General features: G+C 61.4%; 57 protein-coding genes and 2 pseudogenes (2 of these 59 running past the window's edge). 23 read left to right on the forward strand and 36 right to left on the reverse strand.

Features of this window, described 5'->3' with window-relative positions:
- A protein-coding gene (locus tag FJ428_RS15590) for a PAS domain-containing sensor histidine kinase (protein WP_140879677.1) crosses the window boundary here: on the reverse strand, positions 1–1,420 show its 5' portion. It extends 137 nt beyond the left edge of the window; 1,420 of the gene's 1,557 nt are visible here — the first part of the coding sequence; the start codon lies at positions 1,418–1,420; its stop codon lies off the left edge, out of view.
- Positions 1,421–1,623: 203 nt separating this feature from the next.
- On the opposite strand from FJ428_RS15590, the gene FJ428_RS15595 reads away from it, so the two are divergent.
- From FJ428_RS15595 to FJ428_RS15610, 4 genes are all read left to right on the forward strand, one after another.
- Positions 1,624–2,436: a universal stress protein gene (locus FJ428_RS15595; protein ID WP_140561927.1), complete on the forward strand. Its 813-nt coding sequence runs from the start codon at positions 1,624–1,626 to the stop codon at positions 2,434–2,436.
- Positions 2,436–5,045 carry a magnesium-translocating P-type ATPase gene (gene mgtA / locus FJ428_RS15600; protein WP_224518959.1) on the forward strand — a complete coding sequence of 870 codons (2,610 nt, stop codon included), beginning with the start codon at positions 2,436–2,438 and terminating at the stop codon, positions 5,043–5,045. The genes FJ428_RS15595 and mgtA overlap by 1 nt, the downstream gene beginning before the upstream one ends.
- Before the next feature lie 23 nt (positions 5,046–5,068).
- Positions 5,069–5,542, forward strand: coding sequence for an NUDIX domain-containing protein (locus FJ428_RS15605; RefSeq protein WP_140879679.1), 474 nt, complete (start codon positions 5,069–5,071; stop codon positions 5,540–5,542).
- Between the two features lie 62 nt (positions 5,543–5,604).
- Positions 5,605–5,874: a DUF6455 family protein gene (locus FJ428_RS15610; protein ID WP_140879680.1), complete on the forward strand. Its 270-nt coding sequence runs from the start codon at positions 5,605–5,607 to the stop codon at positions 5,872–5,874.
- A 696-nt stretch (positions 5,875–6,570) separates the two neighbouring features.
- Here FJ428_RS15610 and FJ428_RS30935 read toward each other — a convergent pair.
- From FJ428_RS30935 to FJ428_RS15625, 4 genes are all read right to left on the reverse strand, one after another.
- Complete coding sequence (locus tag FJ428_RS30935; RefSeq protein ID WP_318012471.1) at positions 6,571–6,990, reverse strand: CBS domain-containing protein; 420 nt, start codon at positions 6,988–6,990, stop codon at positions 6,571–6,573.
- Positions 6,991–7,077: 87 nt separating this feature from the next.
- Positions 7,078–7,269 carry a CBS domain-containing protein gene (locus FJ428_RS30940; RefSeq protein ID WP_318012472.1) on the reverse strand — a complete coding sequence of 64 codons (192 nt, stop codon included), beginning with the start codon at positions 7,267–7,269 and terminating at the stop codon, positions 7,078–7,080.
- A 132-nt stretch (positions 7,270–7,401) separates the two neighbouring features.
- The gene (locus FJ428_RS15620; protein ID WP_224518960.1) at positions 7,402–7,869 is read right to left on the reverse strand and encodes a DUF2231 domain-containing protein; all 468 of its coding nucleotides are present in this window, start codon (positions 7,867–7,869) and stop codon (positions 7,402–7,404) included.
- Between the two features lie 120 nt (positions 7,870–7,989).
- Complete coding sequence (locus FJ428_RS15625; RefSeq protein ID WP_140879682.1) at positions 7,990–8,223, reverse strand: hypothetical protein; 234 nt, start codon at positions 8,221–8,223, stop codon at positions 7,990–7,992.
- Between the two features lie 110 nt (positions 8,224–8,333).
- On the opposite strand from FJ428_RS15625, the gene FJ428_RS15630 reads away from it, so the two are divergent.
- The 3 genes from FJ428_RS15630 (at position 8,334) to FJ428_RS15640 (ending at position 10,686) form a co-directional block, all read left to right on the forward strand.
- On the forward strand, positions 8,334–8,678 hold the full coding sequence (locus FJ428_RS15630; RefSeq protein ID WP_224518978.1) for a PepSY domain-containing protein: 345 nt from the start codon (positions 8,334–8,336) through the stop codon (positions 8,676–8,678).
- The gene (locus FJ428_RS15635; protein WP_140879683.1) at positions 8,678–9,343 is read left to right on the forward strand and encodes a response regulator transcription factor; all 666 of its coding nucleotides are present in this window, start codon (positions 8,678–8,680) and stop codon (positions 9,341–9,343) included. Before FJ428_RS15630 ends, FJ428_RS15635 begins: the two co-directional genes overlap by 1 nt.
- 80 nt (positions 9,344–9,423) lie before the next feature.
- The gene (locus FJ428_RS15640) at positions 9,424–10,686 is read left to right on the forward strand and encodes a HAMP domain-containing sensor histidine kinase (protein WP_224518961.1); all 1,263 of its coding nucleotides are present in this window, start codon (positions 9,424–9,426) and stop codon (positions 10,684–10,686) included.
- 7 nt (positions 10,687–10,693) lie between these two features.
- Here FJ428_RS15640 and FJ428_RS15645 read toward each other — a convergent pair whose 3' ends face one another.
- From FJ428_RS15645 to FJ428_RS30665, 3 genes are read right to left on the reverse strand one after another with little or no spacing between them, the layout of a single operon-like run.
- The gene (locus tag FJ428_RS15645; RefSeq protein WP_140879685.1) at positions 10,694–12,205 is read right to left on the reverse strand and encodes an RnfABCDGE type electron transport complex subunit D; all 1,512 of its coding nucleotides are present in this window, start codon (positions 12,203–12,205) and stop codon (positions 10,694–10,696) included.
- A complete protein-coding gene (locus FJ428_RS15650) occupies positions 12,202–12,945 on the reverse strand; it encodes an FAD:protein FMN transferase (protein ID WP_140879686.1) in 744 nt (247 codons plus the stop codon). Before FJ428_RS15650 ends, FJ428_RS15645 begins: the two co-directional genes overlap by 4 nt.
- Positions 12,946–12,949: 4 nt before the next feature.
- On the reverse strand, positions 12,950–13,252 hold the full coding sequence (locus FJ428_RS30665; protein ID WP_224518962.1) for an FMN-binding protein: 303 nt from the start codon (positions 13,250–13,252) through the stop codon (positions 12,950–12,952).
- Between the two features lie 703 nt (positions 13,253–13,955).
- Between FJ428_RS30665 and FJ428_RS15660 the strand changes: the two genes are divergently transcribed.
- From FJ428_RS15660 to FJ428_RS15670, 3 genes are all read left to right on the forward strand, one after another.
- Positions 13,956–14,474, forward strand: coding sequence for a cytochrome b/b6 domain-containing protein (locus FJ428_RS15660; RefSeq protein ID WP_140879688.1), 519 nt, complete (start codon positions 13,956–13,958; stop codon positions 14,472–14,474).
- Positions 14,475–14,478: 4 nt separating this feature from the next.
- Complete coding sequence (locus FJ428_RS15665) at positions 14,479–15,174, forward strand: VIT family protein (RefSeq protein WP_140879689.1); 696 nt, start codon at positions 14,479–14,481, stop codon at positions 15,172–15,174.
- Positions 15,175–15,334: 160 nt separating this feature from the next.
- Positions 15,335–15,550, forward strand: coding sequence for a DUF1858 domain-containing protein (locus FJ428_RS15670; RefSeq protein ID WP_140879690.1), 216 nt, complete (start codon positions 15,335–15,337; stop codon positions 15,548–15,550).
- Positions 15,551–15,552: 2 nt separating this feature from the next.
- Here the strand turns inward: FJ428_RS15670 and FJ428_RS15675 are convergent, their stop codons facing one another.
- Complete coding sequence (locus FJ428_RS15675; protein ID WP_140879691.1) at positions 15,553–16,254, reverse strand: Crp/Fnr family transcriptional regulator; 702 nt, start codon at positions 16,252–16,254, stop codon at positions 15,553–15,555.
- Between the two features lie 151 nt (positions 16,255–16,405).
- Between FJ428_RS15675 and FJ428_RS15680 the strand changes: the two genes are divergently transcribed.
- Both FJ428_RS15680 and FJ428_RS15685 read left to right on the forward strand, forming a co-directional pair.
- On the forward strand, positions 16,406–16,843 hold the full coding sequence (locus tag FJ428_RS15680; RefSeq protein ID WP_140879692.1) for a pseudoazurin: 438 nt from the start codon (positions 16,406–16,408) through the stop codon (positions 16,841–16,843).
- A 94-nt stretch (positions 16,844–16,937) separates the two neighbouring features.
- Positions 16,938–18,113 carry an NnrS family protein gene (locus FJ428_RS15685; protein WP_140879693.1) on the forward strand — a complete coding sequence of 392 codons (1,176 nt, stop codon included), beginning with the start codon at positions 16,938–16,940 and terminating at the stop codon, positions 18,111–18,113.
- A gap of 58 nt (positions 18,114–18,171) precedes the next feature.
- Here the strand turns inward: FJ428_RS15685 and FJ428_RS15690 are convergent, their stop codons facing one another.
- From FJ428_RS15690 to ccoN, 11 genes are all read right to left on the reverse strand, one after another.
- On the reverse strand, positions 18,172–19,041 hold the full coding sequence (locus tag FJ428_RS15690; RefSeq protein ID WP_140879694.1) for an SUMF1/EgtB/PvdO family nonheme iron enzyme: 870 nt from the start codon (positions 19,039–19,041) through the stop codon (positions 18,172–18,174).
- 52 nt (positions 19,042–19,093) lie between these two features.
- Positions 19,094–20,200: a copper-containing nitrite reductase gene (nirK, locus tag FJ428_RS15695; protein WP_140879695.1), complete on the reverse strand. Its 1,107-nt coding sequence runs from the start codon at positions 20,198–20,200 to the stop codon at positions 19,094–19,096.
- Between the two features lie 384 nt (positions 20,201–20,584).
- Positions 20,585–20,938, reverse strand: a complete 354-nt coding sequence (locus tag FJ428_RS15700) for a BON domain-containing protein (protein WP_181167306.1) — start codon at positions 20,936–20,938, stop codon at positions 20,585–20,587.
- Positions 20,939–21,003: 65 nt separating this feature from the next.
- A complete protein-coding gene (gene ccoS, locus FJ428_RS15705; RefSeq protein ID WP_140879697.1) occupies positions 21,004–21,174 on the reverse strand; it encodes a cbb3-type cytochrome oxidase assembly protein CcoS in 171 nt (56 codons plus the stop codon).
- Positions 21,171–23,459: a cation-translocating P-type ATPase gene (locus tag FJ428_RS15710; protein ID WP_140879698.1), complete on the reverse strand. Its 2,289-nt coding sequence runs from the start codon at positions 23,457–23,459 to the stop codon at positions 21,171–21,173. The genes ccoS and FJ428_RS15710 overlap by 4 nt, the downstream gene beginning before the upstream one ends.
- The gene (locus FJ428_RS15715; RefSeq protein ID WP_140879699.1) at positions 23,456–23,953 is read right to left on the reverse strand and encodes a FixH family protein; all 498 of its coding nucleotides are present in this window, start codon (positions 23,951–23,953) and stop codon (positions 23,456–23,458) included. The genes FJ428_RS15710 and FJ428_RS15715 overlap by 4 nt, the downstream gene beginning before the upstream one ends.
- Complete coding sequence (gene ccoG, locus FJ428_RS15720; protein ID WP_140879700.1) at positions 23,950–25,509, reverse strand: cytochrome c oxidase accessory protein CcoG; 1,560 nt, start codon at positions 25,507–25,509, stop codon at positions 23,950–23,952. The genes FJ428_RS15715 and ccoG overlap by 4 nt, the downstream gene beginning before the upstream one ends.
- Before the next feature lie 175 nt (positions 25,510–25,684).
- Complete coding sequence (gene ccoP, locus FJ428_RS15725; protein WP_140879701.1) at positions 25,685–26,548, reverse strand: cytochrome-c oxidase, cbb3-type subunit III; 864 nt, start codon at positions 26,546–26,548, stop codon at positions 25,685–25,687.
- Between the two features lie 2 nt (positions 26,549–26,550).
- Positions 26,551–26,700, reverse strand: coding sequence for a cbb3-type cytochrome c oxidase subunit 3 (locus FJ428_RS15730; protein WP_140522798.1), 150 nt, complete (start codon positions 26,698–26,700; stop codon positions 26,551–26,553).
- An 11-nt stretch (positions 26,701–26,711) separates the two neighbouring features.
- On the reverse strand, positions 26,712–27,443 hold the full coding sequence (ccoO, locus tag FJ428_RS15735) for a cytochrome-c oxidase, cbb3-type subunit II (protein ID WP_140879702.1): 732 nt from the start codon (positions 27,441–27,443) through the stop codon (positions 26,712–26,714).
- Between the two features lie 11 nt (positions 27,444–27,454).
- On the reverse strand, positions 27,455–29,065 hold the full coding sequence (gene ccoN, locus FJ428_RS15740; protein WP_140879703.1) for a cytochrome-c oxidase, cbb3-type subunit I: 1,611 nt from the start codon (positions 29,063–29,065) through the stop codon (positions 27,455–27,457).
- Positions 29,066–29,317: 252 nt separating this feature from the next.
- Here ccoN and FJ428_RS15745 point away from each other — a divergent pair, with 252 nt between their 5' ends.
- Entirely contained in the window at positions 29,318–29,728 is a 411-nt protein-coding gene (locus FJ428_RS15745) for a hemerythrin domain-containing protein (RefSeq protein WP_140562004.1), read from the forward strand.
- 2 nt (positions 29,729–29,730) lie between these two features.
- Here the strand turns inward: FJ428_RS15745 and FJ428_RS15750 are convergent, their stop codons facing one another.
- Positions 29,731–30,459 carry a Crp/Fnr family transcriptional regulator gene (locus FJ428_RS15750; protein WP_140879704.1) on the reverse strand — a complete coding sequence of 243 codons (729 nt, stop codon included), beginning with the start codon at positions 30,457–30,459 and terminating at the stop codon, positions 29,731–29,733.
- Positions 30,460–30,622: 163 nt separating this feature from the next.
- Between FJ428_RS15750 and hemN the strand changes: the two genes are divergently transcribed.
- On the forward strand, positions 30,623–31,972 hold the full coding sequence (hemN, locus tag FJ428_RS15755) for an oxygen-independent coproporphyrinogen III oxidase (protein ID WP_140879705.1): 1,350 nt from the start codon (positions 30,623–30,625) through the stop codon (positions 31,970–31,972).
- Between the two features lie 55 nt (positions 31,973–32,027).
- Here the strand turns inward: hemN and FJ428_RS15760 are convergent.
- From FJ428_RS15760 to FJ428_RS15790, 6 genes and pseudogenes are all read right to left on the reverse strand, one after another.
- Positions 32,028–32,371: pseudogene (locus tag FJ428_RS15760) on the reverse strand (DUF779 domain-containing protein).
- A 62-nt stretch (positions 32,372–32,433) separates the two neighbouring features.
- Entirely contained in the window at positions 32,434–33,951 is a 1,518-nt protein-coding gene (adh, locus tag FJ428_RS15765) for an aldehyde dehydrogenase (protein ID WP_140879706.1), read from the reverse strand.
- Between the two features lie 143 nt (positions 33,952–34,094).
- Positions 34,095–35,063: a GAF domain-containing protein gene (locus FJ428_RS15770; protein WP_140561979.1), complete on the reverse strand. Its 969-nt coding sequence runs from the start codon at positions 35,061–35,063 to the stop codon at positions 34,095–34,097.
- Positions 35,064–35,255: 192 nt separating this feature from the next.
- On the reverse strand, positions 35,256–35,762 hold the full coding sequence (locus FJ428_RS15775; protein WP_246675777.1) for a potassium channel family protein: 507 nt from the start codon (positions 35,760–35,762) through the stop codon (positions 35,256–35,258).
- Between the two features lie 170 nt (positions 35,763–35,932).
- The gene (locus FJ428_RS15785) at positions 35,933–37,570 is read right to left on the reverse strand and encodes an ATP-binding cassette domain-containing protein (protein ID WP_210242248.1); all 1,638 of its coding nucleotides are present in this window, start codon (positions 37,568–37,570) and stop codon (positions 35,933–35,935) included.
- A complete protein-coding gene (locus tag FJ428_RS15790; protein WP_181167308.1) occupies positions 37,567–39,060 on the reverse strand; it encodes an ATP-binding cassette domain-containing protein in 1,494 nt (497 codons plus the stop codon). Before FJ428_RS15790 ends, FJ428_RS15785 begins: the two co-directional genes overlap by 4 nt.
- Before the next feature lie 265 nt (positions 39,061–39,325).
- On the opposite strand from FJ428_RS15790, the gene FJ428_RS15795 reads away from it, so the two are divergent.
- From FJ428_RS15795 to cydX, 3 genes are read left to right on the forward strand one after another with little or no spacing between them, the layout of a single operon-like run.
- The gene (locus FJ428_RS15795; RefSeq protein WP_140879707.1) at positions 39,326–40,900 is read left to right on the forward strand and encodes a cytochrome ubiquinol oxidase subunit I; all 1,575 of its coding nucleotides are present in this window, start codon (positions 39,326–39,328) and stop codon (positions 40,898–40,900) included.
- 28 nt (positions 40,901–40,928) lie between these two features.
- Complete coding sequence (gene cydB / locus FJ428_RS15800) at positions 40,929–42,083, forward strand: cytochrome d ubiquinol oxidase subunit II (protein ID WP_140561986.1); 1,155 nt, start codon at positions 40,929–40,931, stop codon at positions 42,081–42,083.
- 24 nt (positions 42,084–42,107) lie between these two features.
- Positions 42,108–42,239 carry a cytochrome bd-I oxidase subunit CydX gene (gene cydX, locus FJ428_RS15805; RefSeq protein ID WP_112618274.1) on the forward strand — a complete coding sequence of 44 codons (132 nt, stop codon included), beginning with the start codon at positions 42,108–42,110 and terminating at the stop codon, positions 42,237–42,239.
- Between the two features lie 36 nt (positions 42,240–42,275).
- Here the strand turns inward: cydX and FJ428_RS15810 are convergent, their stop codons facing one another.
- On the reverse strand, positions 42,276–42,605 hold the full coding sequence (locus FJ428_RS15810) for a rhodanese-like domain-containing protein (protein ID WP_181167309.1): 330 nt from the start codon (positions 42,603–42,605) through the stop codon (positions 42,276–42,278).
- A gap of 81 nt (positions 42,606–42,686) precedes the next feature.
- Positions 42,687–43,022, reverse strand: coding sequence for a metalloregulator ArsR/SmtB family transcription factor (locus tag FJ428_RS15815; protein WP_224518964.1), 336 nt, complete (start codon positions 43,020–43,022; stop codon positions 42,687–42,689).
- Between the two features lie 125 nt (positions 43,023–43,147).
- Here FJ428_RS15815 and FJ428_RS15820 point away from each other — a divergent pair, with 125 nt between their 5' ends.
- The 5 genes from FJ428_RS15820 (at position 43,148) to FJ428_RS15840 (ending at position 49,476) form a co-directional block, all read left to right on the forward strand.
- Positions 43,148–44,440, forward strand: a complete 1,293-nt coding sequence (locus FJ428_RS15820; protein WP_140561989.1) for an FAD/NAD(P)-binding oxidoreductase — start codon at positions 43,148–43,150, stop codon at positions 44,438–44,440.
- A 31-nt stretch (positions 44,441–44,471) separates the two neighbouring features.
- On the forward strand, positions 44,472–44,675 hold the full coding sequence (locus FJ428_RS15825; RefSeq protein WP_140561991.1) for a DUF2892 domain-containing protein: 204 nt from the start codon (positions 44,472–44,474) through the stop codon (positions 44,673–44,675).
- Positions 44,676–44,764: 89 nt separating this feature from the next.
- Complete coding sequence (locus FJ428_RS15830; protein WP_140879709.1) at positions 44,765–45,775, forward strand: efflux RND transporter periplasmic adaptor subunit; 1,011 nt, start codon at positions 44,765–44,767, stop codon at positions 45,773–45,775.
- The gene (locus FJ428_RS15835) at positions 45,772–49,035 is read left to right on the forward strand and encodes an efflux RND transporter permease subunit (protein ID WP_140879710.1); all 3,264 of its coding nucleotides are present in this window, start codon (positions 45,772–45,774) and stop codon (positions 49,033–49,035) included. Before FJ428_RS15830 ends, FJ428_RS15835 begins: the two co-directional genes overlap by 4 nt.
- A gap of 252 nt (positions 49,036–49,287) precedes the next feature.
- A complete protein-coding gene (locus FJ428_RS15840; RefSeq protein WP_140879711.1) occupies positions 49,288–49,476 on the forward strand; it encodes a hypothetical protein in 189 nt (62 codons plus the stop codon).
- A 102-nt stretch (positions 49,477–49,578) separates the two neighbouring features.
- Here FJ428_RS15840 and FJ428_RS15845 read toward each other — a convergent pair whose 3' ends face one another.
- Positions 49,579–50,151, reverse strand: coding sequence for a hypothetical protein (locus tag FJ428_RS15845; protein WP_140879712.1), 573 nt, complete (start codon positions 50,149–50,151; stop codon positions 49,579–49,581).
- A 51-nt stretch (positions 50,152–50,202) separates the two neighbouring features.
- Between FJ428_RS15845 and FJ428_RS15850 the strand changes: the two genes are divergently transcribed.
- Positions 50,203–50,757 carry a Crp/Fnr family transcriptional regulator gene (locus FJ428_RS15850; protein ID WP_140879713.1) on the forward strand — a complete coding sequence of 185 codons (555 nt, stop codon included), beginning with the start codon at positions 50,203–50,205 and terminating at the stop codon, positions 50,755–50,757.
- Positions 50,758–51,135: 378 nt separating this feature from the next.
- Here FJ428_RS15850 and FJ428_RS15855 read toward each other — a convergent pair whose 3' ends face one another.
- The 6 genes and pseudogenes from FJ428_RS15855 to FJ428_RS15880 all read right to left on the reverse strand — a co-directional run.
- Positions 51,136–52,428 carry a hypothetical protein gene (locus tag FJ428_RS15855; protein WP_140879714.1) on the reverse strand — a complete coding sequence of 431 codons (1,293 nt, stop codon included), beginning with the start codon at positions 52,426–52,428 and terminating at the stop codon, positions 51,136–51,138.
- Positions 52,429–52,598: 170 nt separating this feature from the next.
- Entirely contained in the window at positions 52,599–52,715 is a 117-nt protein-coding gene (locus FJ428_RS15860) for a hypothetical protein (protein WP_224518979.1), read from the reverse strand.
- 109 nt (positions 52,716–52,824) lie between these two features.
- Positions 52,825–54,639, reverse strand: a pseudogene (locus FJ428_RS15865) (heavy metal translocating P-type ATPase); the annotation flags it as partial.
- A gap of 203 nt (positions 54,640–54,842) precedes the next feature.
- Positions 54,843–55,253 (reverse strand): OsmC family protein, encoded by a 411-nt coding sequence (locus FJ428_RS15870; protein ID WP_181167326.1) that lies wholly within the window; start codon positions 55,251–55,253, stop codon positions 54,843–54,845.
- Positions 55,254–55,350: 97 nt separating this feature from the next.
- Entirely contained in the window at positions 55,351–55,791 is a 441-nt protein-coding gene (locus FJ428_RS15875) for a rhodanese-like domain-containing protein (protein ID WP_140879716.1), read from the reverse strand.
- A 47-nt stretch (positions 55,792–55,838) separates the two neighbouring features.
- Positions 55,839–56,061: the 3' portion of a thioredoxin family protein gene (locus FJ428_RS15880; protein ID WP_140879717.1), read on the reverse strand. 11 nt of this gene lie beyond the right edge of the window; only the last 223 of its 234 coding nucleotides appear in the window; the start codon falls outside the window, past its right edge; it ends in the stop codon at positions 55,839–55,841.

The following is a 56,061-nucleotide window of genomic DNA, read 5'->3' on the forward strand; positions in this document are numbered from 1 at the left end:
CGACACCCATGCCTTGCTTCTTGGTGGTCACAAATGGCTGGAAAAGTTGCGCCGAGACCTCCGGCGCGAGACCTGGGCCTGTATCGATCACGCTTACCTCGGCCATCCCATCATCCCGGGCAATAGTCGTGACTTTCAATTCGCGTCGTGCTGCATCCTGCATGGCCTCAACCGCGTTGCGCATCAGGTTGAGCAGAACCTGCTGAATCTGGATGCGATCGGTCAAGACCAGTTCGGCGGCAGGATCAAGCTTGTAGCTGACGAGAAGATTCATCTCCCGCGCACCGACCAAGGCCAGGGATGCAGCTTCCTCGATCAGCAAGGGCAGTCGTTCGACCTGGCGCTCGCTTTCGCCCCTGGCAACAAAATCCCTCAGATGACGAATGACGTCTCCCGCCCGCAGGGCCTGCTCAGCTGCCTTTTCCACGGCATCCCGCAGCATGGGCGCGTTCTCTTCCGTGCTCTTTTCAAGCAGCCGACGACTGCCCTTGAGGTAATTCGTGATGGCGGTGAGCGGCTGGTTGATCTCGTGGGCAAGTGTCGAGGCCATTTCGCCGAGCGCGGTAAACCGCGCCATGTGGAGGAGCTCCTGCTGCTGCTCCTGGATTCTAGCTTCTGCCCGGTGGCGTTCGGTCAGGTCGCGGCAGAAGCCAGTAAAGAAGCGTCCGGTTCCTGGATGCATCTCGCCGACGGAAAGCTCCATAGGGAAGGTCGTGCCATCCTTGCGTGCCCCGGTAACGGTGCGGCCGAGCCCGATTATCCGGCGCTCGCCCGTCGTCAGGTAACGAAGCAGATAGGCGTCGTGCTCATCGCGGTAGGGCGCGGGCATCAACATTTTCACGTTTTGACCGATGACTTCACCTGACTGGTAGCCGAACAGCGTTTCTGCCGCAGTGCTGAAGGATTGAATCCCGCCCTGTTCGTCGATGACGACCATTGCGTCTGGCACCGTTGCTAGGATCGATCGCAGGTGATCTTCACGCAACAGAAGAGCTGCGTTTGCAAAGGAGAGTTCGCTGACATCCGTGCCTTCAATGAAGATCGCAGTGATACGGCCATCGTCGGCCTTGACCGGCTGATAGACGAAATCAAGGATGCGCTCTTCGACCGGCCCGTCGGCCTTGTTGCGAAGGCCAACCTTCACCCCGTGGCCGATATAGGGCTCGCCCGTCGTGTGAACATGGTCCAGATGTTCGAGAAATTCATGCCCTTCGAGCTCGGGAAAGGCCTCCCGCACTGACTTTCCAATCACTTGCCTGTTGCCGATCAATCGCTGGTAGGCGGCATTGGTCAGCACGAAGACATGGTCTGGCTCGCGTATCAGGGCCATGAATCCCGGAGCCTTATCGAACATTTGCGACAACAGGGATTTCAGCGTCGTCCCGCCGGGCGACAAACTGAGCGCTTCGTCTTTGATCACCTGAAGTTCCTGGGTTCGAGACGGTGGTACAACGGGTACCTATCATTTCTCGCGGCACACGCAAAACGGATCGAGACGACGGTTTCGGACACAGATCCAGTTGGCGGGCGCAATTGGCGGGCCCTTTGACCCGCATCAAGGCACCGGGCGCCGGCGAATGCAATTGATCACGCATTCAATGGTTTCAGCGAAAGGCACCCGCAATGTCCTACAAGTCAATCATCGTGAACCTCGCCATCGATGCGGCTCCTGCACCCATTGTGCAGGTGGGGATCGAACTTGCCGAAAGATTTGGAGCCCATCTAGTTGGCCTGGCGGCAGCGGATGTCCCGCCACTGGTCGCGACCGGCGACGGCATGGTCTACGAAGGCGAGATCATGCAGATCCAGCGAACGGAAATCGAAAAGCGGCTTGCGGAATTGCGTGCCGAGTTCGAGAGGCTGGTGCCAACTTCGATTACAAGCGAATGGGGACAAGCGGTCTGCAGTCCGACCCGGTTCCTCAGCGTTTCGGCCAGGGCGGCCGACCTCATCGTCACCGGCGGCGGGGATGGAGACAACGTCTTTCGCGCTGTTGATATTGGCAGCCTTGCACTCGGCACCGGGCGGCCGGTTCTGGTCACCGCAGGCAATATGGAGCATATCCGCGCAAAAACCGTGCTTGTTGCCTGGAAGGACACCAGGGAGGCACGGCGGGCGATAGCCGATGCACTGCCTTTTCTGGCCAAGGCGAACGAGGTCATCGTAGCCACGATTGACACCAACCGTGACGAGAGCATTCGTGACAGCCTCGACGATGTCGCCGTGTTCCTTGGACACCATGGCATCAAGGCGCGAACCGAGCTGATCGCCGGCGAGGCTGATGGCGACCGCCTGCTGACGTTCGCACGCTCGATCCATGCGGACTTGATCGTTTCGGGCGCCTATGGCCATAGCCGCTTGCGGGAATGGGCGTTTGGCGGCGTCACCCGCACGCTCATCGAAGAGAGCGGCATCAACCGCTTCATGTCGTATTGATGACCAGCGAAGCTGACCAGCAATCCGTGGCACCGGACGGCGCCGCTTATTGGTCGATCGAGACCGATGACCTTCTGCGGAGCCTCGAGACGTCGCCATCGGGGCTTGCAGCTTCGGAGGCCGCATCAAGGCTCGCAAAATTCGGTCGAAACACACCGGCGTTGAAGTCAAGCGCATCGGCCCTGATCGTGTTTGCCCGCCAGTTCCGCAGCCCGCTGGTCCTGATCCTCATTTTCGCAGCCAGCGTGTCGGCTTTCGTCGGAGAGGGCCAGGAGGCTGCAATCATCGGCGCGATCGTGCTGGCAAGCTGCGTCCTGAGTTTCACCCAGGAGTATGGCGCGTCGCGGGCGACCGAGGCGCTGAAACAGCGCATTTCGCGCAAGGCGATAGTGTTGCGCGATGGCGTAGAGTGCTCGATTGCTGCCGAAGATATCGTGCCGGGCGACTTGATCCGGCTTTCGGCAGGAAACCTCATTCCTGCGGACGGCATCATTCTGGACGCGCGCGATTTCAATGTCAGTGAGGCTGTGCTGACCGGTGAAACCTTTCCCGTCGTGAAGGCACCGGGGCGGTCGCCGCCAGAGGCTTCGCTTGCGCAGCGCACCAATGCGGTCTTCACGGGCACTTCGGTTCGTAGCGGTACGGCAACCGTGCTTGCCGCGGCGACAGGCTCCCGCACCGAATTCGCATCGATCGCCGCAGCCCTCGAGCGGAAAATTCCGGAAACGGGCTTTGCCCGGGGGATAAGACAGTTCGGCTACCTGATGACCGAGATCATGCTGGCGATTGTCATCCTGGTATTCTTTGCCAATTTGATGCTGCACCGACCGCTGATTGAATCGCTGCTGTTTTCGCTGGCACTGGCGGTTGGCCTCACGCCGGAACTGCTTCCGGCGATCATTAGTGTGACGCTGGCGCGAGGGGCTCGCGCCATGGCGGCCAACGGCGTGATCGTGCGCCGCCCCGATGCCATCGAAAACCTGGGCAGCATGGACCTGCTGTGCACCGACAAGACCGGCACGCTGACGGAAGGCGTGATCCACCTCGACGGTTGGCTCGATGTCGATGGCAATGCGTCGGCCGACATACTGCTTTGGGCCCGTCTCAACGCGACCCTGCAGACCGGATTGAAGAACCCGCTGGACGAAGCGATCGCCGCTGCGCCGGGCGAGGGAGGGTCATTGGCTGCCTTCACGAAGGTCGATGAGATCCCCTACGATTTCATCCGCAAGCGTCTATCCGTAATTGTGCGGAGCACCGAAGACCTTCTGATTACCAAAGGCGCGGTTCAAAATGTCCTCGAAATCTGCTCCTTCGTCCACACAGCCAAGGGGTTGGAACCCCTCGATGCAACGCACCGTGCGGCGATCGACGACAAATTCCGGCGCTGGAGCGCGGAAGGCTACCGCGTGCTGGGCGTGGCGATCCGTCGATTTGAGAGCCGGAAAACGTTGAGCAGGACTGATGAAATCCATCTCGCCTTCGCGGGCTTCCTGCTTTTCCTCGACCCGCCCAAGAAAGGCGTCAAGGAGACGCTTGCCGATCTCGCCCACCGCGGCATCGCGGTAAAGGTCATTTCGGGCGACAATCGCTACGTTGCCGCGCACCTTGCCCAGGCGGTCGGCCTACGCGCCGACAGGATCATGACCGGCGAGGCGCTTTCGAAATTGACCAAGAGCGCGCTCTTTGCAGGCGTTCAGCACACTGACCTCTTCGTTGAAATCGATCCCAACCAGAAGGAGCGCATCGTTCAGGCCTTGCGGAGCAGGGGGCATGTGGTTGGTTATCTCGGCGATGGCATCAATGATGCGCCGGCTCTCCATGAGGCAGATATTGGCATCTCGGTCGACACCGCTGTCGATGTCGCGCGCGAGGCCGCCGACATTATCCTTCTCAAGCAGGATCTGGGTGTGCTCGTGCGCGGCGTCGACGACGGCCGCAAGACATTCGCCAACACCATGAAGTATATCTCCATCACCACCAGCGCCAATTTCGGCAACATGATCAGCATGGCAATTGCCTCGCTTTTCCTGCCTTTCCTGCCGCTTCTGGCAGCGCAGATCCTGCTCAACAATTTCCTTTCCGACGTGCCTTCTCTGGCGATCGCGAGCGACAATGTGGATCCAGACCAGCTGCGCCGGCCGCGCCACTGGGACATCCGTTTTGTACGGCGGTTCATGATCAGCTTTGGCCTGGTCAGCTCGCTGTTCGATTTCGCGACGTTCGCGTTCCTGCTGTTCGTCGCTCACGCCACGGCGGCTGCCTTCCAGACCGGCTGGTTTGTCGAATCGTTGCTGACAGAGCTTGCGATCGTGCTCATTGTGCGCACACACAAAGCTTTCTGGGCAAGCCGTCCGAGCCCGTTGCTTGCCTGGCTTACGTTGGCTGTCGGGGTTGTTGCGATCATGATCCCCTATCTGCCGTTTGCTGCCTGGTTCGGCTTCGTGCCCTTGCCACTGCCCGTGCTTGCCGGGCTTGTCGCTATCACCGCGCTTTATCTCCTGGCCTCGGAGGCGACCAAGCGTTGGTTCTTTGGACGGGAGAGCCGCCAGTCGCAGCGGATGATCGATAGAGTCTCCAAACCTCATGCGGCCTACTCGAGGTTATAGACCGGTGCGGGAGGCTTGAGGCGATGATGAAAAGAAGCGCGGGGATTCTGCCCTATCGCAGATCAAGCAATGGGCTGCAGGTGCTGCTCGTCCATCCCGGCGGCCCTTTCTGGCAAAGCCGCGATCTTGGCAGTTGGTCCATCGCCAAGGGCGAGTATGACGACAGCGAGCTGCCAGAAGCCGCGGCGCGGCGCGAATTCCAGGAAGAGACAGGTTGGGAGCCAAAGGGAGCCCTGCTCAATCTGGGAGAGTTGCGCCAGCGAAAGAGCAAAATCATCACTGCTTTCGCGCTGGAACGCGATTTCGATACCGCCACGTTGCGCAGCAACATGTTTGAGATGGAATGGCCACGACGCAGCGGCCGCATGCAGTCATTTCCCGAGGTGGATCGCAGTGCATGGCTGGATCTGGACCTGGCCCGGGCAAAACTGCTTGCCGGTCAACGGCCCTTTCTAGACCGCTTTGTCGCTTCGGTTTTGCGCCACACAGCCTGTTGATCGAGATCAACGCCACCTGCCGCCAACATGGCAATGATGGCGAGTAGGCAGGAGTGATCAATATGAGCTTTCTCGATTACCTGATTTCGGTTGACGCCAGAACGGCTCTGATGGGTCGCATGATGCGGACGGTCGGCGTCGACAGACATTTGAAGGTCGTGGCAGACCATGCGGCAGTCACCAATCGGGCAGTGAACCGCTGCCGTGCCTGCGGCCATCAGGACGAATGCATGACCTGGCTCGACGAACATCAGCAAGCCGAGAACCCGCCAGACTATTGCCGTAACAGCGACCTGATCGCAAGACTGCAGCACGTAGCCGACCAACGGTAGTGCATCGAGCAGATCAGCCTTGAGGACGTTATGACTTCGGTGGACGATCTGTTCTTTCCAGAAGCATCTTTGCTCTTTGTTGCACCAGGGCCCACGAACGCTCTTTGATGGCGGGGTCGGTCAAACGAGCGAATGCGATCAAACTTTTAGCCGCTCAGGCATGCGGATACGGGATCGCATCCGCATGCTGGTTTTCGCTGCGTCCCGTTGTGTCGCCCGATGCCATTCAGATACTGAGGCTGGCTGCAGCCGGATGGCTGGTCATTCTTGGCCTGCGTCTGATGGCAAGCGCCGGTCCAACGTTTCTAAAGCGGCGACGCCATTTCTGTTGCGGCGACCAGTGCCCTGAACCCGAAGGCCTTTATATTGCCTGGCTATCGTGCCGATGAACATCGAACCGCGCGCCCTGGGGATCCTCTGGGTTGCGCTCCTGGTGATGACGGCTGCCACCGGATCGGTTTGGCTTTTGCTAGGTCGGCGCTTCAGTGGAAGCAAAAGAATGGCAGAGAGAGTTACCGGCGCGGCGCTTGTTGCATTCGCCCTGCTGCTCCTTCGGCCACTGATCCTTCTGGTCGCGATATGAACGCGGCGAAGCGTAAGCGCGAACCTGTTTCGCTGCCGAGCTATCCTCCGACGCAAGTTCAAGCTCTCTGGGCACAGCGGCTCGCGACACCACCCGGCGTTGGTCGGCCAGCACTAAGAAACCAGGAGGACGGACACGGGATCCGCGCAGAAGAGACCATCCTCGACCGCTTTGACGCCGCCGACGTTTTCGGCCGCAACAATTGCCGCCTGGCGCTCACGTTCGTCGAAGATGGCACCGCTCAGTTTCACCACCCCGTTTTTCACCGTCACGTTGATCAGGTCCTTGCCGGCCCATTTCTTTGTCGCCAGCTCGGTCGTGATGTTCTGCCGAATCTCTTCGTCATCGATGGCTGAAGGCGTTGCATCTGGAAGGACGTTCAGCAATGCCCGCAGAAGATCAGAGCGGGTGATGATGCCGACGACTTTCCCGGCGTCGACAACTGGAACGCGTTTGACATGGTGACACGTCATGAGCTCGACGACCTCGGCGAGCGATGCGGTAGGCGGTGCCGTGACGACATCTTGCGACATCACCTCCTCGATCCGTCGCCCGTTGGCGTGGACATATTCATCGGCGGTCTTTCCGGGACTGACGAGAAACTCCAGCCAGCGCGAGCGCTAGCGCTGCGTGCCCAGTTCCGCGCGACGCAGGAAATCGCCCTCGCTGACGATACCGACCAGGGTGCCGTCGCCGCGAACGACGGGAAAGCCGCTGATCTTGTTGGAGAGCATCAACCCTGCCGCCTCGGCGATCGATGCGGACGGGTCGATGCCGACGACTGGTTTGCTCATTACGGCTGCGGCTTGCATGTTCGCTCTCCGGAGTTTCTCCAAACCTCCGGCTTCTTAGGCTTCACATGCCCGAAGCGCCTTGATCTGAATCATTTTGCCATCGAGGCAAATGGTTCAAAGGTTGGCTCGCAAGTGACGGGCGCGTTTCCGTTAGCCAGCGATCGCGGTCTTGGCGACGTTCACGCCAAGTTCATAGACAAGCAGTCCACCATAATAGGCCGTCGCGGTGACCAGAATTGCTCCGCAAATTTCGATCAAAGGGATGGCAATCGTTACAGCCCGAAACTCGCGATTCCGGGCCCAAAGTGCGAGCCTCACAAGGCCCCAGATCAGGAAGGCAAAGGCAGTGATACCTCCCAGGCTCTCGTGGATTTCTGCGATATCGCTGCTGAAGCCGGCCGCTTCGGCGTGATCGAGGGCAAGACCGCCGAAGAACCAGGTCCCAATGGCAAACACTCCGGCAGCCAGGGCCACGAAGGTTGAGATCGTGCCGGCGCCCGATTTCCTGGTGACGGCGCTACCGCCGGCCAGCGCCACAAGGTCGATAGCCGCAAGCGTGTAGATCAGAACGATAGGAAAATGAACAAGAATGGGGTGGATGTGCTGAATGGGAACCACGAAAACTCTCCAGAAATTGGTAGGGGACTTTGGACAATTGCCGGCCTTGCGGCGAGCCTTGGCCGACGACAGTTGCGCGCGTTATGCACTGTCGCGGGCCACGCGCTGCGAACGAGAGATCTAGTCGTTTTCGTCGGCCTCATCGCCCCGCCGGTCGTCACACGCATCGTCATCACCCTTGATGGCTTTCGGGGTGGTGGCGTCCTGCATCGGGATGGCCTGCAGGTCGATCGGGCCGGATGGGTCAACGGACGATTGCGCCCCACATGATCCTTCGTCCGATTCGGCGGCCGCCGGCAGGGCAAAGGTTGTGAGGCCTGCAAGTGCTGCAAGGACAAGCATGGAATTGCGCATGGTCTGGTATCCTTCTCGGCGCGGCCATGATTGGACGCGATGATGCCTGGATATGGACCCTTGGCTTGCTGCAGGCTGAGGATGATTGACAGCAAATTGAAAGCTTGAACGTGCCACATGCCTTGCCGATGAAAAGCCTGTTGATGCGTTTGGCGGTGCTGGGTCTCGCTGGACTTGTCCTGGCCATGCCTCTCGCTGCCCGCGCCGATGAGGACGATGACGGCGACCATGACCGGGCACGGGATTTGTACGAGCACGGCGAAATCAAGGGCCTTGCCGATATACTGGACGTTGTCCGCGCCAAAGCTCCCGGCGATGTCGTGGCGGTCGATCTCGTCCGCAAGGCCAACAAATGGGTTTACCGGTTCCAGGTCGTCGGTGCCGATGGCCGGCGAAAGACCATCGACGTCGACGCCGGTGCCGGTGTCATCCTGCGCGATGGGGAGGGCGACTGATGAAGATCCTCCTCGCCGAGGACGAGCCCCGTATCGCTGCCGATATCGCGACTGCCCTCAAGGCATCTGGAATGGCGGTCGATGTCGTAAAGGATGGTGAAGCTGCCTGGTTCGCTGGCGATGTCGAGACTTATGACGCCGCGATTCTGGATCTCGGATTGCCCAAGCTCGATGGCCTCACGATCTTGAAACGTTGGCGGGCCAACGACCGCCGTTTTCCGGTTCTGATCCTGACCGCAAGGGGGATGTGGACGGAACGCGTGGAGGGGATCAACTCCGGGGCTGACGACTATCTTCCCAAGCCTTTTGAAATGGAAGAACTACTCGCCCGGTTGCGCGCCATCCTGCGTCGCTCGGTAGGGCAGGCGGCACCGGTTCTGAGGTCCGGCCCGCTGCTTCTGGACACGCGCCAGATGCGGATATCGCTGCGCGGCATCCCCGTTTCCCTGTCGCCGCTGGAGTACCGGCTCCTGGCGTTTCTGATGCATCATGCAGGACGGGTGGTGGCGCCGACCGAACTGGCTGAGCATCTTTACGATTCAGGCAACGACCGCGATCCGAACGCGATCGAGGTCATTGTAGCGCGATTGCGACGCAAGCTCGGCAGCGATGTCATCGAGACAAGGCGAGGGTTCGGCTATCTGATGCCCGACGATGCCGCCTGATGGGTAACTCGATCCGCTTCCGGCTGTGGTTAGCGGCAACCATCTCGATTCTTGTCGCACTGGGCATCGCCGGCGCCGGCTTGCGCTATCTGTTCGAATTGCACGTCGAGCGGCGCGTGGTGGGCGAACTGACAGTCGACCTCAACGAATTGATCGGCGCGACGACCTTCACAAGCGATGGCCGCCTTGTCGTGACCCCGGTGCTGACCGATCCTCGGTTTGCCAATCCACTGTCCGGCTACTACTGGCAGGTGGAGGACGTCGCCACGGGCAGCCTCGAGCGTTCGCGATCCTTGTGGGACGCCAAGCTGCTCCTGCCTGCGCGGAGCGCAAGTGGTGGGCTGCGAACGGTCGAGGAGTTCTCGGGCCCGGGCGGAGAACTCACTATTGCGGTCGAGCGCACGATCATCGATGCCGGAGGCCGATCCTTTCGCGCCATCGTGGCGGAAGATCATCGGACCGTTGAGGTGTCTGTAAGCGAATATGTTCGTGATCTCGCTCCGGCTCTCCTGATGCTCGCTGCAGTCCTCATGGCCGCGTTTTTCATCCAGATCACCATCGGCCTTGCACCGCTCAAGACCTTACGGGTCGCAGTCGGAAGCGTGATTGCGCAGCGAACGGCGCGGCTCGATGTGGTGGCACCAAGCGAGGTGCAGCCGCTCGCTGACGAAATCAATCGCCTTCTCGATGCCCAGGAGAAGGCTCTCGCTCGGGCGCGCTCGCGCGCTACCGATCTGGCGCATGGCCTCAAGACGCCGCTGCAAGTTCTTTCGGCCGACATCCGCGCGTTGAGAAAAAAAGGCGAGACGGATCTGGCCGACGAGATCGAGAAGAGCACCGGCGCGATCCGCCGCCATGTCGAGCGGCAGCTCGCGCGCGCCCGCCTCGCGCCCGGAGTCTCGGGCAAGGCATCCTGTGGGGTGTCGGACGTCGCGGCTGGCGTCGTTGCCGTCGTCAAACGAACGCCAAGCGGCAAACAGCTTTCTTTCACGATGGGGGTTGCGGAAGATCTGATGGCGCCAATCGACGAAGGCGACCTGTCGGAAATCCTCGGCAATCTGGTCGAGAACGCCGCCCGCTACGCAAAGTCGTCAGTCCGTGTCGATGCATCCGCCGCCGCCAGCGAGGTGATCGTCACCGTCGCCGATGATGGTCCAGGCATACCGGATGCCGATCGGGAGTCCGCCTTGTCGCGTGGCGTCCAGCTCGACAGCAAGGGCGGTAGCAGCGGCTTAGGCCTGGCCATCGTTTCCGACATCGTCGAAGCCTATGGCGGACGCCTTGCCATGGCCAACGCCGATCCGGGTCTGGTCGTGACCATTTCCTTGCCGCGACACAGCTGAGCGTGCTTCAGGCAAAACCCGGGAAGTAGTCGACCTTTATCTTCGAACGGCGAACGCCCATGGCCAGCAGCTTCTGACGCAGCGCCTTGACCATCGCTTGCGGGCCGGAAATGTAGAAAGTGCGCTCAAGATAGTCGGGTATGGCCAGACGTATCAGGCGCTCGTCGATGTAGCCGGGATACTGCCCGCGCTCACCCCCTTGCGCCACAGCGTGAACCGTCTTGATGCCAAGTTCCTGCCTGGAAGCGCCAAGCACGTCGCGATACGCGATGTCCTGCTGTCCCTCGGTTCCGTAGAGGATGACGATCGGTCGCCGCTCCTTGCGGTCGAGCAGATATTGCAGCATCGAGCGGAATGGCGTGATGCCGATGCCTCCAGCCAGGAAAGCGATCTTGGTGTCACGTTGGGCCGGCAGCGTGAAGTTGCCGGCCAGTTGCGCGGCGTGGATCGTGCTGCCTGGCTTCATGGTCATCAACTCGCGCTTGAAGGCGCTAGATTGCGGATAGAACTTGACGCCGAGGCGGACCGTTTCCTCCGTCGGCGCCGAGGCCACCGTGAAAAAGCGGCGGTTGCCGCGATTGTCGGCACGATCGAGGCCAAGCGTCCATTCGAGATACTGGCCGGCTTCAAAGGCGAGCTTGCGCGGCGAACGGAAGATGAAGTCAAAGCTGTCGACGGCTGATTGCTCGATGCGTTCCAAAGTCAGCACGAAGCGTCCCTTGGGACCCGCCGCATAGGCAAACAGGTTGCCGGTGAGCAGCGCCAGTTCCGGCGTGAAATAGAACGAGCCGATATGGATGTTGGGAGCAAACAGAAAGCCGACGATGGCGGCAAAGGCGATGCGCGGCCATCGCATCGTCGGTGCCGTCAGCGGCTCTGTCAGCATGACAAAGGCAAAAAACAGCAGGGGCGACGAGCCCAGTGTCTCCGCAAGTGCAGTCCCGTACTGCGACGGGTCGCTGGTTGCCAGAATGGTCGCCAGCGCCACGACAACGAAGGTCGAGACAAGATCAAGCCGGCGCAGTTTCCGCACAATGAGCACGCCACCAACCAGCACGAGTGGAAGCAACGGCAGATTGCCGCCAATCCACCAGGTCGCGGGCTGGTCGAGCAACAGCCCGGATAACGCCACGCCGAGCGCAGCCGGATTGAAAAGGTGCTTCCGGCCGATCGCGAGAATGAATTTGGAGGAAATCGCCCAGACGGACGCGAATGCCACCGCCGCGATCCCCTTGATGTCGGTGGTGGCTACCGGATCGAGGATGAGCGCAAGGATGAGCGCGGTTATGTAGACGGACTCGTTGTTGGCCGGGACCGCAAAGACGTGCGCAAAGACCTTGTTGGTGAGCCAGCAGGCGGCCAGCGCCAAAGCCATTGTGAAGGCGAGCGCAATCGGATCATGCGGCACGAGCTTGGCAAAGCCGAGGACAAGCGCCGAGCCGACCAGCGCCATCAGATAGTAGAGGACCAGCCGGTACATGGTCAGGTGATCGAGAAATCGGTCGATGGTTTTGATCATGGCAGGCAAAGGGCTCGGAACCCGGTTGTCGGCGTGGCGCGGCCATTGGTGCCTATGACATAGCCCTCCAGGCCAGGCCTCTGCTCGATGAAGAGAATGCCGTCCCGGCCCATGGCGAAGGCAGCGGTGGCGAAACGATCGGCTTCGAGCACATCGGCGCCAATGACGGTCAGGCTGACGATGTCCTGGATCGGACTGTCAATTGCATGCGGGTTGTAGATGTGTTGACCGCGGACATAGGTTCCAGAGGTCGCGACACCGCGGCCGCGGGGATAGACGATTTTTGCGATCTCTTCGGCGTTGAAGGGATTGCGGATGCCGACGCTCCAGTCCTGGCCCGAGGCATTCTTGCCGCGGGACTGCACGTCGCCTCCTGCCTCGACGAAGAAATCGCGGATACCGGCTCGCTGAACGATGGCCGCCGCGTTGCGGATGGCCCAGCCCTTGACGATGCCAGATGGATCGAGCGATCCGTCGGGCTTGCGAATATCGAAGTAACCGTCGGTCTCGTCTTTCGTCTGCCGCGCGAGAGCAAACACTTCGGTCATCTCGCCGCTCCATTCGACGACGGGGACGTCGCCGCGGTTGATGGTCATGATCTCGCTGTCGGCCCGGTATGTGCTGAAGCGCCGGTCGATATGCTCGAAATAGCCGAAGACTTTCTCGATCAGCTCACGGTTCGACGCGCCGCCGACGTCGACCGTAATGGGCATGCCCATCAAAATACGCGTGTCACGCATGGGCCTAAGACGATGCCTTCTTCAGCGCGCCGCGCAGCGACTGGATAAAGGCCCGGCTAGTCAGCGTCGCGCCCGAAATGATGTCGACATTGGCGCTTTGGGCGCTGATCGCTTCGTCGCGCAGCATGGGCAGCGCCTGCCTGTTGATGCTGATGGAGGTGCGGCGATCGGATGGATATTTGAGCACTTTCAGTGCCGAAAGCTGTCCGCCCTGCACGAGAGCCTGAATCTGGATGATGCCATAATAGGCATCAGCGGGCGGGCCGGTGTAAACGCCGTCGGCATAGCCCTGTGTGGCGACCTTCATGCCCGCCGGAACAAGACGCGCGGGCGCATCCGGATATGCCGGCCTCGGCTGGGGGACTGGTATGTAGACGGCGGGAGTTATGGCGAATGAAGGCCTTGACGACGCGGGATCAGTGACAGCCGGCGCCACAGGCTGTTCCGTTCGCATTGGCGATGGTTGGGGCGCGACCGGAACCGCTGTCTGCTTGAACGGATCATCTGGCCGTTCGGCCGGAACTGCTATGCCCGCCGTCGTTTCCCTGCCAATCGGAAACCTTGTTCTGAACCGAGGGTCGAGCGCCGGCAAAATCCGAGACATCGGGGCCGCCACGGTGGGCGCCGGTTCCGCCGACTGCGCGTCGGGCTCCTTTGGCGCGTTGGCCGGCAGCGCTGAGCCAAGCATGTCAGATGAGCCAAGCATATCGTTTGCCGGTTCTTGGCCGGCTTGATCCCAGACGTAAGCGCCAGAGGTGGCGATGACGAAAAGTGACAGGGCAATCTGTTTCATCGCAATTGTGTTTCCACGTTGAATCTCGCACGGCGATCCATCTGGTCATCCGCTTCGGATGCAATATCCCACGACCAAGCTGACAACTGGCTGTCAGCCGAGGTCGAGCTGCAAGAAGTCGCGAAAGCTCAAGGGGAAGGCAAATTGACTTGTCCTAGATCAAGATCGTCGCATAAGCAGCGAGGTAGGAAGGTTCTCTCAAGCGAGGTAGCTGCCTATGACTGTTGCCAACGAGCCCGCCGGATACACCGGAACCCAGATAGTGCTGCATTGGACAATCGCGGTGCTGATCGTCCTGCAGCTTGTAATCGGCGAGGACATCAAGCCGGCTTACCGGGCGTTCTCGCGCGGCACCGAGCCGGCAGCTGGCGACATCTTCAGCGCCAACATTCATGTCTATGTCGGTCTGGCAGTATTGGTGCTGGCGATCTGCAGGTTTGCGCTACGTCTCAGGCATGGCGTGCCGGAAACGCCGCCCGAAGAAAGCGTCCTCCTGAAGCGGATTGCCGCGGCCGCCCATTTCCTGCTGTATCTTTTCATCTTCGGGATGCCGATTACCGGGGCGCTGGCTTGGTACTTCAGCTTTCGGGCGATGGGCGAGATTCACGAACTCGCCAAGCCGGTGATCATCATTGTCGTCGGCCTCCATGCCGCAGCGGCGCTGTGGCAACATTTCTATGTGAAATCGGATGTGCTGGTCAGGATGCTGCGACCTGCCGGACGGCGCGCGCGGTGATGACATGGGCAGGCTGCACAATGAAAACCATCTCGTATCGCGCGTCGGCTGGCTGCGCGCCGCCGTGCTCGGCGCCAACGACGGCATTGTCTCGACGGCCAGCCTGATCGTTGGCGTGGCGGCCGCCAATGCCGCGGCCTCCAATGTTCTGGTGGCTGGGGTTGCCGGACTGGTCGCCGGTGCGATGTCCATGGCGGCCGGCGAGTATGTCTCGGTCAGTTCGCAGTCCGATACCGAACAGGCCGACCTTGCCCGCGAGAAGGGGGAACTGGCGACGCAGCCGGACTTCGAGCGACAGGAGCTTGCGGAGATCTATGTCAAACGTGGCCTGGAGCCAACGCTGGCCTTGCAGGTCGCCGACCAGTTGATGGCCAAGGACTCGCTCGGCGCCCACGCTCGTGACGAGCTCGGTATTTCGGAAGTGACTACAGCCAGGCCGATCCAGGCCGCGCTGACCTCCGCGGCTGCATTTTCGGTTGGCGCGGCCATGCCATTGGCGATGGTGTTTGTTTCGCCGGCCGCCTGGCTTGCCGCAACGGTGTCTGTTGCCTCACTCCTGTTCCTGGCGGTTCTGGGCGCTATTGGGGCCAAAGCCGGCGGCGCCAATGTGTTGAGGGCAACTGTTCGCGTCACCTTCTGGGGGGCGCTGGCAATGGCGCTGACCGCCGGTATTGGTGCCGTCGTTGGCACTGCCATCTGACGGTCCTGCGACCTTAATCCCGGCCCTTCCCATGGGCGCTTGTCGTACCCCAAATAATCTCGCCAGGATTCAACGCCAGTTCTGTGAAGTTGCGAAAGCGCAACGAAGGCGGCACGAGCGGGATGTATCACGAGGCTTCGCAAATCGCGGAGACGCCATCGTGAAGGAACTCAGTTCGATCGGTCGGAACATGGTTGTCGACGAGATCATGAGAAAATGGCCGGCAACGGTGGCAGTCATGCTGAGCTACAGGATGCTTTGCGTTGGCTGCCCGATCGGCACATTCCATACTGTGGCTGAAGCGTGCCTTGAGCATCACGTCGATGAAAGCCGTTTCATCGCCGACTTGGAAGCGACTGTCCGCCGCAGAGAATGAGATCAGCGCTTGTCCCGGTTCTCGGCCAGAACCACAAGGCGATGCGCATCCTTCACGGTGACCTTCTGGCGTCCGCTGACGATTATCCCATTGTCTTCCCATTTGCTGAGCAAACGGCTGACGGTGTGCAGCGTCGTTCCCGTCATCTCGGCAATGTCCTGCCTGGAAATCGGGAAATCGATTTCGATGCCGCTGTCGGTCTTTCGGCCGGTCTGGTTTGCCAGTCGCAGCAGCGCATGCGCAACCCGCTGCTCTACCTGCTCGGTGGACATCTCCACAACCCGCGTCTGCGTCTCCTGCAGCCTGGTTCCAACCGTCCTGTATGTGGCCGCCCCAAACACGGGGAAGCGCCCCGCCAGATCCGGCCACAGAGCATTTGGCCAGGCGAGCACCACGCAGTCCACCGCCGCGATGGCGCTGGCGGGATAAGTTGTCCGGCCCAGCGCCGCGGCGACGCCAAAGATTTCGCCTTCACTGATGTACCTAGCGATGACCTGTTGTCCGTCCGGCGTGGTGCGGACGACGCGTATATGACCGGAGATTAGCACAAAGAACGAATGGGCCTCGGTCTCCTGCTCGAAGATTGCGGATTCCTTGGCATAGCGTGACGATCGAGTGCTTCGCAGGATCTCGCTTTGCTCTTCGGGAGTCATCCCCTGGAAGAGCGGCAGCTGCGATATCAGCGATCGGTCCAGCGCAACCAAACGGTATTCCTCACGACCTCAAGACACCGCGCCAATCGCGCGGCAACCTTTCTTATCGTGAGTTTGCGCCAGCGCAAATTGTGAACAGGGGCCTCGGGCTAAATGGAATGGAACGGCGCAACGCCGCGAACATGAGACAAAGGACAAATCGATGAAACTCACCATCCTCGCCGCCGCAATTTCCCTCCTCGCGCTCGCCGGCGGCGCAAGCGCCGAAGAGCACGTCGTGCAGATGCTCAACAAGGGCGAAAAAGGCGCCATGGTCTTCCAGCCGGCCTTCGTCACGGCGGCACCCGGCGACACCGTCAAGTTCGTGCCGACCGACAAGTCCCACGATGCCGAGTCGATCAAGGCCATGATTCCGGACGGCGCCGAGCCCTTTAAGGGCAAGCCAAGCGAGGAGATCACCGTTACGCTGACCAAGGAGGGCGTCTACGGCGTCAAATGCGCGCCTCATTACGGCATGGGCATGGTGGCGCTGATTGTCGTCGGCAAGCCGGTCAATCTCGAAGCCGCCAAGGCGGTCAAGCATCCCGGTAAGGCAAAGACAGTGTTCGCTGATCTGCTTACCCAGGTTCCCGCCAACTGATCACCACACGAAGCCGCCAGCCAGAGGGGCAGACACGGGCCGGAAGAACCGAGGCGGCGGTTCATCCGGCCCGTTTCATTTGAGGATGCATGTCATGGCAATACCACGTTTGCGGCGCTATTCCGGCCCCGCCTTTCTTTCCTATGGGTTAAGGCCCTTCTTCTTCCTTGGGTCCCTGTACGCCGCGCTCTCGATTCTGCTCTGGCTGCCGATCTATGCGGGCGAACTCCAAGCCCACAGTCTTTTTGTTCCGGTCGACTGGCACATTCACGAGATGCTGTTCGGCTATCTGCCGGCGATCGTGACCGGGTTCCTGCTGACCGCCATCCCCAATTGGACCGGCCGGCTCCCCTTGCAAGGCCTGCCGCTGCTGGCGCTGGTTGTCTTGTGGCTTGCCGGACGCGCCGCTGTCTTCTTCTCGGCGGATATCGGTTGGCAAACAGCCGCTGTAGTCGATGGCTCTTTTCTGCTGGCGGTCGCTGCGGCGGCGGCACGCGAAATCGTCGCGGGACGCAACTGGCGCAACCTCAAGGTGCTGCTGCCGCTTGCTGTTTTGGCGTGCGCCAATGGCGCGTTCCATATCGAGGCGCACAGCCAAGGCATATCGGACATCAGCCGCAGGCTCGGCATGGCTGCGGCGATCATGCTCATCTCGCTGATCGGTGGGCGCATCATTCCAAGCTTCACCCGCAACTGGCTCGTCCGCGAAAATCCGGGCAGGCTGCCGGCCCCATTCGAGCGTTTCGACATCGCATCGCTTGTCATCTCAGCCATGGCGCTGGCAGCGTGGACGTTCGCTCCCGACCACGGCGCTTCAGGAACGCTTATGGCGGTCGCGGCAGTCTGCCAGGCGTGGCGTCTGTCGCGCTGGGCCGGCGAGCGCACATTGCGGGATCCGTTGGTGCTGGTTCTCCATCTTGCCTATGCCTTCGTGCCGATCGGTCTTGCCCTGGTTTCGTCGTCGATCTTCTTTCCCGATGCCGTGCCAGCGGCGGCAGGACTTCACGCGCTCGGCACTGGTGCGGTAGGTTCAATGACGCTTGCCGTGATGATCCGCGCGACGCTTGGGCACACCGGGCAAAAGCTCAAGGCCGGGAAAGGCGCCTTGTTCATCTTCGCGGCCGTGCTTCTGGCGGGACCATTGAGAATCCTGGCCGCTTTCGTGCCCTATGACGTGGTGATCGACATGGCCGGCACCGCATGGGTGGCGGCATTTGCCAGCTTCACCCTGATCTACGGAACCGCATTGATGATGCCAAAGGGACGGTGAGGCGACGGGGGGAGCAGGCGACAGTCGAAACGCGATGGAGCAGCCGCTGCTCTTTTTTTCACGCAATGCCGAGGTGGCCGAGGAAACGGTTCGCCCACCCTCGATGGTCCCGGACTAGCCTGAATCCAAGATTGTCGGGAGGCGTGCCAACAGCACAGCCTCCGCTTTTCCCGTCGCTGACGAAGTTCGACATGTAGGCTCTGTGAAGCCCTTCAAGGACGTGGACGCCACAATTGTCGACCGAGCTCGCACCACCGCCTCCATCTGCAGCCAACGTGGTGCGGACATAGCAGGTCGAGGTCCACTCCCAGACGTTGCCGGAAAAGTCGGCGAGGCCCAGGGAATTGAAACCAAACGAGCCACGGCTCTTGGGCATCGGGTCCGGTTTGCGATTGAGGTCCACCTCGGCCTTGTAGCTGGTGAGCCATCGTCTGGCGGGGTTGCTGGCGTCGTTTTCGACACCCTCGAATTCGCCTGCGAACCGCTCAGCAGCGGCAAAGGCCCACTCTTCGTCGGATGGCAGTCGCCATTGGTCGCCGGTCACTTCCGAATACCACCGGGCGTAGGCATTCGCATCGAGATAGCTTACTCCGGTGACGGGAGCTTTGCTCGGGATCGCGCGCGTCTCCTGAGCTGGCTGACAGCCGCCAGCCGACACGCAGTCCGCATAGTCGGCCGCGCCGACCTGGTAGGCCATGATTTCGAGAGGTCTGTCGAGTTGCCGCTCAAGGCGGGGATTGCCTTGCGGGCGTCCCTCTTTCAGGAACTCGCCCGGAGTCGGATAGATGATCGAACCGGAAAGCAAGACAACCGTCATAGCGATGGGGTGGGGGTGTAGTTCGCCGAAGACCGCCTGTAGCGACAGCCCTACCGGAACAGCAGCGGCGGCCAAGGCGACCGGCAGGACCTTCAGGATGAAAAGAGACATGGCTTTTGTCCATGCCCGGACAGCGACGCTGTCCGGGCAAATTGGAGTGCCGTCAGTTGGTGGCTATGGGTTTGGGCGCCTCGACCTGCGTCATCAGGTCGTCATCCCACTCGCCTTCGACCATGAAGTGAGCGGTTGCTCCGAGTTCCACAGCCTCAATCAGATTGTGATTGACGTAGGCGTAAACACCCGGCTGAAGGAACGTATAGAGCGCCGAGCCCGCAGAGCCGCCGCGGATGAACCAGGTTTCCAGGTCCTTGGCCGGCGGGTTGGCGAATTTGCCCTGTTCCCAGACATAGTCGCCGTGACCGCCGATCAGATGCGGCCGGGTATCGCGGTTGGCCTGTGAATGGACGATCAACACGGTCTCGCCGACTTTCGCCTTCATGGCGTTGTCGCCGGTCAGGGATCCGACCTTGCCGTTGAACACGACATGCGTCGGGATCAGCCCGCGCATGACCTTGACGATGTCATCGTAACCGTCGCCGGCCGATTCGTAGCTCTTGAAATTGCCCTTCTCGTCGCGCGGAATATAGAAATCGTTCTCGCCGATGTAGAAGATTTTGTCGTATTTGACCGGCTCGCCCTTGTCGTTCCTGAGCCCATCGCGCGGCAGCACCATGATTGCGCCGCTCATGCCGGAGACGACATGCCAAGGGATCATCGCACCACCAGGCGCGCAGTGATAGACGAACGTTCCCGTCCGCGTTGCCTTGAAGCGCAAGGTCACCTGTTCGCCGGGATTGATCAGCGTGAGACCGCCGCCGCCCAGAGCGCCCGTCGCGGCGTGGAAGTCGATGTTGTGGGCGAGTGAGTTGGTGTCGGGATTGATGAGCGTCAGCTCAAGATAGTCGTCTTGATGCACGACCATCAGCGGGCCGGGGATCGAGCCGTTGTAGGTCATCGCATTGAGCGTCGTGCCGTCGGCGTCGATGACAAGAGGCTTTTCCTCGATCGTGATGGTGAACTCGACGATCTTGGGTCCACCCTTGGCGACCTGATCGTGCGGATGCACGAACGGCGGTGCGACGAGCTTCATCTTTTCGCGGGCGAGCCCTCGAATGTCCGCCTTTGTCACAGGTGCCGAAAATGCAGGCAGTGCTGCCACGGCGGCAGCGCCAATCGCTGCCCCGAACAGAGCTTCACGTCGCGTGATCATGTCAGTCTCCTGTCTCTCAACCGTTGCGGATGAGCAGAACCTAGCTGATCTGACGCAGCGTTTCTTTGCGCTGGCGCAAATTGTAGACGTTAATCGCAGCAACAACAGCCCTCGGAATGCGGCGCTGAGCGAAATTTGAGATGCAGCAGTTTCGTGTCGCAGTTATCTGCAACGCTGCGAAGTCACCGGCGGCTTTCTGAAGATCAGCGGCCGCTTTTGTTTTTCAAAATGATCAGAATTCTCGCGGCGGCCCCCTCGCGATCTTTGTGCCGGGCATGACGAGCGCTATATGCAGGAGGAAAGTTGCCGACGGCCTCATGTCGAAGGATGTGGGAGGAAAGGAGAACCCAATGGACTCTGCTTTGCGTCTCCGCTTTTTCGCAGCTACGAAACCATCATGACCGAGTACGATTTTGTAAGGAAGAGGCTGTCCTTGACTTGCCCAAGCCCGGCAACGTTCTCCGCCGCAACGACCGCTGCCTTCCGTTGACGCTCGTCGACAATCGCCCCTGTCAGTTCGACAACGCCGTCGCTGACCCTCACATCAATCAAGTCACCATCGCTCCACGTTTGTCCCTTCAGTTCGGCAAGTACAGCCTTGCGGATCAGGTCGTCATCGGGTGGCGTGGTGCCCTGTTTCGACATGGTGCGGATCAGGACGCGCAGCAAATCAGTTCGCGTGATGATGCCGACGACCCTTTCCCGATCGACAATCGGCACAATGGCTTCGGCTTGCATGCTCACCTCCAGATTTTTAGTCAGACGATTATGGGACATCGCGACACGCGGCGCCTTGATCTGAGTCACTTGGAACGAGAGGCATTCTCCGCGCCGTCGTCGCGTTCGATGAGAATGCGCTCCGCCGCGCCGTCGAGATCCTCGTACTGACCGCTTCTCAACGCCCACAGGAAGCCGGACAGGCCGAGTGCGCCAAGGAAAAGCGCGACGGGTATGAGGTAGGTGAGAGTGGTCATGACGATCCGACCAGTTCGTTGGCGTTGGACAGTCTTTCGCGGCGAATATTCCTGGCCGGTGAAATTGGCTCCGACGAGCGCAGCCGCAGCGCATTGCCAATCACAATCAGCGACGAGGCGGACATGGCGATCGCCGCTATCAAAGGCGTGACGTGCCCGAGGACGGCGATCGGTACCGCGACCGCATTGTAGACGATCGCGATGACGATGTTCTGCCGGATCAAGCGTCCTGCCTGACGCGAGACGTCAAGCGCCAGTGGGACCGCCAGGAGGCTTTCGCGCAGAAAAACGAAGTCGGCTGCATTGCGGCCAATGTCGGCGGCAGTGGCTGGCGCGATCGAGACATGCGCAGCGCTCAGCGCCGGCGTGTCGTTGAGCCCGTCGCCAACCATCAGAACCTTGTGCCCGTCTTTCGCCAGGGTCTCGATGCGTTCGACCTTGCCGGACGGCAGCAGGCAGGGAACGAAGTCATCGACACCCAGAACGTCCGCAACCTCCGAGCAGGCTTTGGCGGTGTCGCCCGACAGCATTTCCACGCACAGACCAGCATTGTGCAGCTGGTCGATGGCTGTTCTGGCGCCGACGCGCACCGCATCCTCGAAAACAAAGGATGCGACAATCATCCCGTTTTCCGTCAGGACTGTTCCGCCGTAGCCATGTTTGCCTTCACCGCCAGTTCGAGCCTTCCAGCCCGCCCATCCGCGTCGACCCAGCCGCCAGATGCTTCCCGCGTCGGTGGCCTCGATTCCGAATCCCGGATGCTCGGTTACTTTATCGAATTTGTGCTGGCTGCTGCTAGCGGCAAGACCCGCAATAGCCTTTGAATATGGATGACGCGAGTGCGCCGCCAGGTTGGCCGCGACTGCCAGCATGGCGGGATCGATGGACGGCGCGTTAACGAGCCGGGGCTGGCCAAGCGTCAGCGTTCCGGTCTTGTCGAACACCGCAATGTCCACACTTGCCAGGCGTTCCATGGCCGAGCCATCCTTGACCATGATGCCGTTCTCGAACAGGCGCCTTGCGGCGATCACCTGCACGATCGGGACCGCGAGGCCAAGCGCGCACGGGCATGTGATGATGAGAACGGCGATGGCGACCGTCATCGCCCGATGCCAGTCGCCGGTCGCCGCCATCCAGCCCAGGAATGTCACAAACGCGGTGAGATGGACCACAGGGGCATAAAGCGCCGAAACACGGTCGGCGATACGGCGATAGTGCGCGCGGCCGCCCTCGGCGGCCTCCATCAACCGGACCATTTCCGCCAGGAACGAATCCTTTGCGGCGGCTGCCGCCTCGATCGTCAGCGGGCCTGTAAGATTGAGCACACCGGCCTGTACAGCTTCGCCCGGCGCCACGTTTTTCGGCGTGCTTTCGCCTGAGGCCAGCGAGCAATCGAGATCCGACGTTCCCTGGATGATCTTGCCGTCGACGGGGATCCTCTCACCGGCCGCGATCAACAACCGCATGCCTGGTTCGATCTCGCCGACCGGCAAATAGTCGCGCGCGCCATCGCCGCGCAGCACCATGGCGCCACGCGCGGCCAGCTGAGACAGGCCTTTCACGGCAGTCCGGGCACGCTCCCGCATCACATGATCCAGCGTGCGTCCGATCAAAAGGAAGAACAGCAGTGATACCGACGCGTCGAAATAGGCATGGTCGCCATGATTGATCGTCTCGTAGAGGCTCATGGCGTAGGCGAGCGAAACACCGACCGCGATGGGCACGTCCATATTCATGCGGCCATGACGCAAGGCATTCCAGGCCGAGCGGAAGAAGATGCCGCCGGCGAAGGCGAGGGCAGGAATGGCGATCAGCGCCGAGACCCAGTGAAACAGGTCGCGGGTAGCACCTTCGGCGCCGGACCAGACCGAGACCGAAAGCAGCATGATGTTGCCCGCGGCAAAGCCGGCAACAGCGACGGCGCGGATCAGTTCGGCAAGCGTCTTGTCCTTGTCGTCGACCTCGGGTGCGAACAGATGCGCTTCGTAGCCCAGCCTGCCAAGCGCGGCGACGAAGGGTGGCACCTCGTCTCCACGCCACCGGACCGCGACCCGCTTCGTCGACAGGTTGACGCGCGCGCTTTCGACGTGATCAAGCTTTCCAAGTGCCGCCTCGATCGTCTGGATGCAGGCGGCGCAATGAACCGCCGGCACTGAAAGGTCGGTCTGCCGAAGATTGTCGCCAAGCGATCGGCTCGCCAACCTGATCTCCTGGCTGGATGGCAGGACCGACGTGGCGCCCTTCAGATCCAGCGCCATTTCAGCGCCCGGTGCACAACAGCTCATTGCAGCGCTCCATGGGAGATCATGATCCGACGGACGTCGCGGTACGGCTTATTCAGACCGGCATCGGCGTCGATCTCGACGATCCAGACGCCGTCCTTCGGCATGTGCTGCGCGGCGAACTCCGGGCCGGAGGCGAGGGCGAGCGTGACGGACTCGTCCTCTTTCTCGTAGGCGGGATGACGAAACAGGACCTTGACGCCGTGCAGGGGAACTGGCTTGCCGGCAGCGTCGGAGAGGCTGTAGCGGACCTCGCCCCATGCGATGGTCAGCTTGCCGGTCCAACCGAGCGCTGCTTGGGCGCGGCCGGCCTCGGCCTCCTTGTTGAATTGCTGGCTGGCCACATATGTGTTCTCGACGACGAGGCCGGTCCAACTCGTATTGGCGAGCGTGGCCATTGTCAGGTTGACCGCGATGACCACCCCGAAAAAGGTGAGAATGATGGCCAGCATGTGCCTGCCGGTGAATTCGCGAGGCTTTTGGGCATTGGCGGTCATTTGGCGGCCTCTGGCGCATTGAATGTTGCGGTGTACTCGTTCGACTCGAAGCTCGCTCTGTCCTCGACACGGAACTTGAAGGTCTGTGCCGGGGCGTGGATCTGGTCCGCCGGCTGGCGAACGAAGACCTTCAACGTTTTCAGGCGGTCGGGCTCGACCGGGGTGGCGAAAGACCGGCCGGCCGGAATGTCGTCGCCGACGACGAGCATGTCGGCACCCTCCAGGCCCTGCATGGTGACGACGATTGTCCTTGGCTCGGGGATCATGTTGAGCAGTTTGACGGTATAGCCGTTGCGGATGGACCCGTCGGAGAGCGTGACGAACTGGGGGTTGCGGTCATGCAGCACGTTCAGTTCGAGCCGATCGCGCGTCAGCAGCGAATAGAGCAGGCCCAGCCCGATCAGCGACCACAGGCCCATGTAGACGTAGGTGCGCGGCCGGAAGATCTTGCGAATGTGAAAATGCGCCACCTGATCGGAGAAGGTGCCGACGGCAGTCCTGACCAGTGACGGATTGACTGAACTGGAGCCGCCCGCGGTCGCCAGCATCATGTTGGCGTTGTAGTCGGAGAGCGTCGCGTAGGAGATCAGCCCGCGCTCCTTGCCGAGCTTGTCCATGACGCCGTCGCAGGCGTCGATACACAGCGCGCAGGTAATGCATTCGAGCTGCTGGCCGTCGCGAATGTCGATCCCCATCGGGCAGACCGCGACACAGGCATTGCAGTCGACGCAGTCGCCGACGGACTGCCCCGATGCTTGCACCTTCTTCGCATGACGCGAGCGCGGTTCGCCGCGCCAGTCATTGTAGGTGACGGTGAGCGAATTCTCGTCGAGCATGGCCGCCTGGATGCGCGGCCATGGGCACATATAGGTGCAGACCTGCTCGCGCATCAGCCCGCCGAACGTGTAGGTGGTCGCCGTCAACACGGCGATGGTGATGTAGGCGACAGGCGCGGCGGTACCGGTGAAAAGTTCGCCAACCAGCATCGGTGCGTCGGCGAAATAGAAGATCCAGGCGCCGCCTGTCGCCGCACCGATGACCAGCCAGATCGCGTGCTTCGATGCGCGCAGCATCAGCTTTCGCGCGGTCCAGGGTCCTGCATCGAGCTTCATGCGGGCGTTGCGGTCGCCCTCCATCGCGCGTTCCACGACGAGGAACAGATCGACCCAAACCGTCTGAGGGCATGTATAGCCGCACCAGGCACGGCCGACAGTCGAGGTGATCAGGAAAAGACCGACTCCGGCCATGACCAGAAGGCCAGCCACGTAAAAGAATTCCTGCGGCCATATCTCGATGAAGAAGAAGTAGAAGCGCCGGTTGGCGACGTCGAGCAGTACGGCCTGGTCGGGGGCAAACGGACCACGATCCCAGCGCAGCCACGGCGTCAGATAGTAGATGCCAAGCGTGATCGCCATCACCAGCCATTTGAAGCGGCGAAAGCTGCCCGAGGCGCGCTTTGGAAAGATCTTCTTGCGCGCGGCATAAAGGGGCTGACGAGTCTTGGCGGAATTGACCGCCTCGGCTTCCAGCCGTTCTACCTGCGTATTGTCCAGCAACGACTTTCTCCGCTCTACACGCAGACGGTGATTTGACTGCGTCAGGCAACAATGCCGCCGGGTAGACCTGCCCGCGTTGATGCAGGTCAATCTGCGCGCCCCGGAAAAGAGTCGAGGCCCGGCAGGGCCGGCCTCGTCGCCTTGAAGGTGAAGGTTGAGAATAGGTCCCCGCTTCCTATTCTCCACCGCCAAGCGAATGGATGTAGACCGCCAGTTCCTTGACCTTGGTTTCACCGAGACGCGCTCCCCAGGCTGGCATGACGCCCTGCTTGGGTGCGCGAACCTGGTCGGCGATGGCGGTCTCGCCGGAACCGTAGAGCCAGATCGCGTCGGTCAGGTCGGGTCCGCCGAGTTCCTTGTTGCCTTTCGCGTTGTCGCCATGACAGGCGATGCAGTTTTCAGCGAAGACCTTGGCGCCGGGCTGGACCAGGCTGGCATCGCGGACCTTGCCGGACAGGCTGGCGACGTAGGCGCTGACCTGTGCGATCTGCTCGGCGGTGATGATGTCGCCAAAGGCTGGCATCTCCGACAAGCGCGTTTCTGCATCAGTCGCAAAGCGGATGCCATGCGTGATCGTCTGCTGGATCTGCTCGGCCGTGCCGCCCCACAGCCAATCATCGTCGTTGAGGTTGGGGAAGCCCTTGGAGCCTTGGGCGCCGGAACCGTGGCACTGCGTGCAGTTGACCTTGAATGCGGCGCCACCAGCAGCGACCGCGAATTCGCGCAAGGCATCGTCGGCGGCGATCTCAGAGACGGTTTTCGACTCCACCGCCGCGACATATTTGCCCTTCGACACCTCGGCCGCCGCCAGCTCGTTCTTGACATCCTCGCGGCTCGAATAGCCGAGCACACCGGTTGTCGCGGAGTGCAGCAGCGGCCATGCCGGATAGGCGATCGTGTAGCCGATCGCCCATACGATGGTGACGTAGAAGGTTATGACCCACCAGCGCGGAAGCGGGTTGTTCAGCTCCCGGATGCCGTCCCACTCATGGCCAGTGGTTGAGACGCCGGAGATTTCGTCGATGTGCTCGTCGCTCATGATCACTCGTCCTCAAGGGGAATCCGGGCAGCTTCGTCAGCCAGCTTGCGGCTACCGGGGCGCAGGGCAAAGACAATTGCTCCGACAAAGAAAAGCGCCATGGCGACCAAACCCCAGCTGTCAGCAAACTCCCGCATCAAATTGTAATCCATGGATAACCTCCTCAGCGGTAGCCGGCGGCTTCGTCGTAGTTCTTGAAATCCACCAGCGTGCCCAGCATCTGCAAATAGGCGACGAGGGCATCCATTTCGGTGACCTGTTGCGGATCGCCGTCGAAGTCACCGATCTTGGCTTTGGGATAGCGTTTCTCGAGGCCGGAGGTATCGGCATTCGGGTCGGCCTGCGCCTTCAGATCGGCGTTGGCGTTGGCAATCATGTCATCCGAATAGGGGACACCGACGCGCGCATTCGCAACCAGATGTGTCGAGAAGTCCTTCACCTCGATCGGTGCGTCCTTCAGGAAGGCATAGCTCGGCATGACCGATTCCGGCACGACCGAGCGTGGGTCGGCAAGGTGCGCGACATGCCAGGCATTCGAATAGCGGTCACCGACGCGGGCGAGATCCGGCCCGGTGCGTTTGGATCCCCACTGGAAGGGGTGGTCGTACATCGACTCCGCAGCCAGACTGTAGTGGCCGTAACGCTCGACCTCGTCGCGGAACGGCCTGATCATCTGGCTGTGGCAGAGGTAGCAGCCTTCGCGCACATAGATGTTGCGCCCGACAAGTTCGAGCGGCGAGTAGGGGCGCATCCCTTCCACCTTCTCGATCGTGTTGTCGAGGTAGAAGAGCGGTGCGATCTCGACGATGCCGCCGACGGTCACCACAAGAAGGGAGCCAACGAGAAGAAGTGTGGCGTTCTTCTCGATGATTGCGTGTCTATCCATCAAGCCCATGGTCTGGCTCCTTATTCGGCAGGCTGAAGGGCGGGAATGGAGCCCGGCATTGCTTGCTCCTCGCGCTGGTGGCCGAGGATGGTCATGGTGATGTTCCAGGCCATGATCAGGGCGCCCGAGAGGTAGATGGCTCCGCCCATGGCGCGCATGACGTAGTAGGGGTGCATGGCAGCGACCGTTTCGGCGAAGGAGTAGACCAGGAAGCCCTGCTCGTCGTATTCGCGCCACATCAGGCCCTGCATGATGCCGGACACCCACATGACCGCCGCGTAGACGACGATACCCAGTGTCGCCAGCCAGAAGTGCCAGGTGACGAGGCGCAGCGAGTAGAGCCGGTCGCGGTTCCACAGCTTCGGCACCATGTAATAGATCGCGCCGAACGAGATCATGCCGACCCAGCCGAGCGCGCCGGAGTGAACGTGACCGATGGTCCAGTCCGTATAGTGCGACAGCGAGTTGACCGCCTTGATCGACATCATCGGGCCTTCGAAGGTCGACATGCCGTAAAAGGCGATGGCCATCACCATCATACGGATGATGGGATCGGTGCGAAGCTTGTCCCAGGCGCCGGACAGCGTCATCAGGCCGTTGATCATGCCACCCCATGACGGCATCCACAGCATGATCGAGAAAACCATGCCGAGCGTCTGCGCCCAGTCGGGCAGGGCGGTGTAGTGCAGGTGATGCGGCCCGGCCCAGATGTATAGAAAGATGATCGCCCAGAAGTGAATGATCGACAGCCGATAAGAGTAGACCGGCCGGTTCGCTTGCTTGGGCACGAAATAGTACATCATGCCGAGGAAGCCGGCGGTGAGGAAGAAGCCGACGGCGTTGTGGCCGTACCACCATTGCGTCAGGGCGTCCTGGACACCGGAAAAGGCCGAGTAGCTCTTGGAGCCGAGGAACGAGGCGGGCATCGACAGGTTGTTGATCACGTGCAGCATCGCGATGGTCACGATGAAGGACAGGTAGAACCAGTTGGCGACATAGATGTGCGGTTCCTTGCGCTTCAGGATCGTGCCAAGGAACAGGACGAGATAGGCGACCCAGACGATGGTCAGCCAGATATCGACATACCATTCGGGTTCGGCGTATTCGCGGCTTTCGGTGATGCCGAGCAGGTAGCCGGTCGCGGCCATGACGATGAAGAGCTGGTAGCCCCAGAAGACGAACCAGGCGAGATCGCCACCGAAGAGGCGGGCGCGGCAGGTCCGCTGCACGACATACAATGATGTGCACAAGAGCGCGTTGCCGCCGAAGGCGAAGACGACCCCCGAGGTATGCAGCGGCCGCAAGCGGCCGAAATTGAACCAGGGCTGGATGTTGAGATCGGGGTAGGCAAGCTGCAGCGCGATGACGACGCCGACCAGCATGCCGACGACACCCCAAAACATCGTGGCGATGGCGCCGTAGCGGATCGGACCATCCATGTAAGCCGACGGATCGATTGGAGCAGCAGCTTCGAAGCTCGTGTTGCGGATGAGGATGCCGACAAAGCCTAGCAACACAAAGAACAGCACCCACATATGATGCCGGAACGGCACGTCCACGCCGAAGCCGGCAGCCACCAGAGCCGCGAATGTGAAAAGGCTTAATGCGAAGATTTGTGTGCCGAACTTCATGACATATCCCCGACCTCGGATTTTGATGCGCGGACATCAATCCGCATCGACACCAATTCAGCAGTCGCTTCGTCGCCGCCTTGATCCATGTCAAAGTCATTTGCTTTTGGATTGGGCAGCCTTGATTTCACAAGGATCGGGAGATTGCCGTTGAACAGGGAGAAGGAGCTGGGATCGTCGCTGTCCGAAACAAGCCGCGAAAGTTCGATAATTGCGATTCGATCTGGGAGAGAGGTACTTCCGGCCGCGGTGATGAAACGTGCGCACCTCGAAAAGCTGCAGCTGTGTGATGCTCTCGAAAGGATAGCAGACACGTTGCCGAAGGTTGACCGTTTGAAATGCCTAAGCACGGCAAACGCGATCGTCCCGTTGTTGCGAAACATTCATCGATACGAAGAGACGATGATCTTCCCGGCCTACGAGGCTGCTTTGAACAGCCGCGACGCCAACCTCGATTCCACCCGGCGATTGCGCGCCGAACATGTCGAGGACGAATGCTTTGCCGGCGAGGTGACTGAAATTCTGCTGGCGATCGGCCATGGCAAGACCATCGACAATGCCGAAGCGGTTGGTTTCATGCTGCGCGGCTTCTTCGAAAGCGTGCGCCGCCACATCGCCTTTGAGCGCGAGCATGTCCTGCCGATGATTGGGATCGTCGGTTGATTCTAGGCGCCGGAGCGGCGCTGTAGCCGGTGCAGGCTATCGACAACAACATGCCGATTGTTCTCGATACGGATCACGTTGTCCGATCGCAGCCGGGTCAGCTGACGGCTGACAGTCTCGATCGTCAGACCGAGGAAATCGGCGATGTCGGCGCGGGTCAGTGGTAGCTCGAAACTTGTCGACTGGGCGGCGGGGTCGAGCGCGGGATCGATGTTCCTGGCGATCATGAGTAGGAAGCTCGCCACCTTTTCCGAAGCACTCTTGCGGCCCAGCGTCACCATCCAGTCGCGGGCATCATCGAGTTCGTTCAGCGTCTGCTTGAAGAGACGATGCTCCAGTCCCGGCGATTCCTTCATCATCCGTTCGATGGCCGCCTTTGGGAACGAGCACAGGGAGACTGCGGTAGCGGCTTCGGCGTTGATCGCGCTTTCTACCTTGAAAGGCCGTCCCAGAAAATCGGGAGCAAATTGAAGCCCGACAATCTGCTGGCGTCCGTCCGAGAGGCTTTTCGTGAGCTTGACCACGCCGGAAAGCACATTCGAGTAACTCCCGACCGTCTCGGCTTCGCCAATCAATTCCGCGCCCGGTTCAACCGTATGTTTCGATGAGGTCTTGGCGAGACCCACCAGTTGTTCAGGGTCGAGCGCGCCGCAAACGCCATGGTGGCGCGCTTCGCATGATTGGCAAAGCACGGGAATGCCGGCGCTGTGTACATCCTGACGCACTGTCATCGTGGTCTTCCGCGGACGCAAAGTCCTGTCACGATATAGCATCGAGCCAAGAAAAAGGCGCTTGCGGCAGTTTGTCCGCAGCCGACGGGCTTTGACCGAAATCAAGGCGGCTATTGCCTCTCGTGAGCAGTGTCGTGCGAAACAGCCCGGAGCAGATTAGGACATGCGCCCAGATTTAGTTGCCCGACTTGGCGAGAACGTGCCGCGTTACACGAGCTATCCGACGGCGCCGCATTTTCATCCGGGTGTCGATGCTGCCGTTTGTCGCGGCTGGTTGCAAACGCTTGGCGAGGATGACGAGATCTCGCTCTATTTGCATATCCCTTACTGCGACAAGCTCTGCTGGTTCTGCGCCTGCCATACGAAGCAGACACGCCACTACGAGCCGGTGACTCAATATCTGCGCTCGCTGCATGACGAGATCGCGACCGTGGCCGGTCTTGTCGCAGGCAAGGGTCACGTGCGTGCCGTTCATTTCGGTGGTGGTTCGCCAACCATGCTCAAACCTCAGGATATCGTCGCACTGGCGGAAGTCTTGCGCGATAGATTCACATTTCTTCCCGACGCCAGGATCAGCGTTGAAATCGAACCCAACGACATGGACGAAGCCCGGCTCGACGCACTCGCCGAAATCGGCATGACAAGGGCGAGCCTCGGCGTCCAGGATTTCGATCCCAAGGTCCAGAAGGCCATCAATCGCGAGCAGACCTTCTTGCAAACGAAAGCTGTCGTTGACGGCGTTCGTTCGCGCGGCGTTGAATCGGTCAACTTGGACCTGCTGTACGGCTTGCCGCACCAGACCCGGGAGAGCGTTTCCTCTACGGTCGCGCAAGCGTTGAGCCTGGAGCCGGATCGGATCGCGCTTTTTGGCTATGCGCATGTGCCGTGGTTCAAGAAACATCAGACAATGATCGACGAGGCCTGGTTGCCGGGCCCGGAAGAGCGGTTTGCCCAATCGCAACTGGCAGCGCGCGCTATCCTCAACCAGGGATACGAAGCAATCGGACTCGACCATTTCGCCAAACCTCACGATGCGTTGGCGCATGCCGCACGTTCGGGAACTTTGCATCGGAACTTTCAGGGCTACACCGAAGATCGCTGCGAGACTTTGATCGGCCTTGGCCCTTCGTCCGTCAGCCAGTACCGGCAAGGCTATGCACAGAACATGCCGTCGACAGCTGAATATGGCCGCATGGTCGGCAACGGCGAGTTGGCGACCGTCAGAGGCATCGCGCTCTCCGTTGATGATCGCGTTCGCGGCTGGATCATCGAACGGCTGATGTGCGACTTCGCCTTTTCCGCGATCGACCTGGTTGAGCGCTTCGGCGAAGCCGGCGAAAAGCTTCTCAGCAAGGCAAGCTCGACTGCCCTTCTTGATCCTGCACGCATGCTTGAATTGGACGGTGACCACTTCGTCGTGCCGGTGGAAAGCCGCCCCTTTGTCAGAAGCGTCGCGGCGAAATTCGACAAATATTTCGAAACCGGCAAGGCGAGACATTCCGTAGCGGTCTGAGCATCGGGTTTCGTTTCAGAAATGCTCGCACAAGTCGGCAACTCGGATGGGAAGCCTACAGCCCGATCTGAACGGTGCAAATCGTCGACCGCGTCAGGAATCGCTTCTCACGTCCATTGTCGAGCGAGAACATGCCGCCACGACCAGGCACAACGTCGATAATGAGATCGGTGTGCTTCCAGGCTTCGAATTGCGAGGCCCGATGTAGAAGGGGGCGTCACCGATGTGGCCAAGAAGCACATCCTGGTCACCGATGATGAAGCCGGCCACCGGATAGCACATTGGCGAAGAGCCATCACAGCAGCCGCCGGACTGATGGAACAGCACCGGGCCATGATCGGTGACAATCTCCGCGATCAGTTCAAGGGCCGCCGGCGTCGCCGTAACTTTTGCATGCATGGTCTTATCCGGTTTCCAGTCATGCGCGCGGCCCCGTGGAGCCGCGCGCATGGGCGCGGTGATCAGAAGAAGCCGAGCTTCTTCGGGCTGTAGCTGACCAGCATGTTCTTGGTCTGCTGGTAGTGGTCGAGCATCATCTTGTGGGTCTCCCGGCCAATGCCGGACTGCTTGTAGCCGCCGAAGGCCGCATGCGCGGGGTAGGCATGGTAGCAATTGGTCCAGACGCGGCCAGCCTGGATTGCCCGGCCGAAGCGGTAGGCGCGGTTGGCATCGCGTGTCCAGACGCCGGCGCCGAGACCGTAGAGCGTATCGTTGGCGATGCTGAGGGCTTCGTCGTCGTCCTTGAAGGTCGTGACCGATACCACCGGCCCAAATATTTCCTCCTGGAAGATGCGCATCTTGTTGTGACCCTTGAACACCGTGGGCTGGACGTAGTAGCCGCCTGCCAGATCGCCGGGCAGAAGATTGCGCGCCCCACCGGTCAGCAGCTCGGCGCCTTCCTGGCGGCCGATGTCGATGTAGGACAGGATCTTTTCCATCTGCTCGGACGAGGCCTGAGCACCGATCATCGTCGCCGGATCGAGCGGATCGCCCTGCACGATCGCCTCGACGCGCTTGAGGGCGCGTTCCATGAACCTGTCGTAGATCGATTCATGGATGAGCGCGCGGCTCGGGCACGTGCAGACCTCGCCCTGGTTCAGCGCGAACATGACGAAGCCTTCGATCGCCTTGTCGAAGAAATCGTCGTCTTCGGCGACGACATCCTTGAAGAAGATGTTGGGTGACTTGCCACCGAGCTCGAGCGTCACGGGGATCAGATTCTGGCTGGCATACTGCATGATCAGCCTGCCTGTCGTGGTCTCGCCGGTAAAGGCGATCTTGGCAATGCGCGGCGACGACGCGAGCGGCTTGCCGGCCTCGAGGCCGAAGCCGTTGACGATGTTGAGCACGCCCGGCGGCAGCAGATCGCCGATCAGATCGGCCCACAGCAAGATGGCAGCCGGGGTCTGCTCGGCAGGCTTCAGCACGACGCAGTTGCCGGCCGCCAGCGCTGGTGCAAGTTTCCAGCATGCCATCAGCAACGGGAAGTTCCAGGGGATGATCTGGCCGACCACGCCGAGTGGCTCATGGAAATGATAGGCGACGGTGTCGTCGTCGATCTGGGAGAGGCTGCCTTCCTGGCCGCGCACCGCTCCTGCGAAATAGCGGAAATGGTCGATGGCCAGAGGCAGGTCGGCCGCTGTCGTTTCCCGGACCGGCTTGCCGTTGTCCCAGGTTTCGGCACAGGCGAGGAGATCGAGGTTCTCCTCCATGCGGTCGGCGATGCGGTTGAGGATGAGCGCGCGCTCAGCCACGCTGGTGCGTCCCCAGGCATCCTTGGCCGCGTGCGCGGCGTCCAGAGCCGCCTCGATGTCGTGGGCATCCGAACGCGCGACTTCGCACAGGAGTTGACCGTTGACCGGTGAGTAGTTCTCGAAGTAGCGGCCGGACCGCGGCTCGGCCCATTTGCCGCCGATAAAATTGCCGTAGCGCTTGTCGAAGGGCGCCTTGACCGAGCGTGAAAATTCAACCTTGTTCATAAGTCTTCCTCCCAAAGCTGACGTCGCGGGATGCGACGCTTCGGAAGAGACTTGCGATTTCCGCCCGCAGTTGTCACGGCACCGGTCACCGCGGTCGGATATGATGTGTCGCAGAATTGCGACAGTCATGATCGCTTGGGTGTTCAGTGAGACCGGTGGACATCCAGGCGGTTGAGTTTGCGGTGAAGCGTCGCGCGGCTGATGCCAAGCGCTTGAGCCGCGGCGGACACGTTTCCGTCAGCGCGCGCGAGGGCACGCTGCAGCGCTCCGCGCTCTGCCTCGGCGAGGACTTTGGAGTCACTCTCAGCCCAGCCGAGCAGATCGGCGGCGGGCATCGGTTTGTCGAGACACTGCTGCGTAAGGCCAAGCGCCAGGCGGGCCGCACGGGTCGCGCCGACCACGAGATCGTCCGCGTCGACGGCAATCAGCACGCCGGAACCTTTGTCGATCACCGGCGCGAGCAGAATGCGCGCCTTTGGAAATGCCATCTTGAAGTTTTCACTTTCGATCCGACGGGCCGCGTCGACGACAGCCATCGAGATGAGATTGGCGAAGGCCTCCGTCAGATCTGCCCGGCAGGACGATACGTCAAGCGCTGCCACTAGATTCCCTTCATGATCATGGATCGGAGCAGTGGTACAACTGAGCAACGTGTTGCGCGTATGGAAATGCTGGTCGCGGTGAATTGTCAGCGCGCGCCGCTCGACCAGACAGGTACCGATACCGTTGGTTCCCTGGCTCTCCTCATTCCAAACGGAGCCAGTCCACAAGCCCCAGGAGTGAAACGTCTCGTCATCGACGACCGCGCCGCGCCGTTCGACCGGCACGCCGTTACGATCGGCGAGCAGGACACAGCATCCGACGCCGCCAACAGCAAGATAGAGACGGTCGAGACTCGATTGGGCAGCTTGGATGAGAGGTTCGATGCGTTGCCGGGCGTGCCCCAGTTCGGCCTCTGTCAGATAGGGTGGGGGACTGCAGTCCGCTGGATCGAGCCGATGCAAATTGGACGACCGTCGCCAGGAGGCTACCAGCGCGGACTTCGCTGCAGCGTCCGAGGCAATCGCCACCTGGATGCGGTCAGCATGATGACCGTATTGATCGTCGCGCATTACTTATCCTCCCGCAACCTGATGTCTTTCCTCCGTCCTGGCCGACCGGTTTGCGGTCCGATCAGCACGTAGTCAATTCGTCGAAAGAAGCAGAAAGGCAGATCGCTTCCTGTTGCCTAAGCTCCCAACGACAAAGCCTACCAACAGAATGCCACGCAATCATTGATCAGGAGCAAGTCTGAGCATCGTTGGTCAGAAATGCTCGCCGGCCTTCAACGGCCCGATACGGGTGCCGGCCGCGATCAGATAAGCCGTGGACCAGCCGATGAGCAGGAACCCGTTTACGCCTTCAAGCGCGGCCAGGACCCGCCACTGATGGGCGGGTACGATGTCGCCGTAGCCAACCGTCGAGAAGGTAATGGTGGAAAAGTACAACGCCGTTTCGAAATCAGCGAAGATATCGAGCAACCTGTAGAGCCCGGCCCAAAGCCAGACCTCTACGGTCATAACCGCAAAGAGCCCCATCACCACGCTGATCATCGCGACGATGCGGCTGCGGCGCCCGTGCATGCGAAACCGGGCGACCAGGTGCCCCATCGCGTGTGTGACGGCTATCAGACCAAATGTGTGGACGAGAACGGTCAAACTTATGACGACAGTGCCGATGAGCAGATTTAGGACCATGCGCGGAAGGTAGAAATCGCAGCGGCAAACTTCCTTGCGAAAAATAAAAAGCTGGCGGCGGCCCGCGAATTTCAAGAATAGCCAGCAGATTGGGTGCTATTGCTCAGCCAGATCGATCTCTACCTTGCGTCCTTTCTTCTTTCTTCGCGAGGACGCCAAGGTCGAGATCGGCTCCGAGGAGCGGAGATCGGTACCGCGCGGCAAGGATGCCGCCTTTCTTCGACGGCTATAGCGGATTTCATTATCTACCCCCGCAGTCTAATCGCTGTGGCCCCTTTCGGTGTCAGGTCGTCATGGCTCGAGAAGATGACGATGCGTTGCCGCATCCGCTGCAGCAGCGCATCGAGGATGCGCTTGCCCTGCTCGGCCGCAAGATGCTCGGTCGGTTCGTCCAGGAGGATGACGGGCCTGTCGGAAAGCCAAACGCGGGCGAGGTTCAGTCTCTGCGCCTCGCCGAGCGACAGCACATCCTGCGTGATCCAGCCATCCAAGCCGCCAGCTGACCTGATCCGACCCTGAAGTTCCACTGCGTCCAGCGCACGCCACAATTCATCTTCGCTGGCGTGTGGCGCAAATAGGTTCTCGCGTACCGTATCGGCGAGAACCGTCGCGTCGTGGGTGCAGAAGCAACTCATGGCGCGCCGCGCGTCCTCACTCAGTTCGATGCCATCGCCCAGGACGCATTCGTCACGAGCGTCTAGCCAGCCAGCCACTTGCTTCAACAGGGAAGTCTTGCCGCAGCCACTGGCACCATGCAGGACAGTTGGCCTGCCGGCCCTGAGAGTCGCGCTGATTGGCCTGCCGATCAGCCGGCCATCCGGTGCGTGGCGCGGCAATCGGTCCAACGTCAACGACGAAATCCGTTCCGCGACATGCTTGTGCGTTACGCCGTCCGGCGTGTTCCATTGAGCCAGAGCCGACCGGGCTGCTTTCTCGCGTGCGAAGGCGACAACAATCTTCGATGCGCCCAATACAGATTCAGCAGCGGCCAGCCAGGCGAAGGCCAGTAGGGCAGTCGGCAGCAGGGCCTCACCACGCAGGCCCGACAACCAGGCGGACACCAGAATGCTCAGCATGGCGCATGGCGCCAAGCAGTTGGCCAGCGTATCGTACAGCGCCTGCCCGTGGCGTAGCACCAACGCGCGCGTCTGGGCATTGGCATAGCCATCGAACGGCGCTTCAAGTGTGAGACCCCAGCGGCGTTCGCCCTGCAACGGCACCACGGCTTGTATAGCGGTGCCAAGCAGGCGGGAGGCCTCTTGCCTGCTTTCGCGCGCGGCCGCCAGATCTGCCGTGGCTCGCTTTGCGAGGCAACGCGCCCCGACCATGTTTGCCGTGATGAGCAGCAGGATCGGCACGAATGCCAATGGCGTCATCCACAGGGTTGCCGCGACAAGCAAGACAATGGCGACGCCAAGCGTCGCCGACGGCAGGCTGACGCGCAGGCGCGCATAGTCAACGTCCTCGACGTCGTCGAGATAGTCGGCAAGGCGGTCCTGATTGCCAAGCTGCCAGCCGGCCCTGCGCACGGACGGTGCTGACGCCATTGCGGTGAAAAGCGTCGAGCGGCGCAGAACCTGATCAGTGAGCGCCGCCCGATGGCCGACAACGCGCTCGCCGTACTTGGCTGCCGTCCGGGTCAAGGCGAAGAGGCGTATGAATGCGGCCGGCACATGGAAGTTGAACGTCAACGCCGCAGGCGTCAGGCCCACCAGGGCGACCGTGCCAAGAAACCATATGGACACGCCGGTCAGCAGGATTCCGCCCGCCAGGGCGGCAAACGCCAAAACCAGGGCGAGGCGCCACGGAGCTTTGGTTTGGGCGAGCTCTTCCGGCGAGCCGGTCTTGGTTTCGGGGACAATCGGAGAAGCGCTGTCAATCATGCGGCACGCTCCCGTGCTTGCCTGTTGCCCACCCCGAGGTCGATCGTTTTGCCGGCAAGCAACGCTAGACTCCTGTCATGCGTGGCCACCAGTACGAGCCGGCTGCGCGCCGCCTGCACAAGCGCGTTGCGCACCATCGCGGCATTGGCGGGGTCAAGCTTGGCGGTCGGCTCGTCGGCGAAGATAGCGCGGCCCGAAATCAGGGCGCGCGCCAGGCCGATACGCAGCCGTTGCCCACCAGATAGGTTTTCACCGCCGGCCTTGATCGACGCGTCAAGCCCGCCGGGCAGAAGCACTTCGTCGAGAAGGCCGACATTGCCTGCCGCCAGAAGCAGGCGGGTCCGGCAACACGGTCCGGTTCCCCAGCCGATGGCGTCGCCGAGCGTGCCTTGCGGAACATAGATGTCGGTGGAGCACCATGCGATCTCCGGCCGTTCATCAGCGTCCTGTTGGATGGATGGCGCGGAGCCGATCCTGGCAAGATGGCGCAGCAGGGTGGACTTGCCCGATCCGCTCGGTCCGGTGATGGCCACCAGCCCGGTCCGCGACAGGGGTGGTGCGGCAGAGACCAGATTGCGGGTCAAGATGGCGGCTTCGAAAGCCTGGGATTGCGGGCGAGCAGCCAGAACGAGCGTGTCGAGCGCTGCGGCGGCGGCGAGGCCTTCAGCCTTGGCGTGATATTGCTCGGCGTAGCGACGGAACGGAGCGAAATACTCCGGCGCAATCATCAGGATGAACAGGCTTTGCCAAAGCTGAAGGTTGGCAAAGCCAGGTACACTCATGAGCTTGAGATGTCCGAGGCCAAGAAATACGGCAAGGATGGCTATCGACAGCGAAGAAAAGAAATCGATGATGCCGGCGTTGAGGAAGGCAATCCTGAGCACGCTCATCGTGCCCGAGGCATAGATGTTTAGTCGCGCCGTGAGCTTGCGCGTTTCGCGCGTTAGCGCATGGTTTCCAAGGATTGTCGGCAAGGTGCGGATGCGATCGGCGAACTGGGCGGCGAGGCGACCGAAGGCCTTCTCCTGCGCTTCGGCGCCGCTGCGGATCGCACCGCCGATGAGGACGAAGAAGACAATCATCACGGGGGTTAGCACGATGAGCGCCAGTGCCGCCTCCCACGAGATGGCCATGATCGCGGCTGCGGCAAGCAGGGGCCCCAGCCCCAGCATGATCGACGCCAGGCGATGCCCGACCGCCAGGCCTGCCACGGCCCGCGGATAGCGTTGAAGTCCTGCGATCAATGTTCCGAGCGGCATCACCTGGATGTCGCCGGGAGAAGCCGCGGCGAGGGCGCCGCGCGCCGCCTCAAGCAGGCCGTTGGCGACTTTCGTTTCGGTATTGGCGACAGCGCGGTCGGCCACCAGGCCGATGACCGAGCCGAGGATCAGGCTGGCCAAGGCCGCGCCGAGCAGCTGCCAGTTGGCTCGGCCCGAGATCATCTCGCCAACAAACATGGCCGCCAGACCGATGAAGGCAAGCCGCAGCACAGTGCGCGCTGCTTGCAATGCAAGGGAGGAACGCAAGCCCGGAGCGGCAAGGCCGTGCGCGACGCAAAGCGTTCGGCCGCGGGTGGGCGCCCCAGAATTGGTTTCCACCGGCGGACTTGCCACCGCTGGGCGTTTGTCGCGACGATGCAGAACGGCTTTAAGCATGACAGTTCAATCTCATGCCAGGGCCACGAATGAATTGATTCACGTCAAAGGCTCGGCGCCAGAACAGAGTTATCGAGATGATGTTTAACGGAGTTTTCGCATGACCAGCCCATTGCTCGTGGAACTGTCGCGGTTGCAATTCGCGCTGACGGCCATGTACCACTTCCTATTCGTCCCGCTGACGCTGGGCCTGTCGATCATGCTTGCGATGATGGAGACGGTCTACGTCATGACCGGCCGCACGATCTGGCGCGACATGGTCAAGTTCTGGGGTGTGCTGTTTGGCATCAATTTCGCGCTTGGCGTCGCCACCGGCCTCACCATGGAATTCCAGTTCGGCATGAACTGGGCCTACTACTCCCACTATGTTGGCGATGTGTTCGGTGCGCCCTTGGCGATCGAGGGCCTGATGGCGTTCTTCCTGGAGGCGACCTTCGTCGGCCTGTTCTTCTTCGGCTGGGAAAAGCTCTCGGCGCGCGGGCACCTTATCGTCACCTGGCTTGTCGCGCTGGGCACCAATTTTTCGGCGCTGTGGATTCTGATCGCCAATGGCTGGATGCAAAACCCCGTCGGCTCGGCCTTCAATCCGGACACGATGCGCATGGAAGTGACCGACTTCGTGGCCGTCATCTTCAACCCGGTCGCACAGGCCAAGTTCGTTCATACGGTTTCGGCGGGCTATGTCTGCGGCGCTGTCTTCGTGCTCGGTGTGTCGGCCTTCTATATGCTGCGCGGGCGACACATCGATCTTGCCAAACGCTCCTTCGTCATTGCCTCGGCCTTCGGCATCGCCTCGTCACTGTCGGTCATCGTGCTCGGCGACGAGAGCGGCTACGCGATCACCGACAACCAGAAAATGAAGCTCGCCGCCATGGAGGCGATGTGGGAGACCGAGCCGGCGCCTGCCTCCTTCACCGCGTTCGGCATCCCCAGCATGGCCGATCGCACGACCCATTTCGCCGTACATATTCCTTGGGTCATGGGCCTTATCGGTACGCGCTCGATCGACAAGGAAATTCCTGGCATCTTCGAACTCGTCCAGAAGGCCGAGGGGCGCATTCGCGACGGGCTGACCGCATACGATGCGCTTGAAAAGCTCAAGGTCAACCATTCCGACACGGTGGCACGCGCAACGTTCGACGCGACAAGCAAGGATCTCGGCTACGCCCTGTTGCTGAAGCGCTACATCGAGGATCCGCGCCTGGCCAATGACGACCAGGTCAAGCAAGCGGCGTGGTCGACCGTGCCAGAAGTGCCGGCGATCTTCTTCACTTTCCGGCTGATGGTGCTGTGCGCCTTCCTGCTGCTTGCGGTCTTTGCGCTCTCGCTCTGGCACACGATGCGCGAGACGCCGGCGCCGCGCTGGCTGTTGCGCATGGCGCTGATCGCGATGCCGCTGCCATGGATTGCCGCCGAGGTTGGCTGGTTTGTCGCCGAATTCGGCCGGCAGCCATGGATCATCGAGGGTACGCTGCCGACTTTCCTGGCGACTTCCGAGCTTGGCATCCCCGACCTCCTGATCACCATCCTGGGCTTCACCCTCGTCTATGGCGTGCTGGCCGTGATCGAGGTGCGGCTGATGCTGCAGGCGATAGCAAAGGGTCCGGTCATCGACGGGGATGTCGCGCCTCCCGTCGGCGAAGGCACACGGATCCATCTCGCGGCCGCGCAATAAGCCCCCCGACCTGCAAGGAACAACGACGATGCTCGATTTTCTCTTCAACTACGAAATGCTGCGGATCACATGGTGGGTACTGCTGGGCGTTCTTTTGATCGGCTTCGCGGTCACCGACGGCTTTGACATGGGTGTCGGGGCATTGCTGCCCTTCGTGGCAAAAACCGATATCGAGCGTCGTGTTGCCATCAACACCATCGGGCCGGTCTGGGAAGGCAATCAGGTCTGGTTCGTGCTCGGCGGCGGCGCCATCTTCGCTGCGTGGCCGGCGCTCTACGCGTTGAGCTTCTCCGGTTTCTACCTCGCCATGTTCCTGGTGCTGTTCGCGATGATCCTGCGGCCGGTTGCCTTCAAATACCGCTCCAAACGGGAAGACGCCCGCTGGCGTTCGAACTGGGATTGGGCGCTGTTCATCGGCGGCGCCGTGCCGGCGCTCATCTTCGGCGTGGCGGTGGGCAATGTGCTGAGGGGGGTGCCGTTCCACTTCAACACTGATCTGCGGCCGTTCTACGAGGGCACCCTGTTTGGCCTGCTCAACCCGGTGGCGCTCTATTGCGGCCTGGTTTCGCTTTCCATGCTTGTCATGCACGGCGGGGCGTGGCTGGCCTTCAAGGCGGAAGGGCCGGTGGCTGACCGCGCCCGTATCATCGGCGGCAAGGCCGCGCTGGCCGCTGCTGTTTTATTCGCCGGCGGCGGCGTGCTTGTCTGGCTCGGGCTGCTCGGCGGCTATGAGGTCACGAGCGCCATCGTCTGGGATGGCCCGTCCAATCCGCTTGGCAAGACCGTGATTACAAATTCAAGCGGCTGGCTGCGCAACTTCTACGCCACGCCGGCTCTGTGCCTAGTGCCCGCACTGGGCATCGTGGCGCCGCTGATCGCCGCCGCGGGCTTCCGCGCGCGTCGCGAAGGCCTCACCTTCCTCGCGTCGAAACTTGGCATTTTCTGCATCATCGCGACTGTTGGGCTGGCGATGTTCCCGATCCTTCTGCCGTCAAGCACCAATCCGGGCCATTCGCTTGCCGTGTTCGACGCATCCTCAAGCCGGGCGACGCTGCGCAATATGCTGATCGCAACTGTTATCTTCCTGCCGCTGATCCTTGCCTACACGGCCTGGGTCTACAGCGTGCTTTGGGGGAAGGTCAGCGAAGCCTCAGTGCGCGAGGCAGGTACGTCGGCTTACTGACGACACAGACTGGAGTTTGCAACGATGTGGTACTTCGCCTGGATTCTCGGCCTCGGACTGGCCACCACGGTCGGCATCCTGAATGCCCTCTGGTACGAGCTGCGCGCGGTTCGCGCGCAACCTTCCGAACAGATTGAGCACTTGAAAGCACCGTGAGACGCCGCAGCCATACCTGTTGCGACAACGTCGCTGTCAGCTTGCCGACGGGAAACCTTGCGCACGCCAGGCGCTGATGCCGCCGCCCATATGCGTGTCGTGCGCCTGTCCTGCAGCCATGGCGATGGTGATCGCTTGCGATGACCGGCCGCCAGCGTGGCAATAAAACACGACGGGTTTGCCGGATGGAATGCGGTCCAACTCGTCACGAAGGCTGCCCAATGGAATATGGATGGCGCCCGCTATATGCCCGGACGCCCACTCGCCGTCCTCCCTGACGTCCACAAGCGTGACGGTGTCACCCATCTGCCGCACCTGCGTCGGGGTCAGCATCCTGGCTGCCGACCGGGTTCCAAATCCAAACATTGTAATTCTCCTGTCTCCTGCAGATACGTCATGCTGTGCCAGCTTTGAGGCCTTCGGCGAGGGTGTCGCCATCGCTTATCGTCAGGAACAGAAAGCCGAGTGAAGCGCTTCGACAACCGTCAGTACTTCTGGCCGGGTGATGCGGTAGTAGACGGTCGTGCCATCGCGGCGCGATTCAACCAGGCCGTCAGCGCGCAAGCGCATGAGCTGCTGCGACATCGGCACCTGGTCGATGCCAAGCAATTCGCGCAGCTCCGCCACCGATCGCTCATCCTTCCCCAACGCGCAAAGGACCAGCAGCCGTTGCGGATGGGACAGGCTCCTGAGCAGGTCCGCTGCCTTTCCCGAAGCCGGGATCATCTCTTTTACATTCATACTCTTGAATTTATAATATTTGAATGTTAAATGCAAGCCCATCAGTCTGGCTTGCGAACGGTACGACCTTGCAAGCGTTCCGCCCGGTTTGGGAATTGAGCCAGATCAACACAAGCCTGCTGCATCGCTGTCAATTTGTTGGAACGAGAAACATCGGGAGGAACCCCATGTCACACATCGTCGTCCTTGGAGCCGGTCTTGGCGGAACCATCATGGCCTATGAAATGCGCGCGAAGCTGCGCGGCGAGGACTGCCTCACCGTCGTCAATCTTGGCACATCCTATTCCTTCGTGCCTTCCAATCCCTGGATAGCGGTCGGCTGGCGCAAGCGCGCCGACATCACAGTCGATCTCGCAGCATCCTTCAAGCGGCGAAACATCGCGCTCAAACCCGAGGGCGCCAAGAAAGTGTATCCCAAGGAAAACCGGATCGAGCTCAACGACGGGACGTTTGTCGACTACGACTACCTGATCATCGCGACGGGTCCCGACCTCGCTTTCGATGAGGTGCCCGGCCTCGGCCCTGCTGGTTATACGCAGTCGATCTGCCATATCGACCATGCGAGCGCCACCAAGGCGAAGGTCGATGAACTCGTCCGCAATCCGGGCCCTGTTATCGTCGGCGCCGTCCAGGGGGCGTCCTGCTACGGCCCCGCTTACGAATTCGCCTTTATCCTCGACACAGCACTACGCAGAGCCAAGGTGCGCGACCGGGTACCAATGACCTTCGTGACGCCGGAGCCTTATATCGGTCATCTTGGCCTGGATGGCGTTGGCGATACCAAGGGTCTGCTTGAGAGTGCCATGCGCGATCGCCACATCAAGTGGATCACAAACGCCAAGGTGTCATCAGTCGACGCTGGAACCATGCATGTGGAGGAAGTGAACGAGGACGGTTCGGTGAAGGCCAAGCACGACCTGCCATTCGCGTTCTCGATGATGCTTCCGGCCTTCCGCGGCGTACCGGCGGTGAAGGACATAGAGGGCTTGGTCAATCCGCGCGGCTTCGTCACCATCGACAAGCATCAGCGCAACCAGACCTATCCGAATGTCTTTTCGATCGGTGTCTGCGTCGCCATTCCTCCAGTCGGCAAGACGCCGCTGCCGGTTGGCGTTCCAAAGACCGGCTTCATGATCGAATCCATGGTCACGGCGACGGCGGAAAACATTGGCGCACTGTTGCGCGGCGAGGAGCCGCGGGCTGTCGCGACCTGGAACGCGGTCTGCCTGGCCGACTTCGGCGACGAAGGCATCGCCTTCGTGGCGCAGCCGCAGATCCCGCCACGCAACGTCAACTGGTCATCGCAGGGTAAGTGGGTGCACGCGGCCAAGGTCGGGTTCGAGAAATACTTCCTGCACAAGGTCCGACAAGGCAAGAGCGAGACCTTCTACGAGGGATTGGCACTCGACTTGCTCGGCATCAAGAAGCTCAAGGCCATTCAGATTGAGCCGGCCGAATAGGCACGGCACAGATTTCAGAGGAGACAAGATTATGACGATCGACAAAGCAGTTCTGATGTTCGCGGGTTTCATGGTGCTGATCTCGCTCGCGCTCGGCTATTACTATTCTCCCTACTGGTTGCTGCTGACCGCCTTTGCCGGGCTCAATATGGTGCAGGCTTCGGTGACGGGGTGGTGTCCGGCAGCTATTGTCTTCAAGAAAGTTGGCTGCAAGAGCGGCGTCGCCTTCAAGTAACACCTGACTTTCCAGGATTGGCGTCCCATGCGGGAGGTGCCTTCGCGCCCTCCCGTCCTTTCAATTCGTTCCGAGAATGGCACATTGCGATGAGATACGTACGATCCATCCTGGCCAACGGGCTTCTGCTGGGCATCACGGTGTTCGCCAGCGGTGGCGCTCTTGCCGGGGACTTCACTGTCGCGGCTGCCACCATCACAGAGATGAAGGCCGTTTTCGGCCAGGTCGAGAGCCGCACGATCGTGCCGGCGCGCGCGCGCATTTCCGGTACCATCACCGAGGTGCGGGTGACGGAAGGCCAGGTCGTCAAGAAGGGTGATGTGGTCGCTACCGTTGTCGACGACAAAATAGCTCTGCAGCTTCGCGCAGCCGATGCCAAGATCGGCGCCCTCAATTCCCAGATGGAGAATGCCAAGACCGATCTGCAGCGCGCCCAGGACTTGCTGGCCAAAGGCGCCGCGACCCAGAGCCGGGTCGATGCGGCTCAGACCCAGTTCGACGTGATCACGAGCCAGCTGGCCGCCGCGGTTGCCGAAAAGGCCGTTACCCAGCAGAGCGCCAAGGAAGGCGATACCCTGGCACCAGCCGACGGTCGGGTGCTGACGGTTCCCGTGACGGCCGGTTCGGTGGTCATGGCAGGCGAACCGGTCGCCCGGATCGCGTCGGGACAATATTATCTGCGACTGTCGCTGCCCGAGCGACATGCGACGGAGATCACGGAGGGGGCCCAGGTAGATATCGCCGAACGCGGAGCCGGTGCGGATGGCGGATTCGTCAAGGCCCGTCAGGGCCGCATCGCCAAGGTCTATCCGGAGATTGAGAACGGGCGCGTCATCGCCGATGTCGAGGTTGCCGACATCGGCAGCTTCTTCGTCAACGAGCGCACGCTGGTGTCGATCCCTGTCGCGAAGCGGACCATTCTGGGCGTGCCGCCACAGGCGGTCAACACGGTTCACGGGATCGACTACATCACCATCAATACGGCCGACGGACCACTCGGCGTCGCAGTCGTGCTGGGCGAGCGATACCAGGATGGGGGACAGCCACGGGTCGAGGTCCTGACCGGCCTCGCCGAAGGCGACAAGGTCGTCCTGCCATGAAACTTGGCATCGCCGGCGGGCTCACCCGCTCGTTCATCGGCTCGCCGCTGACGCCGCTCTTCCTGTTGGCGGCGCTGGCGCTCGGGCTTGTCGCCCTGGCCACATTGCCACGCGAGGAAGAACCGCAGATTTCCGTGCCAATGGTGGACATCCATGTCGCGGCCAACGGGCTGAAGGCGGAGGATGCCGTCAAGCTCGTGACCGAGCCGCTGGAAACGATCATCAAGGGCATCGACGGTGTTGAGCACGTCTACTCGCAAACCGTGGACGACGGTGCGCTGGTGACTGCCCGCTTCAAGGTCGGCACCAGTTCCGACGCCGCCGTTTTGCGTGTTCACGACAAGGTGCGCGCCAACATGGATCGCATCCCGGTCGGCATCCCCGAACCGCTGATCGTCGGGCGCGGCATCGACGACGTCGCGATTGTAGTGGTGACATTGACGCCGACACCCGAGGCGGCCGGCCGCTATTCCTCGGCCGATCTAAGCCGGCTGGCGCACGAGCTTCAGGTCGAGGTCGCCAAGCTGCCTGATATTGGCCTGACTTACATCGTCGGCGAGCAGCCGGAGGCGATCCAGGTCGAGCCTGACCCGGAAAAACTCTCTCTCTACGGCATCACGCTGCAGCAGTTGACGGCCAAGATCACCGGCGCCAACAGGTCCTTCCAGATCGGCACGGTGCGCGACGAGGGCAAGCAGCGTGTGCTGGTCGCCGGCCAGACCCTGCAAACCCTCGCCGACATCGGCAACCTGCTTCTGACTGCGCGGGACGGGCGGCCTGTCTATGTGCGCGACGTGGCCAGAATTGTGTTGGCTACGTCGCCGGCGGAGAACCGGGTCACCAACTTCGTCAAGTCCGACAAGGGACTTGAACGAGCCCCGGCCGTGTCGCTGGCGGTGGCCAAGCGGCCGGGCACCAACGCCGTCGTCATCGCGGATACCATCGTCAAGCGCCTTGACCAGGTGCGCGGCGAAATTTTCCCGAAGGACGTCGAGATGGTCGTGACTCGCGACTACGGCGAGACCGCTAACGAGAAGGCAAACGAACTGCTCTTCCACCTCGGCCTTGCCACGATCTCCATTGTCGTGCTGGTCGCAATCGCCATCGGTTGGCGCGAGGCTTTGGTGGTGGCCGTTGTCATCCCGACGACCATCCTGCTCACGCTATTTGCCTCACGCATCATGGGCTACACGCTGAACCGCGTCAGCCTGTTCGCGCTGATCTTCTCCATCGGCATCCTGGTCGACGATGCGATCGTAGTGATCGAGAACATTGCCCGGCATTGGGCCATGGATGATGGGCGGTCCCGCAAGCAGGCGGCGATCGACGCCGTCGCGGAGGTGGGCAATCCGACCATCGTGGCGACGCTCACCGTGGTCGCGGCGCTCCTGCCAATGCTGTTCGTGTCGGGTCTGATGGGGCCGTATATGAGCCCGATCCCGGCCAACTCCTCGGCGGCGATGCTGTTCTCCTTCTTTGTCGCGGTGACGCTGACGCCGTGGCTGATGATGAAGTTTGGCAAGAAGGACCACGCCTCGGCGCATGCCCATAACGCCAGCAGCCCCAGCGGCGCGCTCGGTCGCGCCTATATCGCAGTTGCAAGACCCATCCTGAAGTCGCGGTTCCGGTCGTGGACCTTTCTACTTGTCGTCGGCGCGGCGACCATGGCTTCGATGGTGCTCATCTACACCAGGCACGTCACGGTCAAGCTCCTGCCTTTCGACAACAAAACCGAATTGCAGGTGGTTGCTGACCTGCCCAAAGGCTCCTCGGTCGAGGACACCAACCGGCTGTTGCAGGCTGTGGTGAATCGACTCGCCGACGTGGCCGAGGTGGTCTCGTTCCAGACCTATGCCGGGACAGCAGCGCCTTTCGACTTCAACGGCCTGGTGCGCCATTACTATCTTCGCTCCGGATCGGAGCAGGGCGACGTCGCAGTCAACTTGACGGGGAAGGGGGAGCGCAGTCGTCCAAGCCATGCCATCGCCCTCGACATCCGCGAACGGCTGAAAGGCATTGCCATGCCAGAAGGCACCGTGCTCAAGGTGGTCGAGCCACCGCCTGGTCCGCCAGTGCTTGGGACATTGCTCGCGGAAATCTATGGGCCTGACGCCGAGACGCGCCGCGCGGTGGCGGCAAAGGTGCGCGAGACGTTCGCGTCTATCCCGTTTATCGTCGACGTCGAAGATAGCTTCCACAACCTGCCGCAGCGCGTGCGTCTGGCGATCAATCAGGACAACCTCGAATACTACAAGGTCGAGCAGTCCGACGTGTACGATACGTTGAGCTACCTCTATGGCGGTACGACGGTCGGTTATTCACATCGCGGCGGCGGCCGCCGGCCGGTCCCGATCCGCGTGTCGCTCTCGAAGAGCGACGGCGTGGTCGACCAGCGCGCCCTTACGACGCCGGTCCCGGCGAACGCGCTGCCCGGCGCACGCGACGTGGTGGAACTGGGCGACGTCGTGCGGGTGACGCGGGAGCCGGCATCCTACCCGATCTTCCGCCACAACGGCCGGCCCGCCGAGATGGTGATGGGTGAACTCGCGGGCGCGTTCGAGGCGCCGGTTTACGGCATGCTCGCCGTCGACGATGCCATCGCCAAAGCCGATTGGGGTAACCTCCCGAAACCGACGATCGCATTGCACGGGCAACCAGATGACGAGTCCAAGCCGACGCTTCTGTGGGACGGCGAGTGGGAGGTGACGTGGGTCACCTTCCGCGACATGGGCGCGGCCTTCATCGTCGCGATCCTGGGCATCTACATTCTCGTTGTCGCGCAGTTCGGTTCGTTTAGGCTGCCGCTGGTTATCCTGACGCCGATCCCGCTGACCCTGATCGGCATCACGCTCGGCCATTGGGCCTTCGGCGCGCCGTTCTCGGCCACCTCTATGATCGGCTTCATCGCGCTCGCCGGCATCATCGTGCGCAACTCGATCCTGCTGGTGGACTTCATTCGCCATTCCAAGGGAACCGAAAGGCCGCTGGTCGACGTGTTACTCGAGGCCGGGGCAATCCGCTTCAAGCCGATCCTGCTCACCGCGATCGCAGCGATGATCGGGGCAGCGGTCATCCTGACCGACCCGATTTTCCAGGGGTTGGCGATTTCGCTGTTGTTTGGCCTCGCCTCGTCGACGCTGCTGACGGTGCTCGTCATTCCCGCCATTTACGTGGCGCTGCGCGGCGGTTCGCCGCGGGACACCGACAGCGACACGCCGGCAGTGCTCAATGCGACCGACGAACCAACCACAACGTACTGAAAGATGCCGGCTTCGGCATGATCACCGGGATCGACGTGCAGGACCTCGGCGGCAGTAAGGTCGAAGTCGCGGCCATCGATCGAAAGCCTTTGAGTTTTCGACAGATTGAAAGACTGGGGATTTTGAAATGAACCTGGACTGGAAAGGCATTCACCAACGAGCTGTCGGGTGGCCTGCGCGAGCTTCGTGGCGGCACGCCCGAGGTAATGAAGGGATTTTCCGCTCGGGCTGAAGGCTGATCCTGATCAGTTCATGGCGGCCGAGATCTTCGGCCGGACTTCTCGATCGGCTCATTCCTGGGAGCTGCAGCGCAGCGTTGAAATCCACCAGTTACTGGCGCGCAATAACCAGCAAGCGGAAGCCATCGGCCTTCAGGGAACCCCGGCATGGATAGTTGGGCTGTTCCTCATTCCAGGTGGCCTCGACTTCGCGCAGCTCTAGGAGGCAGTGACCGAGGCTCGCCAGAAAAAGATGCCCAGAATTGATGATGCGGCACTCACAGCAAGCGCTGACCATTAGGCCAAAAATTGTTCGGTTCCTGCGTTAGAGATGAGGGCCTTCGCTTCGCGCGATCATTAGGTGGTGCTGCTGATGATGCATGCCCCGGGCCATAAGCCCGAAGAAGCCAAGGCCGCGCAGTTTGGCGGCATCCTTCGCCGGCGGCCACACGGTCAGGGATGCGCCACCGTCGATATCGGATGCATCGAAGCGCCAACCGTCTACCCCGTTCATCGCCGCCGCATGGGCCTTCACCATCCGACGCACTGAATCCTGAACGGTTCCCGAACCAGTGACCAGGAAGCGGGTTCCGCCCGCGACCGGCTCGCTCTTCACATCGGCGGCCAAAGTAACCGCGTTCATGTCGACGAGATGCGCGCGCAGGGCGTCGATGTGCACTTTGGACCAGTCCGTATCAGGATCAGCCTCAAGGATGGCTATGATCTCCTGGATCGCCGCGAACGCGGCTTGGCCGGGCTCCGCCGGAGCATCGGCACCTGGGGCTTGTCCGCTCATCATCTGCATATGCACCTTATGGTCCATTCCGCCTGACTGGGCTTGCTGGGCACAGGCTGCGGAAGAAACCAGGCAAGCGGCGAGGGCGAGGGCGCGTATCATGGCGAGTGCTCCGTTGACAGGTATGCTTGCCACACCCTTGAGCAAAGCTACATGATAGAAATCATGTCACCTCCGCTAATCGCCTTGCTCGACCGTCTAGAAGGCCGCGAGATCGAGTTCGCGGCGGGATCACCGGTGTTTCATCTGGGTGATTCCGTCCGGTTCATCCATGTCGTGCGTTCGGGGGTTGTTCATCTGGTCAGGCATCAGGACAATGGGACGGCGCTGATTCTTCAACGGTCGGGTACCAATTCCATCCTGGCCGAAGCCTCATTGTATTCATCCTCTTACCATTGCGCGGCCCGAGCGGAGATTGCTGCCGTGACCTGGGCCATTCCGCGCGCCGGCCTGCTCACCCGGATCGCGGCAGACACAGAGCTGGCGATCGCGTGGGCGCGCCATCTCGCACACGAGGTCCAGCAGGCGCGACTGCAGTCGGAGATATTGTCCCTCAAGACAGTCGCCGCCCGCCTCGATGCGTGGGTGTCCTGGCACGGGCGCCTTCCCACCAGGGGACACTGGTCAGCAGTGGCCCATGAAGTAGGTGTCAGTCCCGAGGCACTTTATCGCGAAATCGCCCGGCGCCGAAAGCGTGACGCGATTTGATTTCTGCAGCCGACGCTGCTCACACTCAGATTCGCGCCGCCGGCGTACGGCGGCAGCATTGCCCTCCGCACGCAGAAGTCGCAGACGCGAATTCTGCCGGGTGCGCCAGTTTTCCTATGTATTACAATGGGCTGGGTTGACCATGGGTGGAATATGTCTACGCGAGGCAAGGTGCCCCCTATGCAGTGGAGCACTGCTCTGCACCATCTGGCTGACGCCAACTGGTGCAATTTGCGCTGGATCGTTGGTTTTCGGCGGAAGCGCTGCGCCCGATGACCCGCCGCAACGGGTGAGCGTTGCTCCCAAAGCCAGCACTCAAGCGCGGCACGGACACCCGGTTGAGGGCCGTCCGCAGATCGCCTCCAGACAATTTCTTATTCAGATTAACAAGACGGGAGCAAACCCGCCGCCTGGCGTCCTGAAGTTTGTGGTCTGCCCTTGGTAGAGGCGCGCAGCCGCGAGCACCAGCCGGCCATCGTAAACGTAGAGCCGCACGTCCATTTTGCGAGGTGCAAGTGACCCATCAATCTCGATCATGCGCTGCCCAGGCGCGGCAAAGGCCTGGGCCACATAGCCGCCCCTGGCGATTTCGACCCATACCCCTCTTGTGACCTTGTCGCCGCGATAGACCGCCTTGCCCCCGTGGCCGGAAAGTGGCTTGAAAAATAGATCCTTGCGGGATTGCCAAAGCGCGTCAGCATTTTCAGGTGTGACCAGCGTCGTCCGCGGAACGCCGCCGGCGAGCCGCAAGCGCATCTCTGGGGATAGACCAAAAGTTTCGAAAACCTCCGGCTTGGACAACAGGGTCAAGTTGCGCTTGCTCGCGAAAAGCGCATGATTGTGCGGATTAGGCGTGACCACCACCGCGCCGTGTTGATAGGCTTCTTTGAGCGCTGCATGCTCTGGCAGATCGAGCGCGAAGTCGACCAGGCGATTGTATACGAGGTCAATCTCCTGTCCTCCGAGCCATAGCCTGCCACCACGATATTGCAGTTCGCTCGCATCTCCGATCACGGCATCGATACCGTGTTTCACCAGCAGCTGCCTGGCCAGCACGAATTCAGGATAGAGATACTGTTCCTCGGGCCGATCATCGATGATTGCGATCCGTCGCGGCGATTCCGTATCGAGCTGGCGTCGCCATTCATTCCTGAACATCGCAACGACCCCGGTCTCGAATTTGTCCTCCCTGGCGCTGATCAGCCCCTGTTCGACTTCGGCGCAGCAGGCTTTCTGGGCCTTCGCCAGGAACGCATTGAGGAAAGCACCACCGGCGTTGGTGTTCACTTCGATGAGCTTGGGACCATCATCGTCGAGATGGAAGTCGTAGCCCATCAGCGCGCCGGCCGGACCAAAATCCCGCTGCGCGATTGCAGGGGCCCACGAGAGAACGGCATCGCGGTAGGCGGTCAATTTCGTCGCGCATTCGATGGCGTCAACGATTCCGCTCATCTCCCCAAGGACGGACGCGGCGAGGAAGACCGGAACATTCGAGAACAGATTTGGTCGCGACTTCATGAACGCTTCGCAGAAGCCGGGGTCGCCGACCTCCTGATCGAGCGCAGTGTAAAGTGCAAGTCGGTCGAGGGTGATGCAAAAGCAGTTTCGGTTGAGCCGGGTCGATATGGCCCGGCTCGCTTCCGATACGTTGGGAACTGTATGCACGATCATGTCTCCTCGCTGCCGGGCGCGGGGCTGCCGCTCAGATCCAACGACCTCGGAAGGTTGCTTGAAAGCCCAGGGGTTCACACACGGCCCGCTCGCTTTGCCGTTCGAGTTACGGTCACGATCTTGCGGTCATCGCAAGGCCATCTTGTTGCCCGCCTGAACCACATTGCTCATCACCCGGAATTCAGCTTCGCCGGGTCGACCTTCGTACGGGTCAGCGTCTCGCGCACGACAGCCGCGCCGAGTTTCACGGCCGGCGTCGACTTGAGGCTGCCGTTGTAGGTGCCTATTGCGGATCGGCCCGGAGAGCAGAGGACGACATCGCGCTTTCACATGGTTCACCTCGAACAGAGTAGCTGGAAGATAACAGGAATGCTGTGGCCCGGGCTTTGATGCAGATCACACGGCGGCCTGTAGGTCGCGCGGCGCGGCGTATGCCAGCAGGCGCAGCGCGTTGAGCACCACCAGCACTGTCGATCCTTCGTGGAAGACCACGGCTGCTCCGATCGGCAGGCCAAAGAGAGCGGCGGGCACAAGCAGAGTGACCATGCCGAGGCTGATCCAGAGGTTCTGGCGGATCACGGCACTGGTGCGACGGCTGAGCCCCAGCACGAAGGGGAGATGTCCGAGGTCGTCGGCCATCAGCGCCACGTCGGCCGCCTCCAACGCGACATCCGAGCCGGCCGCTCCCATGGCTATGCCAACAGTGGCGTTGGCCATCGCCGGCGCGTCGTTGACCCCATCGCCGATCATCGCGACCTTGCCTTCCTGCGCGAGCATTGCCTTGACGATCCCTGCCTTGTCCTCCGGCATCAGTCCGCCTCTGGCTTCGTCGATGCCAAGGTCGCGCGCCACGTTGTCAGCGACGCTCTGGTTATCGCCCGAAAGCATGATGATGCGCCGGATGCCAAGCGTCCGGAGCCTGGCGATCACCTCCCGGGCGCCTGTCCGAGGCGTGTCCATGAGTCCCAGGACACCGAGGTAGGTCTCGCCATGCCGAACCATGATGACCGTACGGCCCGCGCTCTCGAGCTCCGCCGCCGTGCCAGTGACAGAAGCCGGAATGGATAAAGCGAATCTCGCCAGGAAAAATTGCGGCTTGCCGAGGACTGCGGGGCTCCCGTCGATGACGCCTTGGATGCCGCTGCCGTTGAGGCTTTCGATCGAAGTCGCGGTCTTGATCTCAACCCCTCCCAGCCGCTCGATTCCGTCTCGCACCACGGCGGCGGCAAGGGGATGGTCGCTGCCGCGCTCAATGGCGACCGCGATGCCTAGAAGCGTTTCTTCGTCTATGCCCGGCGCAGGCATCACGTCGGTCAGCCGGGGCTTGCCTTCGGTCAGCGTTCCTGTCTTGTCGAAGGCGAGAACCGCAAGCGACCCCAAGTTCTCCAGAGGACCGCCTCCCTTGACAAGCACTCCGCCGCGCGCAGCCCGCGCCACACCGCTCAGGACAGCGCTCGGCACCGAGATCGCCAGGGCGCAGGGACTGGCGGCGACCAGAACCGCCATGGCGCGATAGAAGCTTTCGCCGAAGGGTTCGTCGAAGACCATGAAGGCGAGCATCAGGGCACCGACAGAGACGAGGACCGCCGGCACGAAGATACGCGCAAAGCGATCGGTGAACCGTTGGGTAGGCGAGCGCTGCGCCTCGGCTTCCGCCACCATGCGAACGACGCGGGCAAGCGTCGTCTCGCCCGCCAATTTGGCGACCTTGATCTCGAGTGAACCCGAGCCGTTGATGGTGCCGGCGAAGACACGATGGTCGTCGGCGAGTTTATCGAAGTCCGGCAAGGGGACCGAGCCGTCGATCGGCCGCTTGTCGGCGGGCATGCTTTCTCCGGTGACAGGCGCCTGATCGACGCTGCTCAGTCCAGCGATGACAACGCCATCAGCGGGCAGGCGTTCATTGGGCCGGACTACCACGATGTCCCCGACCTGGAGAACGGTTACGGAAACCTCCTCCAGCGCGTCCCCGGTGCGCCGTGTAGCCAGTTTCGGGGCAATCTGCCCCAACGCATGGATCGCCCCGCTGGCCCTTCCCATGGCGTAGTGCTCCAGGGAATGTCCGAGGCTGAACAGGAACAGGAGGAGCGCGCCTTCCGCCCATTGACCGAGCGCTGCCGCGCCCGCGGCGGCGACGAGCATCAGCGTATCGATGTCGAATCGGCCATGCCAGAGGTTCTCTACCGCTTCACGCAAGGTGAAGAAGCCGCCTAGGGCGTAAGCGAGGCCATAGAGCCCAAGCGTGGCCTCCACGGGCACGTAACCCTCGGACAACCAGCCTGCTGCGAGGGTTAGCCCGCAGGAAAGCGATGAGAGGAGTTCCGCGCGTCCGCCAAGAAGGCCGCCTTGAGCACCGTCATGCTCATGCGCCGTTTCAGCGGGCGATTGCGCTGCGACTGGTTCGACCCTGACGTTCACGCCGCCGCCTTGCGGCGGATGGTGCCTTCGAGCTTCGTCGCCTCCGCCACGGTGTTGGAGATCGTCCCGTATTTGCGGACGTTGGTGTGAAGCAGCGCAAGCCGCGGGTCGCTTTCGTCGGTGTCGACGATCAGTTCGTAGTCCACCGACACCATCTTGGGCGGAGCGTCCTGGCGCTCCCCATGCAGGCGCACCTCGACGCCGCGCAGCTCGAATTTCAGCATCGGGCTCACGCGCTCGATGCCTTTGACCATGCAGGCGGCGATCGCCGCAAGAAACAGCTCGGCAGGATTGAAGGCGTCGCGACGTCCCGCAATGTCGGTATCGAGGACGATCTCGGCGTCCTTGGTGTTCGCTAGGGCACCATGCGCATCGACGCGATGCGCGGTGACATTGTAGCTCAGCAGTTTGCTTGGCTCTCCCACCTTCGAACTCCTTATCGATGGTTTCGCAGCGCCGGCATATTGCCTGGCATGCGAGCTTGGCCGCAGGGGAGGCGAACGTTCAACAGCATGAGGGTTCTCCCGGCGCCGCGGACCCGCAACAGGAGCCTTCCCCCGACGGGGACGTTCCGCAGCCGCATCCACCAGCATCATGTGCCCCTGGCTGTTGCGAGGAGGCTTCGCCTTTGACGGGAAATCCCTTGCTGGCCCATTTGGCCATGCCGCCTTCCATGTTGGCGACCTTGTCGAACCCCTGGAACATCAGGAAATAGGTGGCCTTGAGACTCCGGCCTCCGCTCTGGCATGCGAGCACCAGCTCGCGGTCACGCGGCAGCTCCACGTAGCGCTTCTCCAGTTCCCCAAGCGGTATCCGAATGATGTTGGGAACGTCGAATGCGAGCCGGTCGATCTCCGCCTGTTCGCGGACGTCGAGCAGCAGTGCGCCTTCGGCGACCCGGCGCCTTGTCGTGGTAGGACAGATCTGTCTGGCTTCATTAGGCATAGCGGCAATCCTTAGGTTGGGGTTTTGGGTTGCGAGTGGCTGCCGCGTCATGCCAGCCACAGTTCGACCTTCTCGCGGCTCGGCACGCCGCCGGCGTGGACAACTTTGCCGTCGACCACGACGCCTGGCGTCGACATGATGCCGTAGCTCATGATCTCGCGGAGTTCCTCGACCTTGGCCAAGGAGATGGGCACGCCTTTTTCCTGGGCGATGCGCTCGATCAGCGAGGTCGTGTTCTTGCAGTTCGCGCAGCCGGGTCCGAGGACCTTG

Source organism: Mesorhizobium sp. B2-8-1 (assembly GCF_006440955.1).
GTDB lineage: Bacteria > Pseudomonadota > Alphaproteobacteria > Rhizobiales > Rhizobiaceae > Mesorhizobium.

Excerpts from the sequence above, each read along its gene's own strand:
- FJ428_RS15710 (WP_140879698.1), bottom strand. The coding sequence starts at position 23,459 with ATGAGCTGTTGTGCACCGGGCGCTGAAATGGCGCTGGATCTGAAGGGC.
- adh (WP_140879706.1), bottom strand. The coding sequence starts at position 33,951 with ATGAACAAGGTTGAATTTTCACGCTCGGTCAAGGCGCCCTTCGACAAG.
- FJ428_RS15605 (WP_140879679.1), top strand. The coding sequence starts at position 5,069 with ATGATGAAAAGAAGCGCGGGGATTCTGCCCTATCGCAGATCAAGCAAT.
- FJ428_RS15625 (WP_140879682.1), bottom strand. The coding sequence starts at position 8,223 with ATGCGCAATTCCATGCTTGTCCTTGCAGCACTTGCAGGCCTCACAACC.
- FJ428_RS15855 (WP_140879714.1), bottom strand. The coding sequence starts at position 52,428 with ATGATCGTGCATACAGTTCCCAACGTATCGGAAGCGAGCCGGGCCATA.
- FJ428_RS15835 (WP_140879710.1), top strand. The coding sequence starts at position 45,772 with ATGAAACTTGGCATCGCCGGCGGGCTCACCCGCTCGTTCATCGGCTCG.
- FJ428_RS15685 (WP_140879693.1), top strand. The coding sequence starts at position 16,938 with ATGGCAATACCACGTTTGCGGCGCTATTCCGGCCCCGCCTTTCTTTCC.
- ccoN (WP_140879703.1), bottom strand. The coding sequence starts at position 29,065 with ATGAAGTTCGGCACACAAATCTTCGCATTAAGCCTTTTCACATTCGCG.
- ccoP (WP_140879701.1), bottom strand. The coding sequence starts at position 26,548 with ATGAGCGACGAGCACATCGACGAAATCTCCGGCGTCTCAACCACTGGC.
- ccoS (WP_140879697.1), bottom strand. The coding sequence starts at position 21,174 with ATGACCACTCTCACCTACCTCATACCCGTCGCGCTTTTCCTTGGCGCA.
- FJ428_RS15815 (WP_224518964.1), bottom strand. The coding sequence starts at position 43,022 with ATGGGCTTGCATTTAACATTCAAATATTATAAATTCAAGAGTATGAAT.
- FJ428_RS15785 (WP_210242248.1), bottom strand. The coding sequence starts at position 37,570 with ATGATTGACAGCGCTTCTCCGATTGTCCCCGAAACCAAGACCGGCTCG.
- FJ428_RS15730 (WP_140522798.1), bottom strand. The coding sequence starts at position 26,700 with ATGGATTACAATTTGATGCGGGAGTTTGCTGACAGCTGGGGTTTGGTC.
- FJ428_RS30665 (WP_224518962.1), bottom strand. The coding sequence starts at position 13,252 with ATGAAGGTCGCCACACAGGGCTATGCCGACGGCGTTTACACCGGCCCG.
- FJ428_RS15750 (WP_140879704.1), bottom strand. The coding sequence starts at position 30,459 with ATGACAGTGCGTCAGGATGTACACAGCGCCGGCATTCCCGTGCTTTGC.
- FJ428_RS15745 (WP_140562004.1), top strand. The coding sequence starts at position 29,318 with ATGAAACGTGCGCACCTCGAAAAGCTGCAGCTGTGTGATGCTCTCGAA.
- FJ428_RS15770 (WP_140561979.1), bottom strand. The coding sequence starts at position 35,063 with ATGCGCGACGATCAATACGGTCATCATGCTGACCGCATCCAGGTGGCG.
- FJ428_RS15875 (WP_140879716.1), bottom strand. The coding sequence starts at position 55,791 with ATGCCTAATGAAGCCAGACAGATCTGTCCTACCACGACAAGGCGCCGG.
- ccoO (WP_140879702.1), bottom strand. The coding sequence starts at position 27,443 with ATGGGCTTGATGGATAGACACGCAATCATCGAGAAGAACGCCACACTT.
- FJ428_RS15830 (WP_140879709.1), top strand. The coding sequence starts at position 44,765 with ATGAGATACGTACGATCCATCCTGGCCAACGGGCTTCTGCTGGGCATC.
- FJ428_RS15635 (WP_140879683.1), top strand. The coding sequence starts at position 8,678 with ATGAAGATCCTCCTCGCCGAGGACGAGCCCCGTATCGCTGCCGATATC.
- FJ428_RS15715 (WP_140879699.1), bottom strand. The coding sequence starts at position 23,953 with ATGACCGCCAATGCCCAAAAGCCTCGCGAATTCACCGGCAGGCACATG.
- FJ428_RS15690 (WP_140879694.1), bottom strand. The coding sequence starts at position 19,041 with ATGTCTCTTTTCATCCTGAAGGTCCTGCCGGTCGCCTTGGCCGCCGCT.
- FJ428_RS15595 (WP_140561927.1), top strand. The coding sequence starts at position 1,624 with ATGTCCTACAAGTCAATCATCGTGAACCTCGCCATCGATGCGGCTCCT.
- FJ428_RS15850 (WP_140879713.1), top strand. The coding sequence starts at position 50,203 with ATGATAGAAATCATGTCACCTCCGCTAATCGCCTTGCTCGACCGTCTA.
- FJ428_RS15610 (WP_140879680.1), top strand. The coding sequence starts at position 5,605 with ATGAGCTTTCTCGATTACCTGATTTCGGTTGACGCCAGAACGGCTCTG.
- FJ428_RS15795 (WP_140879707.1), top strand. The coding sequence starts at position 39,326 with ATGACCAGCCCATTGCTCGTGGAACTGTCGCGGTTGCAATTCGCGCTG.
- FJ428_RS15810 (WP_181167309.1), bottom strand. The coding sequence starts at position 42,605 with ATGTTTGGATTTGGAACCCGGTCGGCAGCCAGGATGCTGACCCCGACG.
- cydX (WP_112618274.1), top strand. The coding sequence starts at position 42,108 with ATGTGGTACTTCGCCTGGATTCTCGGCCTCGGACTGGCCACCACGGTC.
- FJ428_RS15660 (WP_140879688.1), top strand. The coding sequence starts at position 13,956 with ATGACTGTTGCCAACGAGCCCGCCGGATACACCGGAACCCAGATAGTG.
- hemN (WP_140879705.1), top strand. The coding sequence starts at position 30,623 with ATGCGCCCAGATTTAGTTGCCCGACTTGGCGAGAACGTGCCGCGTTAC.
- FJ428_RS15825 (WP_140561991.1), top strand. The coding sequence starts at position 44,472 with ATGACGATCGACAAAGCAGTTCTGATGTTCGCGGGTTTCATGGTGCTG.
- FJ428_RS15645 (WP_140879685.1), bottom strand. The coding sequence starts at position 12,205 with ATGATCAAAACCATCGACCGATTTCTCGATCACCTGACCATGTACCGG.
- FJ428_RS15845 (WP_140879712.1), bottom strand. The coding sequence starts at position 50,151 with ATGATACGCGCCCTCGCCCTCGCCGCTTGCCTGGTTTCTTCCGCAGCC.
- FJ428_RS15840 (WP_140879711.1), top strand. The coding sequence starts at position 49,288 with ATGGCGGCCGAGATCTTCGGCCGGACTTCTCGATCGGCTCATTCCTGG.
- FJ428_RS15820 (WP_140561989.1), top strand. The coding sequence starts at position 43,148 with ATGTCACACATCGTCGTCCTTGGAGCCGGTCTTGGCGGAACCATCATG.
- FJ428_RS30935 (WP_318012471.1), bottom strand. The coding sequence starts at position 6,990 with ATGTCGCAAGATGTCGTCACGGCACCGCCTACCGCATCGCTCGCCGAG.
- FJ428_RS15650 (WP_140879686.1), bottom strand. The coding sequence starts at position 12,945 with ATGCGTGACACGCGTATTTTGATGGGCATGCCCATTACGGTCGACGTC.
- FJ428_RS30940 (WP_318012472.1), bottom strand. The coding sequence starts at position 7,269 with ATGCAAGCCGCAGCCGTAATGAGCAAACCAGTCGTCGGCATCGACCCG.
- FJ428_RS15665 (WP_140879689.1), top strand. The coding sequence starts at position 14,479 with ATGGGCAGGCTGCACAATGAAAACCATCTCGTATCGCGCGTCGGCTGG.
- cydB (WP_140561986.1), top strand. The coding sequence starts at position 40,929 with ATGCTCGATTTTCTCTTCAACTACGAAATGCTGCGGATCACATGGTGG.
- nirK (WP_140879695.1), bottom strand. The coding sequence starts at position 20,200 with ATGATCACGCGACGTGAAGCTCTGTTCGGGGCAGCGATTGGCGCTGCC.
- FJ428_RS15680 (WP_140879692.1), top strand. The coding sequence starts at position 16,406 with ATGAAACTCACCATCCTCGCCGCCGCAATTTCCCTCCTCGCGCTCGCC.
- mgtA (WP_224518959.1), top strand. The coding sequence starts at position 2,436 with ATGACCAGCGAAGCTGACCAGCAATCCGTGGCACCGGACGGCGCCGCT.
- FJ428_RS15700 (WP_181167306.1), bottom strand. The coding sequence starts at position 20,938 with ATGCAAGCCGAAGCCATTGTGCCGATTGTCGATCGGGAAAGGGTCGTC.